Annotated in this window: 48 protein-coding genes, 10 tRNA genes and 5 rRNA genes (1 of these 63 only partly in view); 61 read left to right on the top strand and 2 right to left on the bottom strand. The window is 40.9% G+C overall.

The genetic code is table 11. The features are described 5' to 3' along the window. Window positions 1-5: 5 nt before the first annotated feature. The 7 genes from MHH64_RS02725 to rsmI all read left to right on the top strand — a co-directional run bounded on the left by MHH64_RS02725 (window position 6) and on the right by rsmI (window position 4,899). Window positions 6-440, top strand: a complete 435-nt coding sequence (locus MHH64_RS02725) for a YaaR family protein (protein WP_095313930.1) — start codon at window positions 6-8, stop codon at window positions 438-440. Window positions 441-617: 177 nt separating this feature from the next. Continuing rightward, window positions 618-1,607 carry a DNA polymerase III subunit delta' gene (gene holB, locus MHH64_RS02730; protein ID WP_303450031.1) on the top strand — a complete coding sequence of 330 codons (990 nt, stop codon included), beginning with the start codon at window positions 618-620 and terminating at the stop codon, window positions 1,605-1,607. Window positions 1,608-1,613: 6 nt separating this feature from the next. Then, a complete protein-coding gene (locus MHH64_RS02735; RefSeq protein ID WP_095313927.1) occupies window positions 1,614-2,438 on the top strand; it encodes a stage 0 sporulation family protein in 825 nt (274 codons plus the stop codon). A 14-nt stretch (window positions 2,439-2,452) separates the two neighbouring features. Beyond that, window positions 2,453-2,800: a DNA replication initiation control protein YabA gene (yabA, locus tag MHH64_RS02740; RefSeq protein ID WP_095313925.1), complete on the top strand. Its 348-nt coding sequence runs from the start codon at window positions 2,453-2,455 to the stop codon at window positions 2,798-2,800. 222 nt (window positions 2,801-3,022) lie between these two features. Beyond that, entirely contained in the window at window positions 3,023-3,766 is a 744-nt protein-coding gene (locus MHH64_RS02745; protein ID WP_118889295.1) for a tRNA1(Val) (adenine(37)-N6)-methyltransferase, read from the top strand. Then, entirely contained in the window at window positions 3,756-4,022 is a 267-nt protein-coding gene (locus MHH64_RS02750; protein WP_303450038.1) for a GIY-YIG nuclease family protein, read from the top strand. Before MHH64_RS02745 ends, MHH64_RS02750 begins: the two co-directional genes overlap by 11 nt. A gap of 1 nt (window position 4,023) precedes the next feature. Beyond that, window positions 4,024-4,899 carry a 16S rRNA (cytidine(1402)-2'-O)-methyltransferase gene (gene rsmI, locus MHH64_RS02755; RefSeq protein ID WP_340002656.1) on the top strand — a complete coding sequence of 292 codons (876 nt, stop codon included), beginning with the start codon at window positions 4,024-4,026 and terminating at the stop codon, window positions 4,897-4,899. A gap of 157 nt (window positions 4,900-5,056) precedes the next feature. Here rsmI and MHH64_RS02760 read toward each other — a convergent pair whose 3' ends face one another. After that, window positions 5,057-5,332 (bottom strand): AbrB/MazE/SpoVT family DNA-binding domain-containing protein, encoded by a 276-nt coding sequence (locus MHH64_RS02760; RefSeq protein ID WP_095313918.1) that lies wholly within the window; start codon window positions 5,330-5,332, stop codon window positions 5,057-5,059. Between the two features lie 410 nt (window positions 5,333-5,742). Here MHH64_RS02760 and metG point away from each other — a divergent pair, with 410 nt between their 5' ends. From metG to MHH64_RS02885, 25 genes are all read left to right on the top strand, one after another. Further along, window positions 5,743-7,761, top strand: coding sequence for a methionine--tRNA ligase (gene metG, locus MHH64_RS02765; RefSeq protein WP_303450043.1), 2,019 nt, complete (start codon window positions 5,743-5,745; stop codon window positions 7,759-7,761). A 216-nt stretch (window positions 7,762-7,977) separates the two neighbouring features. Next, window positions 7,978-8,745, top strand: coding sequence for a TatD family hydrolase (locus MHH64_RS02770; RefSeq protein ID WP_340002657.1), 768 nt, complete (start codon window positions 7,978-7,980; stop codon window positions 8,743-8,745). 258 nt (window positions 8,746-9,003) lie between these two features. Then, entirely contained in the window at window positions 9,004-10,221 is a 1,218-nt protein-coding gene (locus tag MHH64_RS02775) for a ubiquitin-like domain-containing protein (RefSeq protein WP_340002658.1), read from the top strand. Between the two features lie 218 nt (window positions 10,222-10,439). Next, the gene (rnmV, locus tag MHH64_RS02780; RefSeq protein ID WP_095313912.1) at window positions 10,440-11,006 is read left to right on the top strand and encodes a ribonuclease M5; all 567 of its coding nucleotides are present in this window, start codon (window positions 10,440-10,442) and stop codon (window positions 11,004-11,006) included. Then, window positions 10,999-11,874, top strand: coding sequence for a 16S rRNA (adenine(1518)-N(6)/adenine(1519)-N(6))-dimethyltransferase RsmA (rsmA, locus tag MHH64_RS02785; RefSeq protein ID WP_118889292.1), 876 nt, complete (start codon window positions 10,999-11,001; stop codon window positions 11,872-11,874). Before rnmV ends, rsmA begins: the two co-directional genes overlap by 8 nt. A 256-nt stretch (window positions 11,875-12,130) precedes the next feature. Then, complete coding sequence (gene yabG, locus MHH64_RS02790) at window positions 12,131-13,003, top strand: sporulation peptidase YabG (protein WP_118889291.1); 873 nt, start codon at window positions 12,131-12,133, stop codon at window positions 13,001-13,003. Between the two features lie 373 nt (window positions 13,004-13,376). Beyond that, window positions 13,377-13,643, top strand: coding sequence for a Veg family protein (locus MHH64_RS02795; RefSeq protein WP_095313908.1), 267 nt, complete (start codon window positions 13,377-13,379; stop codon window positions 13,641-13,643). A 239-nt stretch (window positions 13,644-13,882) separates the two neighbouring features. Next, window positions 13,883-14,062: a small, acid-soluble spore protein, alpha/beta type gene (locus MHH64_RS02800; RefSeq protein WP_095314433.1), complete on the top strand. Its 180-nt coding sequence runs from the start codon at window positions 13,883-13,885 to the stop codon at window positions 14,060-14,062. Between the two features lie 190 nt (window positions 14,063-14,252). Then, window positions 14,253-15,107, top strand: a complete 855-nt coding sequence (gene ispE, locus MHH64_RS02805) for a 4-(cytidine 5'-diphospho)-2-C-methyl-D-erythritol kinase (protein ID WP_118889290.1) — start codon at window positions 14,253-14,255, stop codon at window positions 15,105-15,107. Between the two features lie 65 nt (window positions 15,108-15,172). Next, complete coding sequence (gene purR, locus MHH64_RS02810) at window positions 15,173-16,003, top strand: pur operon repressor (protein ID WP_118889289.1); 831 nt, start codon at window positions 15,173-15,175, stop codon at window positions 16,001-16,003. 160 nt (window positions 16,004-16,163) lie between these two features. Beyond that, window positions 16,164-16,454 carry a septation regulator SpoVG gene (gene spoVG, locus MHH64_RS02815; protein WP_010648994.1) on the top strand — a complete coding sequence of 97 codons (291 nt, stop codon included), beginning with the start codon at window positions 16,164-16,166 and terminating at the stop codon, window positions 16,452-16,454. Window positions 16,455-16,776: 322 nt separating this feature from the next. Further along, the gene (gene glmU / locus MHH64_RS02820; RefSeq protein WP_118889288.1) at window positions 16,777-18,156 is read left to right on the top strand and encodes a bifunctional UDP-N-acetylglucosamine diphosphorylase/glucosamine-1-phosphate N-acetyltransferase GlmU; all 1,380 of its coding nucleotides are present in this window, start codon (window positions 16,777-16,779) and stop codon (window positions 18,154-18,156) included. A gap of 15 nt (window positions 18,157-18,171) precedes the next feature. Then, window positions 18,172-19,125: a ribose-phosphate diphosphokinase gene (locus MHH64_RS02825; RefSeq protein ID WP_095314427.1), complete on the top strand. Its 954-nt coding sequence runs from the start codon at window positions 18,172-18,174 to the stop codon at window positions 19,123-19,125. Between the two features lie 191 nt (window positions 19,126-19,316). Beyond that, complete coding sequence (locus MHH64_RS02830) at window positions 19,317-19,952, top strand: 50S ribosomal protein L25/general stress protein Ctc (RefSeq protein ID WP_095314425.1); 636 nt, start codon at window positions 19,317-19,319, stop codon at window positions 19,950-19,952. 154 nt (window positions 19,953-20,106) lie between these two features. Next, window positions 20,107-20,670, top strand: a complete 564-nt coding sequence (gene pth / locus MHH64_RS02835) for an aminoacyl-tRNA hydrolase (protein WP_095314423.1) — start codon at window positions 20,107-20,109, stop codon at window positions 20,668-20,670. Window positions 20,671-20,842: 172 nt separating this feature from the next. Continuing rightward, window positions 20,843-21,073 (top strand): anti-sigma-F factor Fin family protein, encoded by a 231-nt coding sequence (locus tag MHH64_RS02840; RefSeq protein ID WP_118889286.1) that lies wholly within the window; start codon window positions 20,843-20,845, stop codon window positions 21,071-21,073. 78 nt (window positions 21,074-21,151) lie between these two features. Further along, window positions 21,152-24,676, top strand: coding sequence for a transcription-repair coupling factor (gene mfd / locus MHH64_RS02845; protein WP_340002659.1), 3,525 nt, complete (start codon window positions 21,152-21,154; stop codon window positions 24,674-24,676). Window positions 24,677-25,044: 368 nt separating this feature from the next. Then, window positions 25,045-25,578: a stage V sporulation protein T gene (gene spoVT, locus MHH64_RS02850; protein ID WP_095314419.1), complete on the top strand. Its 534-nt coding sequence runs from the start codon at window positions 25,045-25,047 to the stop codon at window positions 25,576-25,578. Between the two features lie 195 nt (window positions 25,579-25,773). Continuing rightward, entirely contained in the window at window positions 25,774-27,366 is a 1,593-nt protein-coding gene (locus MHH64_RS02855; protein WP_118889284.1) for a polysaccharide biosynthesis protein, read from the top strand. Then, on the top strand, window positions 27,359-28,807 hold the full coding sequence (mazG, locus tag MHH64_RS02860) for a nucleoside triphosphate pyrophosphohydrolase (RefSeq protein WP_340002660.1): 1,449 nt from the start codon (window positions 27,359-27,361) through the stop codon (window positions 28,805-28,807). The genes MHH64_RS02855 and mazG overlap by 8 nt, the downstream gene beginning before the upstream one ends. Before the next feature lie 5 nt (window positions 28,808-28,812). Beyond that, window positions 28,813-29,067: an RNA-binding S4 domain-containing protein gene (locus MHH64_RS02865; protein WP_095314414.1), complete on the top strand. Its 255-nt coding sequence runs from the start codon at window positions 28,813-28,815 to the stop codon at window positions 29,065-29,067. A 58-nt stretch (window positions 29,068-29,125) separates the two neighbouring features. Further along, window positions 29,126-29,428 carry a sporulation protein YabP gene (gene yabP, locus MHH64_RS02870; RefSeq protein WP_095314412.1) on the top strand — a complete coding sequence of 101 codons (303 nt, stop codon included), beginning with the start codon at window positions 29,126-29,128 and terminating at the stop codon, window positions 29,426-29,428. Next, complete coding sequence (gene yabQ / locus MHH64_RS02875) at window positions 29,425-30,033, top strand: spore cortex biosynthesis protein YabQ (RefSeq protein WP_095314411.1); 609 nt, start codon at window positions 29,425-29,427, stop codon at window positions 30,031-30,033. The genes yabP and yabQ overlap by 4 nt, the downstream gene beginning before the upstream one ends. 4 nt (window positions 30,034-30,037) lie before the next feature. Then, on the top strand, window positions 30,038-30,418 hold the full coding sequence (locus tag MHH64_RS02880) for a septum formation initiator family protein (RefSeq protein ID WP_340002661.1): 381 nt from the start codon (window positions 30,038-30,040) through the stop codon (window positions 30,416-30,418). 69 nt (window positions 30,419-30,487) lie between these two features. Next, window positions 30,488-30,871 (top strand): S1 domain-containing RNA-binding protein, encoded by a 384-nt coding sequence (locus MHH64_RS02885; protein WP_095314408.1) that lies wholly within the window; start codon window positions 30,488-30,490, stop codon window positions 30,869-30,871. 589 nt (window positions 30,872-31,460) lie between these two features. On the opposite strand, the gene MHH64_RS02890 is transcribed toward MHH64_RS02885, so the two are convergent. Then, a tRNA-Met gene (locus MHH64_RS02890) sits at window positions 31,461-31,534 on the bottom strand. 384 nt (window positions 31,535-31,918) lie between these two features. Here MHH64_RS02890 and spoIIE point away from each other — a divergent pair. The 29 genes from spoIIE to MHH64_RS03035 form a co-directional block, all read left to right on the top strand. Beyond that, window positions 31,919-34,375: a stage II sporulation protein E gene (gene spoIIE, locus MHH64_RS02895; RefSeq protein ID WP_095314405.1), complete on the top strand. Its 2,457-nt coding sequence runs from the start codon at window positions 31,919-31,921 to the stop codon at window positions 34,373-34,375. Window positions 34,376-34,578: 203 nt separating this feature from the next. Further along, entirely contained in the window at window positions 34,579-35,319 is a 741-nt protein-coding gene (locus tag MHH64_RS02900) for a VWA domain-containing protein (RefSeq protein ID WP_095314404.1), read from the top strand. Next, window positions 35,282-36,217, top strand: coding sequence for a protein kinase (locus MHH64_RS02905; RefSeq protein ID WP_095314402.1), 936 nt, complete (start codon window positions 35,282-35,284; stop codon window positions 36,215-36,217). The genes MHH64_RS02900 and MHH64_RS02905 overlap by 38 nt, the downstream gene beginning before the upstream one ends. A gap of 112 nt (window positions 36,218-36,329) precedes the next feature. Continuing rightward, window positions 36,330-37,748, top strand: a complete 1,419-nt coding sequence (gene tilS / locus MHH64_RS02910) for a tRNA lysidine(34) synthetase TilS (RefSeq protein WP_095314401.1) — start codon at window positions 36,330-36,332, stop codon at window positions 37,746-37,748. A gap of 252 nt (window positions 37,749-38,000) precedes the next feature. Then, on the top strand, window positions 38,001-38,540 hold the full coding sequence (hpt, locus tag MHH64_RS02915; protein WP_118889389.1) for a hypoxanthine phosphoribosyltransferase: 540 nt from the start codon (window positions 38,001-38,003) through the stop codon (window positions 38,538-38,540). Window positions 38,541-38,682: 142 nt separating this feature from the next. Then, the gene (gene ftsH, locus MHH64_RS02920; RefSeq protein ID WP_095314400.1) at window positions 38,683-40,677 is read left to right on the top strand and encodes an ATP-dependent zinc metalloprotease FtsH; all 1,995 of its coding nucleotides are present in this window, start codon (window positions 38,683-38,685) and stop codon (window positions 40,675-40,677) included. A gap of 188 nt (window positions 40,678-40,865) precedes the next feature. After that, window positions 40,866-41,642: a type III pantothenate kinase gene (locus tag MHH64_RS02925; protein ID WP_095314398.1), complete on the top strand. Its 777-nt coding sequence runs from the start codon at window positions 40,866-40,868 to the stop codon at window positions 41,640-41,642. 32 nt (window positions 41,643-41,674) lie between these two features. Next, window positions 41,675-42,541, top strand: a complete 867-nt coding sequence (gene hslO, locus MHH64_RS02930; protein ID WP_095314397.1) for an Hsp33 family molecular chaperone HslO — start codon at window positions 41,675-41,677, stop codon at window positions 42,539-42,541. A gap of 19 nt (window positions 42,542-42,560) precedes the next feature. Further along, entirely contained in the window at window positions 42,561-43,469 is a 909-nt protein-coding gene (locus MHH64_RS02935) for a peptidylprolyl isomerase (protein ID WP_095314396.1), read from the top strand. A gap of 143 nt (window positions 43,470-43,612) precedes the next feature. After that, the gene (cysK, locus tag MHH64_RS02940; protein WP_095314394.1) at window positions 43,613-44,542 is read left to right on the top strand and encodes a cysteine synthase A; all 930 of its coding nucleotides are present in this window, start codon (window positions 43,613-43,615) and stop codon (window positions 44,540-44,542) included. Window positions 44,543-44,896: 354 nt separating this feature from the next. Beyond that, on the top strand, window positions 44,897-45,727 hold the full coding sequence (gene folP, locus MHH64_RS02945; protein WP_340002663.1) for a dihydropteroate synthase: 831 nt from the start codon (window positions 44,897-44,899) through the stop codon (window positions 45,725-45,727). Then, on the top strand, window positions 45,720-46,085 hold the full coding sequence (folB, locus tag MHH64_RS02950) for a dihydroneopterin aldolase (RefSeq protein ID WP_251659682.1): 366 nt from the start codon (window positions 45,720-45,722) through the stop codon (window positions 46,083-46,085). The genes folP and folB overlap by 8 nt, the downstream gene beginning before the upstream one ends. Beyond that, window positions 46,082-46,594, top strand: coding sequence for a 2-amino-4-hydroxy-6-hydroxymethyldihydropteridine diphosphokinase (folK, locus tag MHH64_RS02955; RefSeq protein WP_340002664.1), 513 nt, complete (start codon window positions 46,082-46,084; stop codon window positions 46,592-46,594). Before folB ends, folK begins: the two co-directional genes overlap by 4 nt. Continuing rightward, on the top strand, window positions 46,564-46,785 hold the full coding sequence (locus MHH64_RS02960) for a helix-turn-helix transcriptional regulator (protein WP_095314387.1): 222 nt from the start codon (window positions 46,564-46,566) through the stop codon (window positions 46,783-46,785). The genes folK and MHH64_RS02960 overlap by 31 nt, the downstream gene beginning before the upstream one ends. A gap of 335 nt (window positions 46,786-47,120) precedes the next feature. After that, window positions 47,121-48,602: a lysine--tRNA ligase gene (lysS, locus tag MHH64_RS02965; protein ID WP_251659677.1), complete on the top strand. Its 1,482-nt coding sequence runs from the start codon at window positions 47,121-47,123 to the stop codon at window positions 48,600-48,602. A gap of 502 nt (window positions 48,603-49,104) precedes the next feature. Further along, a 16S ribosomal RNA gene (locus MHH64_RS02970) occupies window positions 49,105-50,666 on the top strand. A 303-nt stretch (window positions 50,667-50,969) separates the two neighbouring features. Further along, a 23S ribosomal RNA gene (locus MHH64_RS02975) occupies window positions 50,970-53,888 on the top strand. A gap of 118 nt (window positions 53,889-54,006) precedes the next feature. After that, a 5S ribosomal RNA gene (gene rrf, locus MHH64_RS02980) occupies window positions 54,007-54,122 on the top strand. Window positions 54,123-54,133: 11 nt separating this feature from the next. Continuing rightward, window positions 54,134-54,209, top strand: a tRNA-Val gene (locus tag MHH64_RS02985). Between the two features lie 3 nt (window positions 54,210-54,212). After that, window positions 54,213-54,288: transfer RNA gene (locus tag MHH64_RS02990), tRNA-Thr, on the top strand. A gap of 49 nt (window positions 54,289-54,337) precedes the next feature. After that, window positions 54,338-54,413 (top strand) — tRNA-Lys (locus MHH64_RS02995). A 3-nt stretch (window positions 54,414-54,416) separates the two neighbouring features. Next, window positions 54,417-54,501 (top strand) — tRNA-Leu (locus tag MHH64_RS03000). Window positions 54,502-54,523: 22 nt separating this feature from the next. Next, window positions 54,524-54,598, top strand: a tRNA-Gly gene (locus MHH64_RS03005). Window positions 54,599-54,605: 7 nt separating this feature from the next. Further along, window positions 54,606-54,694: transfer RNA gene (locus tag MHH64_RS03010), tRNA-Leu, on the top strand. A 3-nt stretch (window positions 54,695-54,697) separates the two neighbouring features. Further along, window positions 54,698-54,774 (top strand) — tRNA-Arg (locus tag MHH64_RS03015). Between the two features lie 3 nt (window positions 54,775-54,777). Beyond that, window positions 54,778-54,854: transfer RNA gene (locus MHH64_RS03020), tRNA-Pro, on the top strand. Window positions 54,855-54,866: 12 nt separating this feature from the next. Next, window positions 54,867-54,942: transfer RNA gene (locus MHH64_RS03025), tRNA-Ala, on the top strand. A gap of 228 nt (window positions 54,943-55,170) precedes the next feature. Continuing rightward, window positions 55,171-56,732 (top strand): 16S ribosomal RNA (locus tag MHH64_RS03030). A 303-nt stretch (window positions 56,733-57,035) separates the two neighbouring features. Next, window positions 57,036-57,671, top strand: a 23S ribosomal RNA gene (locus MHH64_RS03035) (it continues 2,283 nt past the right edge of the window). The 16S, 23S and 5S rRNA genes sit together here with 9 tRNA genes alongside, the layout of an rRNA operon.

The following is a 57,671-nucleotide window of genomic DNA, read 5'->3' on the forward strand; positions in this document are numbered from 1 at the left end:
GACCAATGAAAATTACAAACGAAATACAAGCTAATTTAGAGCCGAAATATGCGCGTAAAGCAAGTGCAGATAAACAGGCTTTCAGTCAAATGGTTCAGTCCCAAACACAAAGTTTAAAGCATCAAGAATTACAACAGCTTGTTAGTAATATTTCGAAGCAAGGAAATAAGCTTGCTCGTTATCGATCATTTCGTGAACTGGCCGCATTTAAACGAATGGTGAAAGGGTTTCTGCAGAGGACAGTTTATGCTGGATATGCCTTGGATAAATCACATCATTTCGGTTTAGATGGACAAACTCGGAAGTTAGCAATCGTTAAGCAAGTCGATGAAAAGCTAATCAAACTTACAGAGGAAATTATGAACCAGGAAAAGAAGACAGTAGATATCCTAGCACTTATCGGAGAAATTAAAGGATTACTGATTAATATATATACGTAAGGGAAAAAGCGGAGGCGCCCGGTTAGTGACGTACGGACTGTACTTATCGTGTCATGATGTGGGGAAGTCTCGCTAGTCGTTGTGTGCTGGAGCTGGGCGCGGCTGTTCCAGTACAAGGAATTATGGAGTCAAATCATTATATCTAAGTAAGAAGTTAAAGCTTAAGGACGGATACATATGAAAACATGGTCTCAGGTGGCCGAAGTGCAACCACTAGCAACACGTATTATAACAAATAGCATTAAAAAAGATCGGATTTCTCATGCGTATTTGCTCCAAGGCGAAAGAGGAACAGGTAAAGGAGCAATTGCTTTACTCATTGCCAAAGGCCTGTTCTGTCAAAACAAATCAAGCGTAGAGCCGTGCAATGAATGCAATAACTGCAAACGAATTGATTCACATAATCACCCTGATGTACATTGGATTGAGCCTGATGGACAATCGATTAAGATTGAACAAGTGCGTAATTTGCAGAAAGAATTTACGTACTCAGGCCTTGAATCAAATCAAAAGGTATATGTGATTAAGGATGCAGACACATTGACTGTAAATGCCGCAAACCGGATTCTGAAGTTTTTAGAGGAGCCAAGTAAAGAAACGACAGCAATTATGCTGACAGAGAATAGTCAATCGATTATTCCAACCATCCGTTCACGCTGCCAAGTTATTGATTTAAAGCCACTCCACGCTGCTTCTTTCCAAAACCAACTAATCGAGCAGGGGATGGAAAAAAATCAAGCCGTGCTCATCAGCGCCCTCACGAATAATTTAGATGAGGCCTTTAGATGGAGCGGAGATGCGTGGTTTGCAGAAGCTAGAAAACTAATGGTACAATTAATAGAAATGTTTACCACAAAGCCTGAAGACGTTTATCTCTTTATTCACAGTCGCTGGGTAGCCCACTTTAAGGAGCGACAAGAGCAGGAGCAGGGATTGGATTTATTACTTCTGGCTTTTAAAGATATTCTCTATTTCCATATTGGAAATGAGGATATGATGGTATTTTTCACCTCCAAGGATCCGCTCGTTGAAAAGGTAGCAATGTCTTTTTCCCAGGAAAATCTTGTGAATAGCTTGAATTTCGTTCTACAGGCAAAGAGGAAATTGAAGCAAAATGTTCAACCCACCTTGGTGATTGAACAACTAGCGCTTCAAATACAGAGGTGAAATGTAATGATTGAAGTTATTGGTGTCCGTTTTAAAAAAGCGGGTAAAATATATTATTTTGATCCAGGAACAGATACGATTTCCTTGGATAGTTATGTTATAGTAGAGACAATACGAGGGATTGAATTTGGGAAGGTAGTTATTACGAATAAACATGTTGATGAAGAAGATGTTGTCCTCCCATTGAAAAAAGTAATCCGTATTGCTGACGAGAAAGATAAGCTATCCGTTTTAGAAAATCAAGAGCAAGCGGACAAAGCATTTCATATATGTTCAGATAAGATTGAGCAGCATAAGCTTGATATGAATCTGGTTGAAGTAGAGTACACATTTGATCGCAATAAAATTATTTTTTATTTTACAGCAGATGGCAGGGTCGACTTCCGGAACTTAGTGAAGGATTTGGCCTCCATGTTTAAAACGAGAATTGAACTACGCCAAATTGGTGTGCGCGATGAAGCGAAAATGCTTGGTGGTATTGGACCTTGTGGCAGAATGCTTTGTTGTTCAACGTTTTTAGGGGATTTCGAGCCAGTATCAATAAAAATGGCGAAGGATCAAAATCTTTCCCTTAATCCTGCTAAAATATCTGGGTTATGCGGTAGACTCATGTGCTGTTTAAAATATGAAAATGATACGTATGAAACTGCAAAGCGTGATTTGCCGGATATTGGCGAAGCAATTGTAACGCCATATGGAAAAGGAAAAGTAGTTGGTCTCAATATACTTGAGCGGCTCATCCAAATCGAAATTCCGGAAAAAGAACGCGTTGTTGAATATACTTTAGATGAATTAATAGATGAAGGAATTTTAGCGCAAGCCACAGAATGATGAGGTGAGTGGGCGTGAGGAACAGAGAAATTTTTGACCAGGTTTCGGATATGGAAAAGCAAATTGGTGAACTGTATGAACAGCTTGGTGATTTAAAGGGGCGATTAAGTGAGTTGCTCGAGGAAAATCATCGATTAGCTGTAGAAAATCACAATTTGCGTAATCATCTCGATCATCAAAAGGAAGCTGCGGATGAAGCGTCAGATAAGAAAACTTCCAAAGGTAGCTTCCCTGGTGAAGGGTATGATAATCTTGCTAGATTATATGAAGAAGGTTTTCATATATGTAATCTGGAATTTGGAAGCCCAAGGAGAGATGAAGACTGTATTTTCTGCCTTGACTTTTTTGAGAAAACAAAATAAAAGCTTTTTTGCATACGTGCAACGAAGGTATTCGCATAGGGAGACACGAACTCCAACTTAGAAGGGATCCTTAGAAAGCAAAGAACGACCATCTAAGGATCTCTTTAACGGATGCCACGTTTTTTAAATGAAGGCTATTACTGCTGTCTCGATATATGTCCGAGGCAGCTTTCTTTTCATTAGACAGTTTTTTGAACAACGTTAAATAGTAAGGAGTTAACCATGGTACAATTATTTAATGACGAACGTATGGATTATTTGTTAAATGATGAGCAGATGCAAATTATCCAAAGCCCAACAGCTTTTGCCTTTTCCCTGGATGCAGTATTACTTGCTCATTTTGCCTATGTGCCCGTAAAGCGAGGGAAAATATTGGATTTATGCACCGGCAATGGTGTCATTCCCCTGCTCCTATCAAAAAGAACAAACGCTGAAATAACAGGTGTAGAAATTCAAGAGCGGATTTTTCATATGGCAGAAAGGAATGTGGAGTTAAATAAACTTTCCAATCAGTTAATGATGCTACAAGGCGATTTAAAGGAAATGCAGCCGATACTCGGACAGAGCAGTTTTGATGTCGTTACGTGTAATCCTCCATATTTTAAAACACCTTCCCGTACAGAACATAATCATAATGAATTTTTGACGATTGCTCGGCATGAAGTATTTTGTACGTTAGAAGATGTTGTAAAAGCTTGTAAATTACATGTTCGACCAGGCGGTAAAGTCGCGATGGTCCATCGACCAGGGAGACTCGTTGATATAATAGAGCTTTTTAGAAAGTATAAATTAGAACCAAAGCGTATGCAGCTTGTATATCCGAAGCGGGAAAGGGAAGCAAATATGCTTTTAATTGAAGGTGTCCGGGATGGGAAAGCAGACTTGAAAATCCTGCCGCCATTATATATCTATGAAGAGGACGGTACGTATACCAAGGAAGCAGAGGAAATTATTTATGGTATGTGAACATGTTGTCTACATTCTTCGATGCAAGGATGGTTCACTTTATACAGGATATACAAATAATTTAGAGCGTCGCTTAAACATGCATGAAACTGGTAAAGGTGCGAAATATACACGTGGAAGAGGGCCTTTTCAAGTTGTATTTGTGGAACGTTTTTTGACGAAGGAAGCAGCGATGCAACAGGAATATCGGATTAAACAGCTTTCACGAAATGAAAAAAAGCTGCTGATTCAGGAAAAGCAGAAGGAGACGTTGTAATATGAACATTCAAAAGAGCTTTGACGATGAAAAAGCAGGCGTTTTATACGTTGTTCCAACACCGATTGGTAACCTTGAGGATATTACCTATCGCGCGCTGAAAATTCTAGAATCTGTTAGTTTAATTGCAGCCGAAGATACAAGAAATACAAAAAAGCTTCTAAATCATTTTGAGCTTACAACGCCTTTGATTAGTTATCATGAACATAATAAAGTAGCTAGGGAAGAGCAGCTATTGGAAAAAATCAAGCGTGGCGAATCAATCGCTATTGTAAGTGATGCCGGAATGCCGACGATTTCGGATCCTGGGGTTGAAATTGTTCAAGCTGTAATTGAAGAAAATCAAAACGTCGTCGTCCTGCCAGGTGCAAATGCTGCATTATGCGGCTTAATTGGTTCTGGTTTACCAACAGATGAATTTTATTTTTATGGATTTTTACCAAGAAAGAAGAAGGATAAAGCGTCTGAGTTGGATCGTTTAAAACGGTTGAAAGCAACATTGCTCTTTTATGAGTCTCCATATCGAATAAAGGATACGTTAAAGATAATTCATGAACAGCTTGGAAATCGGAATATCGCAATTGCCCGTGAATTGACGAAACGATTTGAAGAATTTGTTCGGGGAGCTGTGGAGGAATTAATTGAGTGGGCTGAAAGTCAGGAAATGCGCGGTGAATTTGTGCTCGTCGTCGAAGGGTCAACCCTTGCTGCAGAGGAAGAAGCCGATAACTTATGGTGGGAATCATTATCTGTTGTTGCGCATGTTAATCATTATATTGAAGAAAAAGGATTTTCGAGTAAGGATGCAATCAAGCAAGTGGCGGTTGATCGAAATATTCCAAAACGCGATGTTTACCAGATGTATCATATTGGATGAGCAAGTTGAAAGGTGAAAGGATATTTCAAGATTATAAATAAAATTAATGAATTTTTACTTCATCCACTAAAAAAGAGAGTTGACGTGCTATCAACAAGCGTCAGCTCTCTTTGTGATTGTAGTTTTAGTTTATTCCTGGTTTGGAGACTTGCGCCAACTATTTTAAGCGCGATTGAATTTCTTCTAAAAGTGCGTGTGCGCCTTCTGGGCTAACGACAAGCTTTCCATGAGCTAGAGACAGATTATCGTCCGAAATTTCGCCTGTAATTTGGCAAGTCATATTTGGCTTATATTTCTTAAGGACAATTTTATCATTGTCTACGTAAATTTCCATTGTATCTTTTTCATGGATATCTAGTGTGCGTCGAAGTTCAATAGGTATGACTATTCGCCCTAGTTCATCAACTTTACGTACAATACCAGTAGATTTCATTATTTTCCTCCCCCAAGGTTTGGGAAAAAACACGAAAAAATTCTTCTCAGAAAGAAGATATTTGTGCTTTTTGCCTTAATTTTTTTCTTTGGAACAAAAAAACGCCATATTTCGACACCTATATTAGCATTAGGATATCAACTATTGATTATTCTGTCAACAAATTTTAGTATTAGTGGGAAAATTTATTTATCTAAATAATCGGTTTAATATGTTGGTTAACTATAATAATAAATACATACGAAGTTGCTTTTTTTAACTAGCTTAAGCGCCCGAGGCTTAGCGAGACTATCTTCAACTTATGAGACGTTATATACTTTTGTTCTATTACACAGCATTTGGCAAATTGCGTTATAATAGCTACAATAGATTTTATAAAATAATTTGGTTTGGACCTAGGAGGTAAATGCATGTCACAGGATAGAAAGACTTTTTATATAACGACCCCAATTTATTACCCGAGCGGAAAGTTACATATTGGGAATGCCTACTCAACGATTGCTTGCGATGTGATGGCACGTTATAAGAGAATGACAGGGTTTGACGTTTTCTACCTAACAGGTAGTGATGAACATGGGCAAAAAATTGAAAACAAAGCGAATGAGTTAGGCATTACGCCACAGGAATATGTTGATGGTATGGCTGAGAGCATGCAGGAGTTATGGAAACTGCTTGATATAAGCAATGATAAATTTATCCGCACAACGGATCAGACACATAAACAGGTAGTTGCCGATATTTTTGAACGCTTTTTAGAACAAGGAGATATTTATTTAGATGAATATGAAGGCTGGTATTCGATTCCAGACGAAACGTTCTATACGGAAACACAATTAGTCGATGTAGAGCGTGATGATGCCGGAAATGTTATTGCTGGAAAATCACCAGATAGCGGGCATCCGGTGGAATTGATTAAAGAGGAATCGTATTTCTTTAGAATGAGTAAGTATGCGGATCGCCTGCTGGATTATTACAATACACATGCAGACTTTATTCAACCGGAATCTCGTAAAAATGAGATGATTAACAACTTTATTAAACCAGGATTAGAGGATTTAGCGGTATCGCGTACCGTTTTCTCTTGGGGAGTGAAAGTACCGAGCAATCCGAAGCATGTTGTCTATGTATGGATTGATGCCTTATCTAACTATATAACGGCATTAGGCTACGGAACAGATAATCAAAGCCTATTTAATAAATATTGGCCAGCAGATGTGCATATGGTTGGAAAAGAAATCGTTCGTTTCCACACAATTTATTGGCCAATTATGTTAATGGCACTTGACTTACCATTACCAAAGAAAATCTTTGGCCATGGCTGGTTACTAATGAAAGACGGCAAAATGTCGAAATCAAAAGGAAATGTTGTTTATCCAGAAATGCTTGTGGAGCGCTATGGTTTAGATGCTCTGCGCTATTACCTAATGCGTGAAGTGGCATTTGGAAGTGATGGCATCTTTACACCAGAGGATTTTGTTTCGCGAGTTAATTATGATTTAGCGAATGACTTAGGGAACCTATTAAATCGTACGGTAGCGATGATTAACAAATATTTTGACGGCGAAGTTCCTGCACTCGATGGAAATGTCACAACTTTTGATGAAGATTTGAAGGCTACAGCAGAAAAAACAATTGCTGATTATCAAGAAGAAATGGAGAACATGCAATTTAGTAGTGCCCTAAGCCATGTTTGGACATTGATTTCCCGTGCGAACAAGTATATCGATGAAACAGAGCCTTGGAAGCTTGCTAAGGAAGCAGATAAGCAGTCAGAACTTTCTAGTGTTATGGCTCATTTAGCTGAAAGCTTACGTGTTTCTGCAATTCTTTTACAGCCATTCCTGACGCATGCGCCGAAGGAAATATTTGCGCAACTAGGTATCCATGATGATGCTGCAGGTGATTTTGCAACTGTTCATTTCGGTCATTTCCCAGGAAATACGAAAGTTATAGCGAAAGGGACACCAATCTTCCCGCGTTTGGATATCGATGAGGAAGCTGGTTATATTCGTGAACAAATGGCTGGTGGAACTAAGCTGGAAGAGGAAGAAGCTAGTGATTGGGACCCAACGGAAACAGAACTTGTTTCAACGAAGGATAAGCAAATTAAATACGATGATTTTGATAAAGTCGAATTAAAGGTAGCTGAGGTGATTGATTGCAGCAAAGTGGAAGGTGCTGATAAGCTGCTAAAATTCCGCCTCGATGCTGGCGACAAGGCACATCGCCAAATTTTATCAGGGATCGCTGAATTCTATCCAAACCCAGAAGATTTGATTGGGAAGAAGGTAGTTATTGTAGCGAACCTAAAACCACGAAAAATGCGCGGAGAAATTAGTCAAGGTATGATTCTTTCTGCTGAGCATGATGGTCAATTACAAGTGATTGAAGCACCAGTTAATGCTCCAAATGGATCTGAAATTGCATAACGATTAATAAATACCCTGCTGATTTCTTAGCAGGGTATTTGCAATTAGATGATCAAATTGGAGCACTTTTTTAGGGGAATGCTGATGATTAAAGGAAAAATGCTGAAGTTTACATTATAATTATTGAAGTTCACAATAGTAGCCAGGAGGAGTGACAGTCCGAGCCAGCGCACTAACTCTAAGCTTAACAATTTACAAATGAAAAGGATGAAAAATATGCTATTTGATACACATGTCCACTTAAATGCAAGACAATTTGCAGAAGACCTGCCAGAAACAATCAGTCGGGCGTTAGATGCAGGTGTTACGCGAATGGTTGTTGTTGGATTTGACCGAGAAACGATTCCACTTGCAATCAAAATTGCAGAACAGAATGAAAATATTTATGCAGCTGTTGGCTGGCATCCAGTCGATGCGATTGATATGACAGAGGGAGATCTTGCTTGGATTGAGGAATTATCGGCCCATCCAAAGGTTGTAGCCATTGGTGAAATGGGGCTGGATTATCATTGGGATAAATCCCCGAAGGACGTACAAAAGGAAGTATTCCGAAAGCAAATCCATTTAGCTAAAAAGGTAAAGATGCCAATTATTATCCATAACCGTGAGGCAACAGAAGATATTATCGAGGTTTTACAAGAAGAAGATGCGAAGGAAGTTGGAGGAATCATGCATTGCTATAATGATTCCATAGATTATGTCCAAGCATGTCTGGACATGAATTTCTATATTTCACTTGGCGGCCCTGTTACGTTTAAAAACGCACCATTACCGAAAGAGGTTGCAAAGCAGGTACCACTAGACAGATTATTAATTGAGACAGATGCACCTTATCTCGCACCACACCCAAATCGCGGGAAGCGTAATGAGCCGGCGTATGTAAAATTAGTAGCGGAAAAAATTGCTGAATTAAGAGGAATAAGCATTGAAGAAATTGGTGAAGCTACAACCCGAAATGCATGTAATTTATTTGATGTGAAGTAAAATAACAGTAATTTTATGTAACAATACGCCCTAAATATGGAAGGAAAAAGGAGACTGATAACGCTAGCAGTCTCCCTTTTATTTCAATTATGTAACATAGAATAACATTGATTTATCAAGGTTAAATTTGTTTTTGTAGACTCAATTCCATAGAAAATAAAAAATGCGTAATATAACTGTAAATGAATCGTAACCCCAGTGGCTTTGACTTTGCCACTCTCTGTTTATATAATCAATTGGGAATAAGGGGGCAGGCACATGGAATTAGTTCATAAGCTTTTGCCGGCATCGAAAAAGAAGCTGGTTATTTCAAGTATTGGTGTTTTAGCACTTGTTTTATTTTCAGTGTTTGTACTAGTGGAAGCAACGAAAGCTGAAGTAGTAATGACAGACAACGGAGAAATACAAACAATCAGCACAAACTCAAATACAGTTGGAGACTTGCTTCAAGAACTAGGAATAACTGTTGGAACGTACGATTTCTTATCTCATGGTGAGGCAGAATCCATTGAAGATGGAATGGAAATAACGTATAAGACTGCAAAGCAAATTACAGTAAGTATTGATGGTAAAGAACAGGTTTATTATACAACTGCAGATACAATTGAAGATTTCCTAAGTGAACAAGATTTATCTTTCCAAGAACGTGATGAAATATCTCATCAGCCAGCAGAGGTAACGGAAGATGGCTTACATATCGAGGTTGAGAAGGCATATCAGGTAACTATCAATGACGGCGGCGAAAAGAAAAAGGTCTGGACAACAGGTGGAACAGTAAACGATCTGCTAAAGGAAGCTGATATAGACTATGAAAAAGACTCGGATGATCGAATCACCCCAGCGCTTGATGAAGAAGTAACCAAAGGGAAAACGATTGCCATTGTACGTGTAGCTATCGAAGATGAAGAAGTTACAGAAACCATCGCATTTGACATAGAAGAACGTCAAGATAGCTCGCTTTTAAAAGGGGAAGAGAAGGTTATTTCAGAAGGTGAAGAAGGCACGGTTACAAAGCGTTTTAAAGTAACCAAGGAAAACGGTGAGGAAGTAAGCCGTGAATTAGTTAGTGAAGATGTAAAAGAAGAAAGTGTTACGCGTGTGGTAGCAGTTGGTACAAAGGAAGAAGTCCAGGAGTCAAATCTTGTTACACTTGCTAATGAAACACCAAAGGACAGTAGTCAAGACGGGGAAACAATAACAGTGACAGCAAGTGCATTTACGTCAGAATGTGGTGGATGTTCAGGTGTAACAGCTACAGGAATTAATTTGGGAGCTAATCCGAATATGAAAGTAATTGCTGTGGACCCGAATGTAATTCCACTTGGATCGAAGGTATGGGTTGAAGGCTATGGAGAAGCAATTGCAGGTGATACAGGCGGGAATATAAAAGGAAATCGCATCGATGTCCATGTACCATCCAAATCTGATGCTTATTCATGGGGAGTGAAAACCGTTCAAGTTAAGGTGTTGAATTAATAAGATACGTTTTTATCATACTATGAAGGTTTGTTGTAATCTCTACTGTGAAGTTTCACTTTATAAACGATAGAATAAAATGCTCTTATCATGCTAAAATGGTAAGAGCATTATTTTATTATAGAAGGTGCTTAAAAAGTCCAGTATTTTTGCTTAAAATACTCCGGTCATCTAACATTTTTAGAACCGTATAAAGATAAAGCAGTGGAGGAAATCGATTGAAAATAAAAGAAATTATTGTTGTTGAAGGAAGAGACGACACAACGAAAGTTCAACAAGCAGTTGACGCAGATACAATAGAAACGAATGGATCAGCTATTAATAAAGAGACGTTAGCTCGAATAAGACATGCGAAAGAAAAGCGCGGTGTCATTATTTTTACAGATCCAGATTATCCTGGTGAGCGTATCCGCCATATTGTCGATCAAGCTGTTCCAGGGTGTAAGCATGCTTTTCTTACGAGAGATCAAGCAAGGGCCAAGCATCCGAAAAATAAAAGTCTCGGTATTGAACATGCTAGTATCGAAACGATTCGGCATGCACTAAAAAAGGTATATGAATTAGCAGATATACGCGAAAGTGAGATTGAAAAAGCAGATTTAATTGAACATGGTTTGATTGGTGGACGGGAAGCAAGCATACGACGGGAGAAACTTGGTGAATTCTTGCAAATCGGGCATACGAATGGAAAGCAGCTGCTGAAACGACTAACACAATTCCAAATAACAAAAGCACAATTTGAGCAAGCTATAAAAGTGATCCAACAGGAGGAAAAGGATGTCTAAAAAATATATAGCAACTCCTTCAAGAACGAAAGAGATTTTAAATAAATACAAGTTCTCTTTTAAAAAGAGTCTTGGACAAAACTTCTTGGTAGATGTCAATGTATTAGAGAATATTATTAAACATGCTGGGATTGATGAAGCAGCTGGTGCAATTGAGATTGGACCAGGGATGGGGGCGTTAACGGAACAGCTGGCAATTCATTCAGACAAGGTTGTAGCTTTCGAAATTGATCAGCGGCTCTTGCCAATCTTGAAGGATACGCTTCACGATTATTCCAACGTAGAAGTTATTCATCAGGATATTTTAGAAGCGGATGTGGAAACTGTTATTCGTACACATTTCAAACCAGATCAGCCAATTCATGTTGTTGCAAATCTGCCTTATTATATTACGACACCGATTTTAATGAAGCTTGTTCGTGATAGATTACCGGTAACAAGCTTGACTGTTATGATTCAAAAAGAGGTTGCAGAACGAATGGCTGCAAAGCCGAATAGTAAGAGCTATGGATCACTGACCATTGCCGTTCAGTATTACACAGAGGCGAAAGTTGTTATGACCGTACCGAAAAGCGTGTTTATGCCACAGCCAAATGTGGATTCGAGTATTTTGCAGCTTGTAATAAGGGAAAAGCCTCCGGTTGAAGTAGTAGATGAAGATTTCTTTTTTGAGCTTGTGCAAGCATGCTTTGCGCAAAGAAGAAAGACATTGCGCAATAACCTAACTAGCTTTTTTAAAGAGCAATTTACAAAAGAAGAAATTACATCGATTTTAGATACCACTGGAATCGATGGTTCCAGACGGGGTGAATCACTTAATATGGAAGAGTTTGCCTTACTTTCGAATACATTTTATAAAAATAAATAATGCAAAAAAGCTATTGTTGTATTGCTGTGACAATAGCTTTTTTGACAAATAAAAAAATTTAAATCTTCTCTATCATTTATCTTTGTTTTCTAACGTCCACGAGCTCCCCAGATTTCCTCAGGTCCTTACGAAGTGTATTTATGTAGGGATTCTTCCTTTTTAAATTTTCATGAACGCCCATGCCTGATATTTCTAAGCACAGGCTTCTAGGCCATCACATAGTCTATAGAATAACCGAAGGCTAAGAGGTGGATATATGGGCATAACTATTGGAGAACTTGTTACACGTAGTTCCTATCAGCATGACCTGCTATTCCGTGTAGCCGCAATAAATAAAAACACAGCAATTTTACATGGTGCAGAAATGCGACTTGAGGTAGATGCTCCACTTCATGATCTTGTTGTAGCAAAGCGTCAGGATGTAGAAAGGCGGCAACAGAAGGAAAAGGAGAAAGAAGAATTTTCCTATCGATTATTTCGTCAGGATTATCAGTTGATGAAGGAAAAAAGAATGTACCATTCAACGGATGGTTATTTGAATAATGCCAAATTTTTTCAGCTCCCTGCGAAGGTCCTCCATTTAGATGGAGACCCGATGTACTTAAGAAAATGTATTTCCCTGTACCAGCGCATTGGGTTACAGGTGCATGGAGTTCATTTAAATGAGAAAGAAATGCCGGATGAAATTGGCGGCTTAGTAGAAAGAATAGGACCGGATATTATCGTTATTACAGGGCATGATGCTTATTCAAAAAATAAAGGATTTAAAAATGACTTACGAGCCTATCGTCATTCTAAATATTTTGCCGAAACTGTACGAGAGGCAAGGAGGAAAAGCTCTAATTTAGACCAGCTTGTTATCTTTGCAGGTGCTTGCCAATCACATTTTGAATCACTTATACGTGCTGGAGCCAATTATGCCAGCTCTCCATTAAGGGTAAATATTCATGCATTAGACCCTGTTTATATTGCGGCTAAAATAGCCTATACCCCATTTATGGAGAGTGTTAGCGTATGGGATGCATTACGCAACACGATGACGGGGGAAAAAGGAATGGGTGGAGTGGAGACGAGAGGTCTACTTCGTACAGGTTTGCCTTATTTAGAAAATGGTGAGGATGAGGAATAAAAGAATATTGCTGTCCTTTCTAAACAAAGATAACTAAAAAAATACTGAAATGCCATCCGCGTCCAAGAAGCGTTCAATCTGCAGGGGACTTCTCTCACCTCGTTACATCGCTAACTGGGCGCTTCTGCTTTTATAGTAAGGGGTGAGTATTCAAAAGGAATTTAGCACCGCGAAATGGTGTATTTAAATTTATGCTAAAGTTCGATAAAAATTTTCGGCAAAATTATACATAAATTGTTAACATATGCAAATAATATAAGAAATAGACAAAAATTATTGTTGACAGGTAAAAAGACTTACTGATATAATATTAAGTTTTGTTTGACTGTCGGACAAGTTTATGTTACACTATTAACTAGTGAGGTGGAGTGTAGTGGCTAAAACATTAATCGAAATTAAGCAAGGTCTTGAATGCCATGTTGGAAAGCGGTTGAAATTAAAAGCCAATGGAGGGAGAAGGAAAACGGTGATACGATCGGGAGTACTTGCAGAGACGTATCCTTCAGTCTTCATTGTTGAGCTTGACCAAGACGAAAATGCATTCGAACGTGTTTCATACAGCTATGCAGACATATTGACAGAGACGGTAGAATTAAAATTTTTAGATGAACGGAATAAAGCGTTATTAATGGAACAGTAGACAGTTGTCTGCTGTTTTTTATTGGAAAAAAGTGTGAAATTTAATCGGTGTTTTTAGCTGCCAAAATTCCAAAGTGCGGGCTAGTCTGTACACCACTAATTAGGCACTTCTGCTTTTGTCCTAAAAGGTGTAACTTTCCATTGTTTCATACTTCTTACTCGTTTTGATTTAGCATATAGACATAAACTAAGCATGTCGTAAGGGTAAACTAACTTAAAATGGAAAGGGGCTGTTCTTTCGTGGGAAGACGTAGAGGAATGATGTCAGACCAGTTGAAAGAAGAAATTGCTAAGGAGTTAGGGTTTTACGACACTGTCCAACAAGAGGGCTGGGGTGGCATTAAAGCGCGTGATGCAGGTAATATGGTGAAACGCGCAATTGAAATAGCCGAGCAGCAAATGCAAAGGGGCAAATCCTAAGGGGTTTGCTTCTTTTCATATTTAGTTAAAAAGTCGACCGTTTTTTAGGAAGTGAAAACCATTTGCACTCAATCTTCACCCTTTCACATGCCTTTCAAAACTTGACCTAACTTCAATCTGGTCGCCTATGCTTTTTTAATATGGTACAATTATTTATATTTTTTAGTACGTGGCAAGGTAGGTGACGTTAATGACAATAATATTGGAAAAAGCTCCTGCAAAAATTAATTTATCCCTTGATGTATTAAGAAAACGAACGGATGGGTATCATGATGTAGAAATGATTATGACGACGATTGATTTAGCTGATCGCATTGAATTGTATGCTTTGGAAGAGGATAAAATTGTGATAGCTCTTGAAAGCAGGTATGTACCAAATGATGAACGGAACTTGGCATATAAGGCCGCACGTGCTTTTAAAGATACCTATGGAATTAAGACAGGTGTCCATATTAATATGGAAAAACATATACCAGTGTCAGCAGGTCTTGGCGGGGGGAGTACAGATGCGGCAGCAGTACTCAGAGGGCTCAATCGATTATGGTCATTAGACATCTCACTCGATGAGTTGGCAAAGCTTGGCTCTACAATTGGTGCGGATGTGGCGTTTTGTATCTATGGTAACACCGCAATTGCGCGAGGTTATGGAGAAAAAATCGAAAAGCTACCTTCTCCACCCCCTTGTTGGGTAGTATTAGCAAAGCCGGATATTGGTGTATCGACGAAGACAATTTTTGGCCAAGTGAACGTGGACAAACTTACCCATCCTAATACAAATCAAATCCTGCATGCAATCGAAAAGCAGGATTTCAATAACCTTTGCAGGCATATTGGCAACTCCTTAGAATCTGTTACGTTTAAGCTCCATCCAGAGGTGGAACGTATTAAAGAAACAATGATTCAAGCAGGTGCTGCTGGTGTTTTAATGAGCGGGAGTGGACCTACGATTTACGGATTGGTTGAGCACCAAAGTAAAGCAAAGCGAATCTATAACGGAATGCGCGGATTTTGCGACGAGGTTTACCTTGTTCGATTATTAGGGTAAATATTGCCAAAAAACGTATGAAAATGGTATATTATTAATTAAATATACGGTTTTGAGGTGTGAAAATGAAAAGAAGTAACCGGTTAGTTGTTTTGACTGATTTCTTTCTGGAGAACCCACGGAAACATATACAATTACCTTATTTTGTAAGGTTATGTGATACAACGAAGTCTTCTATTAGCGAAGATTTAGATATAATACATGCTGTTTTTCAAAGTCAAGGCATGGGATATCTGCAACGATCCACTGGTGCTGGTGGAGGGGTGAAGTATATCCCTGAATATTCGCAGGAAAATAATATGCAATTTATTGAGGAGTTACGAAAAAAATTAGAAGACCCGAGCAGAATATTGCCAGGGGGATACCTTTACATGAGCGATTTACTTGGTGACCCACAGACCGTCAGAGAAATCGGTCGTGTATTTGCTTCGAAGTTTTCCAAAATGGATATTGATGTGATTGTAACAGTAGCAACGAAAGGGATTCCTTTGGCATATGCTGTTGCATCTTTCTTGAATGTACCAGTAGTCATTGCAAGAAGGGACCCCAAGGTGACAGAAGGATCATCGGTTAGTATTAACTATGTATCTGGTTCGTCTAGGAAAATACAAACAATGGTCTTACCAAAACGCAGTCTGGAAGAAGGGGCAAATGTTTGCATCATCGATGACTTCATGAAAGCTGGCGGAACAATTACAGGTATGATTAATCTGTTATCTGAGTTTGATGCCCATGTTCAAGCGATTGGTGTACTTGCAGAAGCAGACGACGAAGAAGAAGAACGAATTGTCGATCATTACACATCACTTGTTAAAATATCAAATGTAGATATGCGACATCATACGATTGAAATTCAAGCAGGGAATTTTGTGGAAGATCTCACCAATTTTGAATGATCCCGATTGAAAGATGGCAATTTATGAATGAATCCACCTTTTTCTAAAAAAACATCCTATATTTAAAATATTTAACTTTTTTTATATTTTAAGCAGGATTTTAAATTCTTTTGTTGAACTAGTTACAGTAAGTTCAAATGGGAAAAGGTGGTGAAACATCATGGAAGTAACAGACGTTAGATTACGCCGCGTTAATACAGAGGGCAGAATGCGAGCAATTGCATCTATCACGTTAGATCAGGAATTTGTTGTTCACGATATCCGTGTCATTGATGGAAATAACGGGTTGTTTGTGGCAATGCCATCTAAAAGAACTCCTGATGGGGAATTTCGCGATATTGCACACCCGATAAACTCTGGTACTCGTTCTAAAATTCAAGATGCGGTGCTGGAAGAATATCGCCGGGCAGGAGAAAGTGAAGTTAAATACGAAGAGGCGGGAGCTTCCTAAATCGTCATGACTATATTAAAAAGGGGTCTAATCTGTTCTAGGTTAGCCTTTTTTCTTTGTGGTAAGCTAACTGGTAATATATTCCGAAATATACCTGTCATATTTTTTATTACAATTGGCAGAAGGACTGAATACGCCTTATATAAAAAAGCTCTCCGTATATAAAAAACATCTCCCCTGATTCAAAACAAACCAAATTAGTGAAATCAACATAGGTTGAATAGCTCTGTTTCATATGAGTTCCTCCCCCTAACCTGTTGAAATCAAACGTTTTTTACGATATATTTTAAAATGGATAATTAGAAAACCTGGAGGTTACCTTATGAATAATCGTTATGCTGTTATTCTGGCGGCAGGGCAAGGAACGAGAATGAAATCAAAGCTTTATAAAGTATTGCACCCTGTCGCTGGACGTCCGATGGTAAAGCATGTAATAGATCAGTTAAATACCGTACATTTAGATAAAATGATAACTATTGTTGGCTTTGGCGCTGAACAGGTAAAAGAGCAAATTGGGAACGTCAGTGAATTTGTTATACAAGAAGAGCAGTTAGGTACAGGCCATGCGGTGTTGCAAGCGGAGGATTTGCTTAAAACAAAACAAGGTACAACTATTGTTGCTTGTGGTGACACGCCTTTAATCACGGGAGAGACCTACCAAGCATTATTCGCCTATCATGAACAGCAAGGTGCCAGCGCAACAATTTTGACAGCTAAGACAGAAAATCCGGCAGGTTATGGCAGGGTTATTCGCAATGAATCAAGCGAAGTAGAACGAATTGTCGAGCACAAGGACGCAACTGAATCAGAGCTTCTTGTTAACGAAATCAATACTGGAACCTACTGTTTTGATAATGAGGCGCTTTTTGCTGCATTACAAGAGGTTTCCAATGATAATGCACAAGGTGAGTATTATTTGCCGGATGTCATCGAAATTCTGCGAAATAAAGGCCAGAAAATTAGCGCTTATTTAACGCCAGATTTTGATGAAACATTAGGGATTAATGATCGAGTTGCACTTGCACAAGCAGAAAAGACAATGAAAAAGCGTATTAATGAAATGCATATGCGAAACGGTGTCGCGATTATCGACCCAGATAATACATACATTGAGCCAGATGTTGTGATTGAATCTGACGCTATCATTCACCCCGGAACAGTTTTAAAAGGAACGACGACGATTAAAGCAAATGCAGAAATTGGACCAAATAGTGAGGTTAACAATTGTTATATTGGAGAAAGTACGGTTGTTAAACACAGTGTAGCAAACGAAAGCAGAATTGGAGATCGTGTTAACATTGGCCCATTCGCACATATAAGGCCAGACTCAACTATCGGAAACGATGCAAAACTAGGTAACTTCGTAGAAATAAAAAAGACATCACTTGGTGATAATAGCAAGGTTTCGCACCTAAGTTATATTGGTGATGCAAATGTAGGAAGCAATGTGAACGTTGGTTGTGGTACAATAACAGTAAACTATGATGGAACAAACAAGTTCTTGACGACAATTGAGGATGACGCATTTATTGGTTGTAACTCCAACCTTATCGCACCTGTAACGATAGGAAAAGGATCTTATGTTGCCGCAGGATCTACAATCACAGATGACGTCCCAGAAGATGCCTTATCTATCGCAAGAGCAAGACAAACGAATAAAGACGGTTACGTAGCAAATTTAAAAAATAGAAAAAAAGATTAACGGAGGTTATATTTCATGGCATCTAGCTATAAGGATTCATCGTTGAAAGTATTGTCGCTGAACTCCAACCCTAAATTAGCGCAGGATATTGCTGCCCATATTGGAACGACATTAGGAAAATGTACCGTATCCAAATTCAGCGATGGTGAAGTGCAAATCAATATCGAAGAAAGTGTTCGTGGGTGTGACGTATATGTCATCCAATCCACTTGCGCTCCCGTTAATCAGCACATTATGGAACTGTTAATCATGATTGATGCGCTAAAGCGTGCTTCAGCAAAATCAATCAATATTGTTATGCCTTATTATGGGTATGCAAGGCAGGACCGTAAAGCACGGTCACGTGAACCAATTGCAGCTAAATTGGTTGCAGACTTAATTGAAACAGCAGGTGCAAATCGTGTTATTACGCTTGACTTACATGCACCGCAAATTCAAGGTTTCTTTGATATTCCAATTGATCATTTACAAGGTGTTCCAATTTTATCAGATTACTTTGAAGCGAAAGAACTAGAAGATGTGATTATTGTTTCCCCGGATCATGGCGGAGTTACACGTGCACGTAAAATGGCAGATCGTCTAAAAGCTCCAATTGGAATTATTGATAAAAGACGTCCACGTCCAAATGTTGCTGAGATCATGAATATTATCGGGAACATTGAAGGAAAAACAGCTATTTTAATTGATGATATTATTGATACTGCAGGAACAATTACACTTGCTGCGAACGCTTTAATAGAAAATGGAGCGAAAGAAGTGTATGCTTGTTGTACACACCCTGTATTATCTGGACCTGCAATAGAGCGTATTAATAATTCACAGATCAAAGAGCTTGTCATTACGAATAGTATTCCACTTCCGGAAGAAAAGCATAGTGACAAAATTACCGCTTTATCTGTCGCACCGTTAATTGGAGAAGCAATCGTACGTGTGCATGAATTGCAATCTGTAAGTATCTTATTTGATTAATGGTTTAGATTGACCGAATTTCGGGAATTAATTGTACTAACAGTTTTTTAACTCCGTGATTTACACATATTTTGTTTAGAAATAGAGTATGAACGAAGGTGGAGGCGACTGGGTAGCGACCTATTGAGGTGAGAGAAGTCTCGCTAGTCGCTGGGAGCTGGAGCTGGATTAAAAATTGGAGGATGATGAACATGGCAGTAAAATTAAAAGCAGCGAAACGGGAAAGTCTTAAAAAATCAGCAAATAAAGAAATTAGACTAAGCGGACAAGTTCCAGCAGTAGTCTACGGGAAAAATAAAGAATCAAAGAATGTAGCAGTGGATAGTATCGAGTTATTGAAAACTGTTCGTGATGAAGGTAGAAACGCAATTATTTCCCTTGATATCGAAAATGATAGCTCGGTCGATGTCATGCTACACGAATATCAAATGGATCCAATTAATGATCAGTTAATTCACGTCGATTTCTACGTTGTAAATATGGCGGAGGAAATGGACGTGGCTGTAGCTATTCGATTAGAAGGAGAAGCGCAAGGCTCAAAAGACGGAGGCGTATTACAGCAACCGTTATATGAAGCACAGGTACGTGCAAAGCCTAGTGATATTCCGGAAGAAATCACGGTTGATGTTTCCTCTCTTGGTTTAGGAGAAGGATTAACAGTAGGTGATTTAAAAGTTACAGGAAGCTTTGAGATTTTGGAAGATCCTGAAACAACAGTTGTTACAATTGTAGCACCTGATACGATGGAAGATATTGAACAGGCTCCGGATGAATCTGCTGAACCAGAATTAGTTGGAAAAGAGCAGAATAATTCAGAAGAAGCATAACAACGATATGGAATAACAACATGTACCCTCCTTTAAGAATCTGGTAGTATATTCTTAGTAGGAGGGGTTGTTGTATTGAATCCCTCTTTAGGAGGAAGTTCAAAAAGTCCTTTTTATCCTCCTTTTGAACATACACTTTTAGGAGGATGTTAAGATGAAATGTATTGTAGGATTGGGTAATCCTGGTAAAAAATATGAAAAAACGCGTCATAATATTGGTTTTATGGTGATTGATGAATTATTGGATCGTCATCACTGGAAATTGGATAAAACGAAATTTAAAGGCGATTATGCACTGGAGAATTATTCTGGTGAAAAGCTTATACTCCTTCAACCGCAGACATATATGAATCTTTCTGGAGAATCTATTCGTCCACTAATGGATTATTATGATGTTGATTTAGAAGATGTTCTTGTAATTTATGATGACCTTGACCTTCCTTCAGGGAAGATTCGCCTTCGTCAAAAAGGAGGACATGGTGGTCATAATGGTGTAAGATCAACAATAGCTCACTTAGGAACAAAGGAATTTAAACGTATTCGTCTTGGAGTTGGCAGACCTGTATCGCCTGTTCCAGTAGTGGATTACGTGCTAGGCTCCTTTCCAAAGGAAGAGAAGGAAGATGTTGAGCGTAGCATCGGGCATGCGGCAGATGCTTGTGAGTCATGGCTGGGAGGAAAAGCGTTTGTTGAAGTAATGAATGATTATAATAATTGATACATAAGCTTATAGTAATTAGCTTCCTATAGCACATGTATAAAATAAGACCAACAGGATAAACTTTTAAGAGGTTGTTCAAAAAGTCCGGTGAAAATGACACTTCGCATTACTTCATTCCTTTTTGAATACGGACTTTAGACATTTTAATGTTTATTCGAGGTGGTAACTTATGACAATTATATATCGGTGCAGACATTGTGGGCAAACCGTTGGAAGGCTAGAGCAGAAGGTTGTCGACACAACAATGTTGGGTTTTGATCAATTAAACAAGAAAGAGCTAGAAGAAATGATCCGTTATGATGGGAATGGAAATATGCAAATACAAACGATTTGTGAAAACTGTGAGCATGCTCTAGGACAGCATCCAAATTATCATGAATTGGATTATTTTATACAATAACATACGCAGCAAAAGCTTTGGTTATGTAGACCAAGGCATTTTTGCGCTTATATATACATGTTTAAGAGGAGTTTGACAATGAAGGGTATTAATTATTATTTACAATCAAAAGAAGATATCCAGTCGATTATTAATGGAATTGACAGTGGAATGCGTGAGCAATTAATTGCGGGTCTCTCGGGATCTGCAAGAAGCATGCTTGTATCCGTAATCGATCAATCGATTAACAGGCCTGTGCTTTTGGTAACACACCAACTAGTACAGGCCCAACAGCTATATGATGACCTATCCGAGTTTATGGGCGAAGATGATGTACACTTATATCCGGTCAATGAATTGATAGCTTCTGAGATATCGATATCCAGTCCGGAATTGAGAAGTCAGCGTATTGAAGCGCTGACAGCATGGTCCCGTAAGAAATCAGGCATTCTTATTACCCCAGTAGCGGCATTAAAACGGATTTTGCCACCTAAAAGTTATTGGAGTAAGTATCAACTCCGATTTGTAACTGGGGAAGATATTGCAATTGATTCGTATTTGTCCTCACTTATCGATATGGGGTATGAACGAACCTCTATGGTTGCTACACCTGGTGAATTCAGTCGGCGCGGTGGAATTATTGATATTTATCCAATTACCGAACAACACCCGATTCGCATTGAATTATTTGATGAGGAAATTGATTCTATTCGTTATTTTGATGCAGAGACACAACGATCGCTTGATCGGGTAGAGAACGTTACAATTGGTCCTGCCACAGAACTATTGCTAACAGATGAAGATGTGCTGGCATCAGCGAATAAACTCGAGGAAGCATATGCGGCAACGCTTAAAAAAATGAAAGCATCAAGTGCAAAAGAAAAGCTCATCGAAGTCATTGAACAGGATATAAGCCGGTTAAAGAATTTAGAGCGCTTTCAGGAAATGTATAAATATATCGGTTTTCTATATGAAAACCCTGCTAGTTTATTAGATTATCTCGATTCTGATGGTCTAATCGTATTAGATGAAATGAGCAGGATTCAAGAAACAGCTACACATCTGGATATGGAAGAAGCCGAATGGTACAGCAGCTTGCTTGAGTCAGGCCAAATGGTGCGAAACAGCAGGTTTTCTCTAGATTGGGATACAGTTTTAGAGATGATGAAGCAGCAACGAATCTATATGTCTGTATTTTTACGTCATATACCAAATACACAGCCACAAAATATTATTAACTTATCGTCGCGGGCAATGCAGGAATTTCATGGCCAAATGCACTTATTTAAAACAGAGCTGCAACGATGGGAAAAGAGTGATTTCTCGGTTGTGATTCTTGCTCCGAATGAAGAGCGAGCAGAAAAAATCCATTCAATTTTAGCAGATTATGATATTGAAGCGGGCATTGCATCTGAATTAAGGTTGCCAGTAGATCAGCCAACGATAGCGATTGGAAATATTACGAGCGGGATTGAACTCCCGATGCATAAGCTATCTATTATCACGGAAAATGAGTTATTTAAAAAACGCGTTAAGCGTACACGCAAGCAGCAAAAAATTTCCAATGCGGAACGAATTAAAAGCTATCAGGAACTTAAGGTCGGTGACTATGTCGTTCATGCTAATCATGGGGTAGGGAAATACCTTGGGATTGAGACACTTGAGGTAAATAATCTGCATAAAGATTATATGCTGCTCAAGTATTCTGGAGATGACAAGCTATTTGTTCCAATTGAACAAATCGATCTTGTACAGAAATTTGTAGGCTCAGAAGGTAAAGAACCGAAAGTGTATAAACTTGGCGGAACCGAATGGACAAAGGTGAAGCGGAAAGTCCAATCATCCGTTGAAGATATTGCAGATGATTTAATCAAGCTGTATGCAGAACGAGAAGCGAAAAAGGGATTTGCCTTTTCCGAGGATACCGAAATGCAGCGGGAATTTGAGGCCTCATTTCCGTATCAAGAAACAGATGACCAGCTTCGTTGTATCGAGGAGATTAAACAGGATATGGAAAGGCAGCAGCCAATGGATCGCCTTCTCTGTGGAGATGTTGGTTACGGAAAAACAGAAGTAGCAATCCGGGCGGCGTTTAAAGCAGTAGCTGATGGGAAGCAAGTAGCGTTACTTGTTCCAACGACAATTTTAGCACAGCAGCACTTTGAAACGATTCGCGAGAGGTTTCAGGATTATCCAATCAATATTGGACTTTTAAGCAGATTCCGTACGAGAAAACAACAAACAGAGACGTTAAAAGGAGTACGCCAAGGGACTATCGACGTAGTAATTGGTACACATCGCCTTCTATCCAAGGATGTTGAATATCGTGATTTAGGTTTACTGATTGTCGATGAGGAACAGCGTTTTGGTGTAAAGCATAAAGAGAAAATTAAGCAATTGAAAACGAATGTTGATGTATTAACTTTAACAGCAACCCCAATTCCAAGAACATTGCATATGTCGATGCTCGGTGTTCGAGATTTATCTGTTATTGAAACACCACCGGAAAACCGTTTCCCAATACAAACCTATGTGATGGAGCACAATCCGCTTTTTGTTCGAGAGGCGATTGAACGCGAGATGGCACGTGGTGGGCAAGTGTTTTATCTCTATAACCGTGTTGAAAACATTGACAAGGTTGCTCGTGACATTGGGATGCTTGTCGATGATGCCCGAATTGCAGTTGCACATGGTCAGATGAATGAAACAGAGCTTGAAAATGTTATTTTTGGTTTCTTAGAAGGTGAATATGATGTGCTTGTCAGTACAACGATTATTGAGACGGGTGTAGACATTCCGAATGTTAATACACTAATTGTCAGTAATGCTGACCGAATGGGGCTCAGTCAGTTGTATCAATTAAGAGGACGTGTTGGGCGTTCGAATCGTGTTGCGTATGCATACTTTACGTATCAAAAGGATAAAGTTCTGACAGAAGTTGCCGAAAAGCGCCTGCAGGCAATCAAGGAGTTTACAGAACTTGGTTCGGGATTCAAGATTGCAATGCGTGACCTTTCTATTCGTGGAGCAGGTAACCTGCTTGGTGCACAGCAGCATGGATTCATTGATTCTGTTGGGTTTGATATGTATTCACAAATGCTTAAGGATGCTATTGATGCACGGAAGGCTGGGAAGGAAATAGAGGATATTACACCGTTTGAGCCTGAGTTAGCACTTCAGATTGATGCCTATATTCCAGATGGGTATATTAAAGATGAGAAACAGAAAATTAATATTTATAAGCAATTCCAAGCGATGGATTCTGCTGAAGATGTTTCGGAGCTTAAGGATGAATTAATTGACCGTTTTGGCGATTACCCAGTAGAGGTAAGCAAACTTTTCACAGTGTCTTCTCTAAAAATGTATGCCAAAAGAGAACGTGTCGAGTCCATTACAGAACGGAACAAAAAAATTGTCATCCTTGTCGATGATGCGCGTAGTCAGCAAATTGACGGTTCAAAGGTATTTGAAGTGGCGAATACGTTTGGGCGTAATGTCGGCTTAGGGACAGAAAGCAATAAATTGAAAATTGCCTTTAAGTGGACGAGTGAAACAGAACACAGCAGATACGATTTAGTTGAGGAATTTATCAAAAAACTAAACAGCGTTAATCGGGATAAATAAAAATACGCTTCTTCTAAAATATATTTTCCATGGAATGTATAGTTATTTTTGGATGATTTATACTAAAACCACACCTGGTGATTTTTACACGTTAAATGAGTGTTCAAAAGGAGGATAAAAAGGACCGCGGTCGGCTAAGGTCGCAACGTCCTTTGTGACGCCGACACTAGCACCTCCTGTGCCTCGAAGTTCCACGTACCGGGCTTCCACAGGATGTGGTGACTTTGACATTCGACACAGGACGTGTCGGAACTTAGTCGAAGGTCTACTGCTCTTGGAGTGTCATTTTTACCGGACTTTTTTGAACTTCCTCGTTAAGCAAACAACAAAACATGAGTAATCATCATTAGAAAGTGAGGCTGCTTAGAATGAAAGCAACAGGAATTGTACGTAGAATTGATGATTTAGGCAGAGTGGTTGTGCCAAAGGAAATTAGAAGAACGTTACGAATCCGTGAAGGAGATCCGCTCGAAATTTTCGTTGACCGAGAAGGAGAAGTTATTTTAAAGAAATATTCTCCTATTAATGAATTAGGGCACTTTGCCAAAGAATACGCAGAAGCTTTATTTAACTCGCTTCACTCACCAGTACTGATTAGTGATCGAGATGAAGTCATTGCGATTGCTGGGGAGTCGAAAAAGGATTATTTAAATAAAAGTATTGGCGATCCATTAACACAAACAATTGATAAAAGGTCGCAAGTATTTGAAGTTGATCCCACAAAATTAGAGGTTATAGAAGGGCAAGAGCAGGATCTGCAATCTTACTGTATCAGTCCTATTATTGCAAACGGAGATCCCATTGGGTGTGTAATGATATTTTCCAAAGAGGAAAAGCTTAGTAAAGTAGAGCAGAAAGCTGCCGAAACGGCTGCCGTATTCTTGGCCAAACAAATGGAATAGTACTTAATTTCATACATGCTGTCTCAGAGAGGATTTTATCCTTTGGAGACAGCTTTTTTTAATGTCAGAAAGAAAACAGAAACAACAGATAAAAGTGCGGATGATTTAAATACGCATCGGGTATTTCTTCTTTCGTTATTTGGTCCCAAACCTATGGTATACTAATAGCAAATTTAAGTTAAAGGGCGCTTACGAATGAATGAGAATGAAACAAATAAGCTGGTGAAAGGTGCATTGCTGCTCATGCTAGCAGGACTCATCAGTAAGGTATTAAGTGCGGGCTATCGAGTGCCGTTACAGAATCTAACAGGAGATATAGGATTTTATATTTACCAGCAAGTCTATCCAATTCTTGGGATCGCCATGATGCTTGCGTTGTATGGCTTTCCATCTGCTGTTTCCAAAATGACCGTGGAGTTAAAAGCAGCTGGCAAAAGCTTATCTCTTCACAGTTTTTATATTCCAGTTTTTTTGCTATTACTAGCATTGAATGGAGCAATATTTCTTTTTCTTTTTTGGAATGCAGATTCAATTGCCGGCTTGGTTGGTGATGTACAATTAACATATACATATCGGTTAGCTGCATTTGCTTTTCTGCTTGTTCCTTTTTCTGCTTTGTTACGAGGGGTTTATCAAGGAACTTACGAAATGAAGCCGAGCGCTTACTCACAAGTGATTGAGCAGCTTGTTCGAGTATGTATCATTATCGCAGCAGCAATATATGTTGCTTTTGGAAATCATTCCTTGTATGTGATTGGTCAAGCAGCTGCAATTGCATCCATTTGCGGGTCTTGTGCTGCTATTGTTATCTTGGGTATTTACGTTGCGAAGCGTCGTCCATGTTCGAGAGAGCGTTATGAAATCCCTTGGAAATATTATGTCCGCACGTTGCTGATTCTTGGGCTTGTTGCTGCATTAAACCATATGGTACTGCTCGTTATTCAGTTTGCGGATGCATTCACATTAATTCCAGGACTTAGGGAGTATGGGCTGTCCAAAATAGAAGCAATGGAAGCCAAAGGGATATTTGACCGCGGCCAACCATTGATTCAGCTTGGTACTGTGCTTGGCTCATCCTTTGCATTAGCATTACTCCCATCGATCTCCAAGCAGAAGTTAAAAGGCGACCCATCCACATTTTATCCGTATATCCGTGGTGCAATGCTATTTAGTTTTTATCTAGCTATTGGTGCGACCATTGGATTGATTGCTATTTTTCCAGAGGCGAATCGATTATTATTCCAAGATGAAAGTGGAACACAGGCATTGCAATTACTTGTACTTGCCATCTTTCTTTGCTCGGTAGCAATTACAGCGGCATCCATTCTTCAAGGCTTAGGACATATAAAACGAACTGCAGGCTTTATTCTCGTTGCCTTTTTTGTAAAATGGATCGGAAATCAGTTATTAGTACCATTATGGGGAATAGCCGGAAGTGCAATGGCTACGGTAGTTAGCTTACTTATTTTCTTTACGCTCGTCATGTATGAGCTAAGGAGAAAGTTGCCCGAGCTCCGATTGTTAAAACGCGTTCGTTTTCGAGCTCTTATTCTAGGAAGTGTTTCGATGCTTGTTTTTATAGCTCTTATGGATTGGTTATTCTCGGCACAAGCTTCTGCTTCTCGCATTGCCTTGCTCATATATATTGTATTTATTGCAGTCATTGGCGGAGTTATTTTTATCATTTGTTTGCTGCGTTTTCGAGCCTTTACGAAGGAAGAATTACGCATGTTACCGAAATCAGAACTATTTATACGTTTTTATAAAGGGAGGAATTATGATGAGTAAAATTGAAATTATCGGTCTCGGTGCCGGTGATGTGAATCAGCTGCCATTTGGTATCTATAAAAAATTAGTACATGCAGAGATGGTTGTCTATTCCCGAACATTGGACCATCCAGTTATTGAATCATTACAAGATGAAGGGGTGCGATTTGAAGCCTTTGACCATATGTATGAGGAAGAAGAGCAGTTCGGTGCGGTATATGAGCGGATAACGAATGCTCTATTGGAGCAAGCAAAAGCAGTAGAAACACTTATTTATACTGTTCCCGGTCATCCAATGCTTGCAGAAAAAACGGTCCAGCTTTTATTAGAGCAGACAGAAATTGAGGTCGAGGTTATGGGAGGGCAAAGCTATTTGGACGATTTATTCACCTCGTTAAAAATTGATCCTATTGAAGGCTTCCAATTTGTAGACGGTACGTCCTTTACTCGAAGTCAACTGGATTACCGACATCATATTATTTTTTGCCAAGTATATGATCGCTTTGTTGCTTCGGAAGTAAAGCTTTCACTTCTTGAGGATCTGCCGCCAGATTATGAAGTGATTATTGTTGAGGCTGCAGGTAGTAAACAGGAAAGCATAACGAAAGTTTCTTTGGAAGAGCTTGATCACACGATGGAGATCAGCAATTTAACGAGTGTTTATATTCCACCAGCTCCCGACAACTTATTACACCACACGTTCGATCACTTACGAGAGGTAATGGCAACATTGCGATCTCCAGATGGTTGTCCGTGGGATAGGAAGCAAACACATGAATCACTAAGGGAATATAGTATTGAAGAAGTATATGAGCTTGTTGATGCGATTGATGCTGGGGACGATAACAATATCATTGAGGAATTAGGAGATATACTAATGCACGTGATTCTCCATAGTCAAATTGGTGAGGATGATGGCTATTTTACGATAGATGATGTAATCCGCTCCGTTACAGATAAGATGATCTATCGCCACCCGCATGTATTTTCAAATACGAAGGTCGATTCTGTCGAGGATGTAAATCGAAACTGGGAAGAATTGAAGAAGGCGGAAAAGGGAGAGGAAAGGGAATCCGTGCTAGATGGTATTCCAAAACACCTTCCATCGCTTGCAAAGGCTTTTAAACTGCAAAAGAAGGCTGCAAAGGTCGGTTTTGAATGGGAAGATGTATCAGGTGTTTGGGAGAAGCTTGATGAGGAACTAAAAGAAGTCCAAGAAGCGATTGAAGAAAACACACTATTGGAAATGGAAGATGAATTTGGCGATGTATTGTTTGTGCTAGCAAATCTAGCGAGGTATTATAAAATTAACCCAGAACTAGCTTTAAACCGAGCGAATAATAAATTCCGTTCCCGCTTTACGTATATTGAAGAACAGCTTACGAAAAAGGGTATAGATATAAAGCAAGCGAGTCTTGAGGAAATGGATGCTTATTGGGATGAAGCAAAAGAAAGAGAGTGATGACCATGCGATTAGATAAGTTTTTGAAAATATCTCGAATCATTAAGCGAAGAACGTTAGCAAAGGAAGTTGCCGATCAAGGACGAATCACGGTAAACGGTAATCAAGCAAAGGCTTCAACAGTCCTTTCCAAAGGGGACGAGCTTATTATTCGATTTGGCCAGAAACTTGTAACTGTAAAAGTGAACGACTTAAGAGAAACGGTGAAAAAGGATGAAGCAGAAACGCTCTACACTATTGTGAAAGAAGAAAATGCCTGAATAAAGTTCTATACTTGTCCCTCCTATCATAAATTAATAGTGATAAGGAGGGCTTTCTATGAACTATTATGATAACAAGGAAACGGTAAATCGCGTACAAACAGAGCATATGGTAAAACTGAATAATCGAAAGAACTTGGAAATATCAGGTGTAAAAGAAGTGGATAGTTTCGATAATGAAGAATTTTTACTGGAGACAACAATGGGCTATCTAATTATACGAGGGCAAAATTTGCAGCTGAAAAACTTAGATGTGACTGAAGGAGTTGTAACGATAAAAGGTAAAATCTATGAGCTTTCCTATGTGGACGAACAGCAGCAGGAGAAAGCTAAAGGATTCTTTAGCAAGCTGTTCCGATGAGCCTGAGTATCCAGTTTCTTACGATGATTACGATGGTTTTAAGTGGCTTTTATTTGGGTATTGTACAAGAAACCTTTCGTCGGCTGACATATTATTGGAAACGAAGGGTTTTTTTAACCTATTTTTTAGAAATCAGCTTCTGGCTAACGCAAACTGCAATTATATTGTATGTATTATTTCGTGTGAATGCTGGGGAAATTAGGGTCTATGTCGTTTTAGCTTGTATTCTTGGGTTTTCCATGTACCAGGTTTTTGCGAAAAAGACGTATAAGCAGTTACTAGAATGGATAATTCGTATTGTAGCTGCAGTGTACCGCTTTTTCAATAATTTAATTCACACACTGATTATTGCCCCGATTTCATGGGTTATACGTACTCTTTTTCGTCTTGTTATTTGGGTGGTCACGGTAATTTTAACTATTATTCTCTTTATTTCGAAAATTGTTATAACCCCGTTTATATGGATTGGAAAGGGTATTTACCAATTAATTCCCGACGGTTTCAAAAAAAATTTACACAAATTAGCAGGATTTTATAGTACAATGAAGAATATATGTTATAAAGGATACAAAAAGTTGGAGAAGCTATTGTTTAAAAGGGGGTAGTGGCTTGTCATCAAAGAAAAAAACAGTAACAAGATTAGACTCGAATTATATGCAGCAGTACGACGCATACATAGAACGACAGAAACGAAAAAAGCAGCGGTTAATTCGTCGTCTTGTGTTATTTTCTATCGTAGCAGCGATTGTTATTGGGGGCTTGTCTTCATACCATATTAAACAGCGTGTAGTTCAGGCAGAGAAATTGGAGCAGTACGAACAGTTAGAGGACGAGCTGAAAGCTATGAAAGTAGAGGAAGCCAATTTAACAGAAGAAATTGAACTGTTGAATGATGAGGAATATGTGCTGGACATTGCTCGTACGAATTATTTCTTCTCGAAGAAAGGGGAATTAATCTTTAAAATCCCGAAGGAAGACCCCTCTTATTGACACTTTTTCAGTTGATGAATATACTATATGAGAACTACATTTAATCTTTTAAGGAGGAGCATTTTTTTTATGTCAATCGAAGTAGGCAGCAAGCTGCAAGGGAAAGTAACCGGAATAACTAATTTTGGAGCATTTGTAGAGCTAGAAGCAGGAAAAACTGGATTGGTCCATATTAGTGAGGTTGCTGACAACTATGTGAAAGACATTAATGAGCACTTAACTGTTGGCGATGAAGTTAAGGTTAAGGTCATTAATGTTGAGAAAGATGGTAAAATTGGTTTATCTATTAAAAAAGCGAAAGATCGACCAGTACGCCAAAAAAATCCAAGAGAACGCACTGAGAATTTTGAAGCAAAAATGAATCGTTTTCTTAAAGATTCAGAGGATCGTTTAGCCTCTTTGAAGAAGCACACGGAATCCAAACGCGGGGGTCGAGGTGCTAGAAGAGGATAGCAGTTGCTGTCTATAGACAATGCTCTAATATAAATGAAACAGGCGCTGATCATATGATTGAGCCTGTTTTTTGTTTGCCAAAAAGGTTTGGAATGGGATTATACTTCTGTTTAAGAATCTTTTATACAGAGAAATATAAACTGCGAACCAATGTGTATTAAGAGATTGTGCGTATACCGCTCCGGAAACACACTACGCGCACCTTAGGGTGACCCGTGAGCCTTCTTGAACTACGTTCTGCGAAGTCTCACTCTGGCCACGTATCCCGCAGGAGTCTTCGTGTGTTTCCTCCGCTAGTGCTGGTTCACTGGCTATACTAACATGGTTTATCAAAATAAAAATGTTGTTCTAACCAGTCCGGGTGAGCGTAGGGCGGTGACTCCTGTGGGAACAGCACGTGTCTGAAGACTCGCAAGAAGTGGTTTTCTTCCGCAGAGGCTGAAGCCGTGCCCACGGAAAGCATCCAACCGGAGCGATCCCGGACGGCGATTGTTCCACAGATTAAGCAAATAATCACTAGTTCGGATTTTCTTTCAAATACGAAAAAAACCAATCGGCATGAAATATACCGATTGGTTTTTATTTTTGATAGCGGCGGAGGGGATCGAACCCACGACCTCACGGGTATGAACCGTACGCTCTCGCCAGCTGAGCTACGCCGCCAAAATAAGCCAACAAAAAATATATTACAGCAGGTTTTCATTTGTGTCAATAGGATTTGTAAAATACTTTAACGAAAAGTCACTTTTCGTATCTATATTCAAAGAAATTCTGGATTTGTTCCTCATTTTCCTTCACAACCTCAGCCAATTCGGCAAAATAATCGCTTTCTATTTCATTTCTCAGCAAGTTATTCTTCTGCTTGTTGCGCTATCAACAGAAGGAAAGTTAACACCAACACGTAAAAAATGAAGATTTGCTCGTCTGCTTGTTGATGCCAAGATTACTAAAAAGCAGTCGAACGATTTTTTGAATAAGCTCTGCCTTTTTGACAAAAAAAGAACACATAATATGGTTTACTATTCTGAAAGATAGGAGTGGTAATCGATGATGGAATCAATCCCAAGGGTGGAATCACGAGGATTTGGAGTAGAGAAAAAGGGACAAAAGGGTAAATGGCGGAAAGGAATCTATTTCAAACTGAAAAGCATTCTTCTTGAACAAGGCTGGCTTTTCTATTTCGGAGGTTTTTTACTTGGACGGGCTGTTATTTTATCTGCAGTATCACCATTTGCAATCGCATTTGTTGCTTCCATGTGGTTTGTCTACAGGGAAAAGAGTTTTAAATCGATGCTTGCTGTCCTTGCGGGTGCACTTACTTACTCAATGACACATGCGATTTTTATTGGAGTTGCTATGCTTGTATTTATTTTCCTTGCCGCACTAGGGAAGCAGATGAAAAATCAACAAGTTGTCTTACCACTGGCGGTATTTGCTTCAACAACACTTTCGAGGATGTTTTTGTACTCCTTACGTGACACAATTACTTCCTACGAATGGTTGTTACTTGTAGTCGAAGGTGTCTTAGGAGCCGTTCTTGTATTGATATTTATGCAAAGCATTCCGCTTTTATCACCAAAAAGATATAAACCTGTACTTAAAAATGAAGAAATCGTCTGTATGATTATTTTAATTGCCTCTGTACTAACAGGGATGATCGGCTGGCAAATATATGGAGCGTCTGCAGAACAGATTTTTTCCAGATACTTCGTGTTAATATTTGCATACATTGGTGGCGCTGCCATTGGTTCAACGGTTGGTGTAGTTGCTGGGTTAATTTTATCGCTCGCGAATGTGGCAAACCTTTATCAAATGAGTCTGCTTGCCTTTTCAGGGTTGCTTGGCGGTTTACTGAAGGAAGGCAAAAAGATTGGGACAAGCATCGGCTTACTCGTTGGTACTGGCTTGATTAGTATCTACGGTGATGCTGTGACATTGATCCCCTCTCTTCTTGAGTCATCTATTGCGATTTTGTTGTTTTTCTTAACACCAGCATCCTGGTTCAGTAGAATATCCAGGTATATACCTGGAACAGAAGAATACACCCATGAACAAGAGCAGTATTTACAGAAGGTACGAAATGTGACAGCAAGAAGGGTAGGGCAGTTTTCCGAGGTGTTTCATGCGCTATCCAAAAGCTTCTCGGTGTCGCAAGCAGCAACGACTGATGAACAGGAGGCAAAACGTGAGACGGATTATTTTCTGAGTCAGGTGACAGAGAAAACATGCCAAAGCTGTTTTATGAAGGATAGGTGCTGGCAGAAGGAATTTGATCAAACGTATACGTACATGGAGGAGATGAAAGAAGACATCACGAGTGGCCAAGAACCAAATCGGAAAGTGATGCGAGAATTTGAAAACCATTGTGTGAAATCAAGGAAAGTAGTAGAAGCCATGAAGGAGGAAATGACCTTTTATGAAGCAAATCGCAGGCTGCGGCAACAAGTGTTGGAGAGTAAACGGCTCGTTGCTGATCAGCTGCAAGGTGTTTCTGAAGTAATGGACGACTTCGCAAAAGAAATATTAAAGGAGCGTCAGCATCATGACTTACAAGAAACACAAATTATCCATGCGTTAAAACATATAGGAATTGAGCTTGAAAAGGTGGATATTTATCAATTGGAAAAGGGTAATGTAGATATAGAAATTACCGCATCCTTCTACGAATATAGAGGGGAAGGTGCTAAATTAATTGCACCTGTATTATCAGATATTTTAAATGAAATGATTATTGTAAAAGAAGAAGAGATTTCCCCCTTCCCGAATGGATATAGCCATTTGGCATTCGGTTCAGCAAAAGAATATACAATCCAAACAGGGGCAGCAAATGCAGCAAAGGGAGGAGGGCTGGTTTCAGGAGACAGCTTTACAACGATTGAGCTTGGAGCAGGGAAGTTTGCGATGGCAATTAGTGATGGTATGGGTAATGGAAATCGGGCAAGAGAGGAAAGTATGGAAACTTTACGCTTATTACAACAAATCCTGCAGACAGGAATTCCAGAGAAGGTTGCAATAAAATCGATTAATTCGATTCTCTCCTTACGTACAACAGATGAAATGTTTGCAACGCTGGATTTAGCTATGATGGATTTACATGATGCTTCAGTTCGTTTTTTGAAAATTGGCTCGACGCCAAGCTTTATTAAACGCGGCGAAAAAATGATAAAAATAGAGGCAAGCAATTTGCCAATGGGAATTATCCAAGAGTTTGATGTCGATATTGTAAGTGAACAGATGAATGCAGAGGACTTACTTATTATGATGAGTGACGGTATTTTTGAAGGTCCAAGGCATGTAGAAAATATTGATTTGTGGCTTAAACGAAAAATTAGAGAAATGGCAACGGATGATCCGCAGGAAGTTGCAGATCTTCTCCTAGAGGAGGTTATTCGGACAAGGTCGGGGGAAATTAAAGATGATATGACTGTCCTAGTTGCTAAAATTGCAAAGAATCAACCGGAGTGGGCAGCAGTCCCGGTCTATCGAAAAAAAGCTCTGTCATAATCTGATGAAATATCCTTTTTAGAGGATGTTCAAAAAGTCGGGTACTTAAAACTGCGCGGCATCGAACTTCTCGGACCTTTTTATCCTCCTTTAGAACAGTTGTTTTTGGCTTGTAGAATGATTGGGATCTACTCTACCTTTCTATGTATATTCTCTTTCCATTGTGGTGATGATGGTAGTGAAATAAATAGGAGGTTAGGGCTTTGAAAAATGGATCGTTAAAACAAATTTTACTACTGACAGATGGGTGTTCAAACAAGGGAGAAGATCCTTCTGCAACTGCTGCGCTTGCTTACCAGCAAGGGATAACGGTAAATGTTATTGGGATATTGGAAGATGATCAGACGGAAAGCCCGGACGGATTACAAGAAGTAGAGGATATAGCTCTGTCAGGTGGTGGGGTCAGTCAGATTGTTTACAGTGAATCTTTATCCCAGACTGTTCAAATGGTTACGAAACAGGCAATGAACCAAACATTACAAGGATTTGTGAATAAGGAGTTAAGACAAATTCTCGGTTCCGACCAAGGAATAGAAGATTTGGAACCTGAGAAGCGCGGAGAAATTATGGAGGTTGTAGAAGACTTAGGAGAGACGAGTGATTTAGAGGTACTTGTACTCGTTGATACGAGCGCAAGTATGCATAATAAGCTTCCAACAGTGAAGGAAGCGCTTGTTGATCTATCAATTAGCTTAAACTCACGGATTGGTAGAAACAAGTTTTGTATTTATAGCTTTCCGGGAAAGCGTAAGGATATTCAACTGGTGTTTGACTGGTCACCGAAGCTTGATACAATTTCAACCGTATTTCCCAAACTAACTAGTGGGGGAATTACGCCAACTGGTCCTGCAATTCGTGAAGCAATGTATCAATTCGGTAAAAAAAGTTTATTAAGGAGCTTCAGACATGAAGATGAATCAGGTATGGAAGAAACAGGGTATTGATCTAAGACCAGGTTCCCAGATTAAAGGAAAGTGGCACCATAAAACCTATACCATTCAGAGAAAACTTGGAGCGGGAGCAATTGGAACGGTTTACTTATGCAACCATGGCGACCGACCCGCTGCACTGAAAATCAGTGACAAGGGTACATCGATGACGGTGGAAGTAAATGTGTTAAAGTCGCTGGAGAAGGTCCAAGGAAGTCGCCTTGGGCCTTCTTTGCTTGATGTAGATGATTGGGTTTCGCCAACAGGGAATACGTATTCCTTTTACGTGATGGAATATTTACAAGGGGAGACGATGGTTGGTTTTATTCGAAAGCATGGGAAAGATTGGATTGGCGTTTTTATGCTGCAGCTTTTGGAAGATTTGGAGAAACTGCATCAAACAGGGTGGATCTTTGGTGATTTAAAGACGGAAAATCTCTTAGTCGTGTCATCACCACCGACAGTGAGGTGGGTGGATGTTGGTGGAACAACGAAACAAGGCAGGGCAATTAAAGAGTATACAGAGTTTTATGACCGTGGTTACTGGGGACTGGGGTCAAGAAAAGCGGAACCAAGCTACGACCTTTTTGCTTTTGTTATGGTTTTTTTAACAATTTACTATCCAAACCGATTTGAGAAAGAACATGAAGCAACTGAAAAATTGTTATTTAAAAAGATTGACCATGTTAACGATTTAATCCCATACAGAAGCGTGTTAAAAAAAGCTTTAAAAAGTGGGTATGCATCCAGCGCGGAAATGAAGCGGGATTTAATTCATGTTTTAAATGCTGCCAAAAAGCGCGAGTTTTATCATAAGCAAAAACCGAAAACATCATGGAAGCGACTATTTATGGAGTCAGGTGGAATAGGTGTTCTTGCATTAATGTATTATCTTTTCTCTCTACTTTTTTGATAACTAAACGTATAATAGGGTATAGATAATGAGGCGGATGTTTATCGTCAGCTCTCTTCGAACATTTAAGCTGCATGAGTGAACGAAAATAGTCGCTTAAGGATGGCAATTTATGAGACAGGAAATTCTTACATTTATAAAAAAGCATCATTTACTGAAAGAAGGTACAACCGTTATTGCTGGAGTGTCTGGAGGCCCAGACTCGATGGCGTTACTTCATTTTTTAAACACGATCAAGCAAGAGTGGGAGTTAACCGTAATTGCGGCTTCTGTTGATCACCAGCTAAGGGGAGAGGAGTCGTTAAGCGATTTACAATATGTGAAACGTATTTGTGAGGCATGGGGAATAGAGTTTGTAGGTGCCTCATTGGATGTACCAGCATATCAAGTAAAGCATAAGTTGGGTACAGAGGTGGCTGCCAGAGAGGTTCGGTATCGGTTTTTTGCCGAACAAATGGAACGTTATCATGCAGATTATTTAGCACTTGGTCATCACGGCGATGACCAGATAGAAACGATGCTTATGAAGCTTGCACGCACTGCATCTTCTAGTGCACTAACAGGTATTCCGGTTCAACGTGCGTTTTCTACAGGAATGATTATTCGCCCTTTTCTCTGCGTAAACAAGTCTATGCTGGAGACTTATTGCAAAAAAAATCAAATTGAGGTGCGATTGGACCCAACAAATGAAGAAACCGACTACACTAGGAATTATTATCGAAACAAAATTGTTCCATTAATTAAAGAACGAAATGATAATATACATCGTACTGCTCAACATTTAAGTGAAACACTAGCTGAGGATGAAAAATACCTACGTGAGGCTGCCAGGGAAATGGTTAATGAGCTCATTGTTTTTCATGCTGAAAACAAGACAGCCTCCTTCGATGGGAATTTGTTTAAAAACCGCGCCCATGCTTTACAAAGGCGTGCATTTCATCTAATATTAAACTATCTATACAATGACTTACCAAAGGACCTATCCTATACACATGAGGAACAGTTTTTTGCCTTGTTGCAACGTGATGAAGGGAATACCCAAATTGACTTTCCAAATGGTCTAAAATTGGAAAACACCTATGGAAAAATTATATTTTATTTCTCCAATCACAGTAAGGCCCCAAACAGCCAACCTTATTCTTTTCTTTTGGATATTCCAGGTAAACTTGAGTTACCAGGTGGTTCTACAATTACAGCAAACTTCGTTGAAAAACACATCGCACAAGACCAATTTTCCCATACCTTTTTTACGGAGCAGGTTGTGTTACCTTTACATATCAGAACTAGATTGCCGGGCGATAGAATGAGTTGGGATGGACTTAATGGAAGTAAGAAACTGAAGGATATATTTATTGACGCTAAAATACCTATTGGTGAAAGAGACGGCTGGCCGATCGTAACCGATGCGAATGGCACGATTTTATGGCTTATCGGTTTAAAGAAAAGTCAGCTAAATTCACAGCAGGAAAATGGCTCAATAATTCAATTAAACTTTGAAAAAGGGGATTATTCACGCAATAATGCGCTGTAATACCCCGCCTCTAAGAAGCAAAATCATGCTAGAGAGGGAGGGATTGTGATAAAGCAGCTCGCAAATCAATCCCTGATTGTATTTTGCCTACGGGAAGTAGGTTACAAAGCCATTGAGATAAATGTTTTCGGTGGGACGAGTAACGACGTCCAAACTAAGCATTTATTCTTATGATCAGTGGGACAAAAAAGGAAGCCCCACTGAAATGAAGTTTCACTTTATAGGAGGATTTTTTATATGCTTCAAGATAACATGCATGGTGAGATTGACCATATTTTAATTACAGAAGAACAAATCAAACTGAAGTGCCAAGAAATTGGAAAACAGCTATCAGAAGAATATGATGGTAAATTTCCACTTGCAATCGGCGTGTTAAAAGGTGCAATGCCTTTTCTATCAGATGTGATTCGCCATACAGACATCCATTTGGAAATGGATTTTATGGATGTATCAAGCTATGGTGATGGTACGCGTTCTACTGGAGAAGTAAAAATTGTGAAAGATTTAAACACAAAGGTCGAAGGACGAGATCTAATTATTGTTGAAGACATCATTGATAGTGGTCTAACGCTCAGCTACCTAGTGGATTTATTTAAATATCGGAAAGCGAGATCAATTAAAATTGTAACGCTATTGGATAAGCCATCTGGCAGATCAGCAGCAATCCAAGCTGACATTATAGGATTCGAAGTTCCAGATGAATTTGTTGTCGGTTATGGATTGGATTATGCGGAAAGGTATCGTAATTTACCTTATATCGGTGTTCTGAAACCAGAAATTTACAGCGAATAATAAATGTATTTTATTTTATTAGTGGTACGCTATATTAAAAAGAAAAAATAAATCCCGGTTTTAAAGTTATTTCAGTTGTATTTAAACTTTTTCATATGATACGATGAACTATAGTTTTTCCCCGTTTGGGAGGAGGTTGGCAATGAGTCAGATATTTCGTAATGTCCTGTTTTGGATGCTGATTTTCTTCGTCATTATTGGCGTAATTGGCGTATTTAACGGACAAGGTGAAGATAGTGAAGAATATAATGTACAGCAATTTGTAGATGCTTTAAATAATGGTGAGATTGAAGAGTTAACATTCCAGCCATCACATGGAATTATTCGTTTTACTGGAACATTGACAGATGGCGAGACTACATTTATCGCCCAGGTTCCTGATAATACGGAGATTATTTCTTCGATAACGGATGCTGCAACACAACAGAGTATATTAAAAGTTGCCGAAGAGGAGCAGCCAAGTCCATGGCTAACCTTCTTGACTGGAATCGTTCCGTTCCTATTAATTGGACTCTTCTTCTTATTTATCCTTAGTCAAGCGCAAGGCGGAGGCGGCGGTGGCCGTGTCATGAACTTTGGTAAGAGTAAAGCGAAGATGTACACAGAAGATAAGAAAAAAGTTCGTTTTAAAGATGTTGCAGGTGCTGATGAAGAGAAACAGGAATTGGTCGAGGTTGTTGAATTCCTAAAGGATCCACGTAAATTCTCAGCAGTTGGTGCACGTATTCCGAAAGGGGTTCTGCTTGTAGGACCTCCAGGTACTGGTAAGACATTACTTGCTCGTGCTGTTGCTGGTGAAGCTGGTACACCATTCTTCTCCATCAGTGGTTCGGATTTTGTTGAGATGTTCGTCGGTGTAGGTGCTTCCCGAGTACGTGATTTATTTGAAAATGCAAAGAAAAATGCACCATGTATTATCTTTATTGATGAGATTGATGCAGTAGGTCGTCAACGTGGAGCTGGTCTTGGTGGTGGTCACGATGAGCGTGAGCAAACATTGAACCAATTGCTAGTTGAGATGGATGGTTTTGGTGCAAACGAAGGAATTATTATCATTGCTGCAACAAACCGTGCAGATATTCTAGACCCAGCATTATTACGTCCAGGCCGTTTCGATAGACAAATTATGGTAGATCGTCCAGATGTTAAAGGGCGTGAGGCAGTATTGCATGTCCATGCAAGAAATAAACCGTTAGACGATACGGTTGATTTGAAGACAATCGCAATGCGAACTCCAGGGTTCTCTGGAGCTGATTTGGAAAACTTGCTAAATGAAGCAGCACTTATTGCTGCAAGAGATGACCGTAAATCAGTCAACCAATTAGATATTGATGAAGCAATTGACCGTGTTATTGCAGGACCTGCAAAGAAAAGCAGAGTTATTTCCAAGAAGGAAAGAGACATTGTTGCATACCATGAAAGTGGACACACAATTATTGGTATGGTGTTAGATGATGCAGATGTGGTGCATAAAGTAACCATTGTACCTCGTGGTCAAGCTGGTGGCTACGCCGTTATGCTACCAAGAGAAGACCGTTATTTTATGACAAAACCAGAGTTGTTTGATAAAATAACTGGATTATTAGGTGGACGTGTTGCCGAGGAGATTATCTTCGGTGAAGTAAGTACAGGTGCATCAAATGATTTCCAGCGTGCAACAAATATTGCTCATAAGATGATAACGGAATATGGTATGAGTGATAAAATCGGACCAATTCAATTTAGTAGTGGTGGAGGCGGTAATGTATTCCTTGGCCGCGATATCCAAAATGAACAAACGTATAGTGATGCGATTGCTCATGATATTGATAAAGAAATGCAAAACTTCATCAACTATTGTTATGATCGTGCGAAGAAGATCCTTACCGAAAATCGCGATAAGCTGGAGCTTGTAGCTCAAACATTGCTTGAAGTAGAAACACTGGACGCGAAACAAATCAAATCCTTGTTTGAAGATGGCAAGCTACCTGAACCAGATGCAGAGGATGTTAAAGTAAACATTCAGTCAAAAGATGATGAAGAGAACTTATCTTATGAAGAAGCAAAGGAAAAAGCAGAGACAGAAGATAAGAGTTATATTAACGATCCGATCATGGGCGATAGGAATTCGGATGAAGATCAAACAGATAAAAAATAATTAATTTAACAATAAAAGCAGCCAACTTAACGAATGGCTGCTTTTATTGTGCAAGGAAAAAACAAATAGCTACCCTACAACCATGGCATAAGTTCGTACCTTGCACTCCCGGGTGCTTGCGCTTTTGTTCTGGTTTCTGAAGTATGTTATATTTAAAAAATAGAAATGATAGGAAGGTTTGGTGACACATGCTATTTGTTCTTGACGTTGGAAATACAAATACAGTCCTTGGTGTATTTGAGAAAGATCAGTTGAAACATGAATGGCGGATAAAAACTGATCGCTATAAGACAGCAGATGAATTTGGAATGTTAATAAAATCGTTATTTGACTATAAAGGCATAGCTTTTTCAGATATCAATGGTGTCATCATATCTTCTGTAGTACCGCAAATTATGTTTGCATTAGAGGAAATGAGCAGAGAGTATTTCCATATGGATCCAGTTGTTATTGGGAAGGAAGAAACCCAAACATATTTAAAGATGAATTATCCTAATCCAAAAGAACTCGGTGCAGATCGTATTGTCAATGCAGTAGGAGCTATTGAAGAATATGGCGCACCATTAATTATCATTGATTTTGGGACTGCGACAACCTACTGCTATATTAATGAGCAGGAGGAATATAGCGGTGGGATTATTACTCCAGGAATTAAAATTTCGATGGAAGCATTGTATGATAAAGCCTCCAAGCTACCTAAAATCGAAATTCAAGCTCCAGATCAAGTTGTCGGAACATCTACCGTAGAAGCGATGACAGCCGGCGTTTTCTATGGTTATGTTGGAGAGGTAGACGGTCTTGTTAACCGAATAAAGCAAGAGAAAAATGTAGAACCAAAGGTTATTGCTACTGGCGGATTAGCTAAGCTAATTGCTAACGGTGCGACTACAATCGACAAAGTTGATTCACAGTTAACATTAAAAGGTTTGTATCTGATCTATCAAAGATTAAATCTTAAAGGGTAAGTAACCTCTAATGAAAAGGAGAATAAAATTTCATGAAAGACTATCTAGTAAAAGCAATTGCATTTGATGCTAAAGTTCGCGCATTTGCAATTCGATCGACAGAAACAGTTGAAGAAGCAAGAAGAAGGCAGGACACTTGGGCAACTGCTTCCGCAGCGCTTGGTCGCACAATTACAATTACTGCGATGATGGGTGCGATGTTAAAAGGAGAAGACTCAAACACGATAAAAGTACAGGGAAATGGACCAATCGGTGCAATTATAGCTGATGCAAATGCGAAAGGGCACGTCCGTGGATATGTAAGTAACCCACATGTTGACTTTGAGTTAAATGATAAAGGGAAGCTAGATGTTGCTCGAGCAGTTGGAACAGAAGGCAGTTTGAGTGTTATTAAGGATTTAGGCTTGAAGGATTATTTTACAGGCGAAGTCCCAATTGTCTCTGGTGAGATCAGTGAAGATTTCACATATTACTTTGCTACATCTGAACAAGTGCCTTCTGCTGTTGGTGCTGGAGTGCTGGTTAACCCAGATCATACAATTCTTTCTGCTGGTGGTTTTATTGTACAAGTGATGCCAGGAGCAGATGAGACTGTTATTACAAGGTTAGAAGAACAAATCGGGTCCCTTCCACCAATATCTAAACTGATAGAGGAAGGTAATACACCAGAACAAATCTTACAACGTTTATTTGACAACGAAGTAAAAATCCTTGAGACCATGCCAATTGAATTTCGTTGTAAATGTTCGAAGGAACGATTAGCGAATGCGATTATTGGATTGGGAAGTGAAGAAATACAAAACATGATTGATGAAGATCATGGAGCTGAAGCAAGCTGTCACTTCTGTAATGAAACCTATTATTTTACAGAGGCGGAATTAGAAGAATTGAAACAGTAAGAAGGGAAATAAAATTGACATGTCTAAAAAGCTGTTATTAGGTGTTGTTGTTGTACTACTAATTACAAATGTTGCTTCCTTGTTAATTTTAAACAACAATGAAGACTCGGTTGTTATGAACGATAATGATGAGCGAACAATATCAAGCAAAGAGGCCGTTGCATCTATTGGCGATGAAGAAATTAGCTACCAGCAATGGATAGAAGCGTTACGATCGGCTTATGGTGAAAAGCAATTAAAGCAAATGGTTGATCGAGCTGTTGTGAACCAATTGGCAGAGTCAGAAGGAATTAAAATAGATGAGAAACTGATTAATCGAGATGTTGCCTTTTTAATAACGATGCAAGGTGTTATGACAGAAGAGCAGGCTGCGAAAGAAGAAGAGCGTTTGCGCGATGAGGTCAATTACCGTTATCAGCTACAACAACTCCTCGCTGCAGATGCATCTACTATACCAGAAGAAGAACTTAAGAGCTTTTATGATAGCTATGGAAGTCAATACAACTTTACCGCATCACTACAGCTATCTCATATTCTCGTAGAAAATATGGAAACGGCAGAAAAGGTTTACGATGAACTAGAGCAAGGAGCATCATTTGAATTACTTGCCGAGGAGTATTCTCAAGATGATGAAACGAAAGATGATGGTGGCTATTTAGGCTATATCTATACTTCCAGTCAATTTCTCCCAGGCAGTTATGATGATGTAACTTCAGAAATGGACGAGCACTCCTATAGTGAGCCGTTTATAGCAGATAATGGTGTGGCTATCCTCTACTTACACCGAAAGCTACCGGCTATCGAATTCACGTATGATGAAATTAAGCCTTATATGGAAAGTGAATTAGCATTACAGGAAATGGATCAATCATTGATTGCAGATCCTTTATGGGAGCAACTGGATATAGATTGGATTTATAGCGAGTAGCGCAGGAATGATTATTCTAGGCAGATAGGAAAAAGTTCCTTATCTGCCTTCGTTTTTAAAGAGATATTAGTTGACTTTTCTTTGAAATAGACATACATTTATATTAATTCATATAAAATCACTTGGGATTAGGAGGGGTTGTCATGAAAGTAGCTGAGAACATTACGGGTTTAATTGGTGGAACACCGATTGTAAAATTGAATAATTTAACGGATGCTGAAAGTGCAGATGTATATGTTAAGCTGGAATTTATGAATCCTGGGAGCTCTGTAAAGGATCGTATCGCAATTGCTATGGTGGAAGCGGCCGAAAAAGAAGGTTTGCTTCAAGCTGGTGCTACTATTATTGAGCCAACAAGTGGTAATACGGGTATTGGGCTTGCGATGGTTGCAGCTGCAAAAGGCTATCGAGCAGTATTAGTGATGCCAGATACAATGAGTCAAGAACGACGAAACTTATTACGTGCTTATGGTGCAGAACTGGTATTGACGCCAGGAGCTGATGGGATGAAAGGCGCTATCGCAAAGGCAGAGGAGTTAAAAAATGAGCATGGCTATTTTATGCCACAGCAATTTAGTAATCCTGCTAACCCAGACATTCACGAGCTAACGACAGGTAAAGAAATTGTAGAACAAATGAAGGATGGTCTTGATGGCTTCGTATCCGGAATTGGTACTGGTGGAACAATAACAGGAGCAGGGAGAGTATTAAGGAAACATTTTGATGATATCAAATTGTACGCAGTTGAACCAGCTGCTTCACCTGTTTTGTCAGGAGGGTCACCGGCACCTCACAAAATTCAAGGAATTGGTGCAGGCTTTGTACCTGAAGTTTTAGATACAGATATTTATGAAAAAGTACTAACAATCGAGAATGAAGAAGCATATGAAGCTGCTCGCAAAGTAGCGACAACAAATGGTATCCTAGGTGGCGTCTCATCTGGTGCTGCAGTTGCAGCTGCACTAAAAGTCGCGAAAGAATTAGGAAAAGGGAAAAAGGTTCTTGCTATATTGCCGGATAATGGAGAAAGATATTTGTCCACACCTTTATATCGATTCGAAGAGAATGAATAAGAAAATATAAAATAAAAGGATTGGCATCATTGTGCCAGTCCTTTTTTTGAGCGTAAAAGAGGAAGCCTGTGATTGGCGACGTGCAGTCTGAATCCCGAACTTTGGGGTGGTTCGACGAGTCGGCATCCTTTTACCTGGAGACGATGCTCGATTTCACGGCAACGGTATACGTGTAACTATGCCTCATGTCTTAGCCGGTCGGCAAGTCTCGCTAGACGTTGGGGCTGAAGCTGAACGAGGCAGTTTTGGTACGCTAGTTATTGGAAGCACCAAAAAATTTAAAGGTTTCCTCAGCATTGAAAAATTGATACGATAGAAAATATAAAGAAATTATGAAGGCGGTCAAAGATAAAAATGATTTTACAAACTTCAAACCGGACATTTGATTTATCAGAACGTACACATATTATGGGGATTTTAAATGTCACACCAGATTCATTTTCTGATGGCGGCAAGTATACAACGATCGATAAGGCTGTTGAGCAAGCCATGCTGATGGAGCAACATGGGGCAGATATGATAGATGTCGGTGGTGAATCCACCCGTCCAGGTCATATACCTGTAACTGCTGAGGAAGAAATTAAACGTGTGGTACCAGTTATCAAGGCACTGAAGGAAAATGCCGCAGCTGCAATTTCTGTTGATACCTTTAAAGCGGAAGTAGCAAGAAAGGCTGTTGAAGCAGGAGCAGATATTATCAATGATATTTGGGGAGCGAAACATGATCCGGAGATTGCAAAAGTTGCAGCTGAATATGGCGTTCCAATTATATTAATGCATAACCGTAAGAATGAGAATTATCATTCGATTATGGATGATATGAAAAAAGATCTTGAAGAAAGTATTCAAATAGCACTAGATGCAGGAGTTACAAAAGAGAAAATCATTTTAGACCCAGGAATCGGCTTTGCGAAATCAACCAAGGATAACTTTGTTGTGATGAATAATCTTGAGCAGCTAACAAAAATGGGATACCCTCTGCTATTAGCAACATCACGGAAACGATTCATTGGCAGTGTTCTCGATATACCTGCCGAAGAACGTGATAACGGAACAGTTGCGACGACATGTCTTGGTATTACGAAAGGAGCACAAATGGTTCGTGTCCATAATGTAAGACGGAATCGAGAGGCTGCGCAAATGATGGATGCGATGCTTGCTGAGGGAGGTCACTTCGTTGGATAAAATTATACTCAATCAAATGCAATTTTATGGTTATCATGGGCTTTTCCCAGAAGAAAACAAGCTAGGGCAGCGATTTAATGTTGATCTGGAGCTCTATCTAGACTTAAAAAAGCCAGGCGAATCCGATAACATGTATGATTCAATTCATTATGGTCATGTCTATGAACTTGTTCAGGAATTGGTTGAAGGTGATGTGAAAAATTTGATTGAAGCTGTTGCTGAAGGAATTGCAGAAAGACTATTAGCAATGTTTGGTCTTTTACAGGCTTGTAAAGTGACCGTGACCAAGCCGGATCCGCCGATTCCAGGGCACTATGCCTCTGTGGCAGTAGAAATCTATCGGGAGCGATCGATATGAATCAAGCATATTTGGCATTAGGTACCAATATTGAACCGAGAGAAGCATATCTTAAAGAGGCTTTGGAATTACTAGAAACTATGGGAGAAGTTACACTTATCCGACGATCATCTATTTACGAAACCGCCCCTGTCGGATATTTGGATCAAGCGGATTTTCTAAATATGGTCATTGAAATAAAGACTGCTTTATCTTCTCTGGAGCTTCTAGAATACTGTCAGTCTGTGGAACAGCACCTTGGACGCAAACGTGGTATACGTTTTGGACCACGAACAATAGACCTTGACATTTTGACATTTAATCAAGAAAATAGTACAGTAGAACGATTAATAATCCCGCACCCTAGAATGCACGAGCGCGCGTTTGTACTCATTCCTTTACAGGAAATTGCACCAAAGCTAATCTTGCCTGATTGGAATAAGCCTATTGAGGAAATGATTCATGATCTTCCTGAAACAGACATAAAGGATGTATGGAAATGGACGCAAAAAGGGTCGGTAAAAGAATAAAAGCTTTCCGTAAGCTAAAAGGATATACACAAATCGATTTTGCAAAGGAACTGGATGTTTCGATTGCGCAAATAGGTAACATAGAACGAGGTACAAAACTTGCAACAGATGACTTTTTAGAGATGATTGCCAAGAAGTTGTCTGTATCAAAGGATGAGATTACAATGGAATCACTTAATAGTGAGAAATAAGCGAGGACATAAGATGTTTCAAATAGGAGACATTCCTGTTCTCAACCAAGTTGTGACTTCATGTTACTCAGACCTAGAAAATAATGGCACTGTGCGATAAAAGCATTATTAGGGCAGAGATTCGCACGGAATAGAAGTTAAGTCTTTACATTTGTAGATCAGCTTTAGGCAGTGAATAAAGTGTCAAATCTGTTTGAATTGTTGTAGGAAATCTGTCGGTCTGCTGCCGGCAGTTTTTTCTGCATGAACACCCTATTGCAAAGTTTAGAGACTGTACGTGAAAGAAGTTGGATTTTTAGATATACTAACTAATATAAATGAGTGGAGTGATCACAATGTCTGAAGAAATGAATGAACAAATGCGTGTACGACGCGACAAATTAAATGATTACCGAGAACAAGGTCTGGATCCATTTGGAGAGAAGTTTCCAAGAACCCATTTAGCAACAGAACTTATCGAGAAATATGACCGCTATTCCAAAGAGGAGTTAGAGGAAATTACGGATACAGTGACGATTGCTGGCCGTCTTATGACGAAGCGGGGAAAAGGAAAAGCTGGTTTTGCACATATGCAGGATTTAAGTGGACAAATACAGTTGTACGTACGTAAGGATGCAATTGGTGAGGAAGCCTATGAGGTTTTCAAAACAACAGACTTAGGAGATATTGTTGGCGTAACTGGTGTAATGTTCAAAACAAACGTAGGAGAACTATCTGTCAAAGCTACAGAATTTCATTTACTAACGAAATCATTACGACCATTGCCGGAAAAATACCATGGCTTAAGAGATATCGAGCAACGCTATCGTCAGCGTTATTTAGATCTTATTACAAACATGGATAGCAGAGAAACATTTGTACAACGAAGCAAAATTATCCAATCGATGCGTGAATACTTGAATGGTCAAGGTTTCCTTGAAGTAGAAACTCCAATGATGCATAGTATTCCGGGTGGAGCGGCAGCACGTCCGTTTATTACACATCATAATGCCTTAGATATTGAGTTATACATGCGTATTGCGATCGAGCTGCATTTAAAACGGCTTATTGTTGGTGGTTTAGAAAAAGTGTATGAAATTGGACGCGTATTCCGTAATGAAGGAGTTTCCACAAGACATAACCCTGAATTTACTATGATTGAGCTTTATGAAGCCTATGCGGATTATAATGATATTATGGAACTAACTGAGAACGTGATAGCGCATATTGCAAAAGATGTTCTTGGCTCAACGAAAGTGATTTATGGAAACCATGAAGTTGACTTAGAGCCGAAATGGACAAGGTTGCATATGGTAGACGCAGTTAAAGAGGCAACCGGTGTAGACTTCTGGAAGCATATAACAGATGAAGAGGCACGGACGTTAGCCAAAGAGCATGGTGTTGAAATAAGAGACACGATGACATTTGGTCATGTTGTAAATGAATTCTTTGAACAAAAAGTAGAAGAAACTTTAATACAACCAACGTTTATTTATGGACACCCAGTAGAGATTTCTCCGTTAGCAAAGAAGAATACAGAAGATGCGCGTTTTACCGACCGTTTTGAATTATTTATTGTTGGCAGAGAACATGCAAATGCATTTAGTGAATTAAATGACCCAATTGATCAGCGAGAACGTTTTGAAGCACAAGTAAAAGAAAGAGCTGAAGGAAATGACGAAGCACATCTAATGGATGAAGACTTTTTAGAAGCTCTAGAATATGGGATGCCGCCAACAGGTGGACTTGGAATTGGAATAGATCGTCTTGTTATGCTGTTGACAAATTCTCCATCTATACGAGATGTACTGTTGTTCCCGCAAATGCGTCATAAATAAGTGATACGAAAAAACCTTCTTGTTTCAATTTGAACTGGAAGGTTTTTTGTTTGCCGACATAATTATCTAAAGACGGTTTTATCACTTATTGATTAGGGTATTATAAATATAATAGATATCCTCGAAAATGGAGTTGTTATCTAAGTAAATAAGTTAAATGGAGAAGCGTGAATTGAATAAATAATAGAACTTTAAATTCAATGCTATAATTTTGCGTTTTGCTATTGATTTCATTTTCAAATCGTGGTAAATTAATTAACGTTGCGCTGGAGAAACAGTCCAGGCAAGAGGTCGAAGCTAACCTCAAAAAAATAATTGAAAAAAGTGTTGACATCAAAAGCTCAACATGTTATATTAGTAAAGTCGCTGCTAAACAAGGCGGCCAACAAATTTGCTCTTTGAAAACTGAACAAAACAACCAGTATGTCAAGAAAAAGGAAACTCGTTTTTCTTTTTAAAACAAGTAGAAGTCAGCTTCTACAAAAGCTAAGTATTACAAACTTTTATGGAGAGTTTGATCTTGGCTCAGGACGAACGCTGGCGGCGTGCCTAATACATGCAAGTCGAGCGCAGGAAATAAACAGAACCCTTCGGGGTAATGTTTATGGAATGAGCGGCGGACGGGTGAGTAACACGTGGGCAACCTGCCTGTAAGATCGGGATAACTCGCGGAAACGTGAGCTAATACCGGATAACACTTTTCATCTCATGGTGAGAAGATAAAAGACGGTTTCGGCTGTCACTTACAGATGGGCCCGCGGCGCATTAGCTAGTTGGTGAGGTAACGGCTCACCAAGGCGACGATGCGTAGCCGACCTGAGAGGGTGATCGGCCACACTGGGACTGAGACACGGCCCAGACTCCTACGGGAGGCAGCAGTAGGGAATCTTCCGCAATGGACGAAAGTCTGACGGAGCAACGCCGCGTGAGTGATGAAGGTTTTCGGATCGTAAAACTCTGTTGTTAGGGAAGAACAAGTTGGGTAGTAACTGACCCAACCTTGACGGTACCTAACCAGAAAGCCACGGCTAACTACGTGCCAGCAGCCGCGGTAATACGTAGGTGGCAAGCGTTGTCCGGAATTATTGGGCGTAAAGCGCTCGCAGGCGGTCTTTTAAGTCTGATGTGAAAGCCCACGGCTTAACCGTGGAGGGTCATTGGAAACTGGAGGACTTGAGTACAGAAGAGGAGAGTGGAATTCCACGTGTAGCGGTGAAATGCGTAGAGATGTGGAGGAACACCAGTGGCGAAGGCGACTCTCTGGTCTGTAACTGACGCTGAGGAGCGAAAGCGTGGGTAGCGAACAGGATTAGATACCCTGGTAGTCCACGCCGTAAACGATGAGTGCTAGGTGTTAGGGGGTTTCCGCCCCTTAGTGCTGAAGTTAACGCATTAAGCACTCCGCCTGGGGAGTACGGCCGCAAGGCTGAAACTCAAAAGAATTGACGGGGGCCCGCACAAGCGGTGGAGCATGTGGTTTAATTCGAAGCAACGCGAAGAACCTTACCAGGTCTTGACATCCTCTGATACCTCTAGAGATAGAGTTTTCCCTTCGGGGACAGAGTGACAGGTGGTGCATGGTTGTCGTCAGCTCGTGTCGTGAGATGTTGGGTTAAGTCCCGCAACGAGCGCAACCCTTGATCTTAGTTGCCAGCATTCAGTTGGGCACTCTAAGGTGACTGCCGGTGACAAACCGGAGGAAGGTGGGGATGACGTCAAATCATCATGCCCCTTATGACCTGGGCTACACACGTGCTACAATGGATGGAACAAAGGGAAGCGAACCCGCGAGGTCAAGCCAATCCCATAAAACCATTCTCAGTTCGGATTGTAGGCTGCAACTCGCCTACATGAAGCCGGAATCGCTAGTAATCGCGGATCAGCATGCCGCGGTGAATACGTTCCCGGGCCTTGTACACACCGCCCGTCACACCACGAGAGTTGGTAACACCCGAAGTCGGTGAGGTAACCTTTTGGAGCCAGCCGCCGAAGGTGGGACTAATGATTGGGGTGAAGTCGTAACAAGGTAGCCGTATCGGAAGGTGCGGCTGGATCACCTCCTTTCTAAGGATTATTACGGAACCCTACCTTCGGGTAGGAAGGACATACTGTGTTGTTTGGTTCAGTTTTGAGAGAGTAAATCTCTCTATTTGTACCTTGAAAACTAAATAAGAGTAACAACGACATCAATATTAATGTAAAAGGCTGAAGCGACTGTTCAGAAACGGACGCATAAGCAAGAGACTGGAAAACGCTTGGTTTTTAGCGTTTGGAATGTCAATTGCTTATGACGGTAGTTACTAGGAGCTGAAGCTGGATTAAATAAAAGCAAGGCTAATAAATTAGTACGCTTATTTACTGTAACTTAGTTAAGTGAATAAGGGCGCACGGTGGATGCCTTGGCACTAGAAGCCGATGAAGGACGGGACTAACACCGATATGCCTCGGGGAGTTGTAAGTAAACTTTGATCCGGGGATTTCCGAATGGGGGAACCCACTGTTCGTAATGGAACAGTACATGCATCTGAATACATAGGGTGCATGAGGTAGACCCGGGGAACTGAAACATCTCAGTACCCGGAGGAAGAGAAAGAAAAATCGATTTCCTGAGTAGCGGCGAGCGAAACGGAAAGAGCCCAAACCAGAAAGCTTGCTTTCTGGGGTTGTAGGACACTCCACTCGGAGTTACCAAGGAATTCTTTAAATGAATCGACCTGGAAAGGTCAGCCACAGAAGGTAACAGCCCTGTAGTTGAAAAAGAATTCCCTCCGGAGTGTATCCTGAGTACGGCGGAACACGTGGAATTCCGTCGGAATCCGGGAGGACCATCTCCCAAGGCTAAATACTCTCTAGTGACCGATAGTGAACCAGTACCGTGAGGGAAAGGTGAAAAGCACCCCGGAAGGGGAGTGAAATAGAACCTGAAACCGTGTGCCTACAAGTAGTCGAAGCCCGTTAATGGGTAACGGCGTACCTTTTGTAGAATGGACCGGCGAGTTACGATCGTATGCAAGGTTAAGTGGAAGACACGGAGCCGCAGCGAAAGCGAGTCTGAATAGGGCGAATGAGTATGCGGTCGTAGACCCGAAACCGTGTGATCTACCCATGTCCAGGGTGAAGGTCAGGTAACACTGACTGGAGGCCCGAACCCACGTATGTTGAAAAATGCGGGGATGAGGTGTGGGTAGGGGTGAAATGCCAATCGAACACGGAGATAGCTGGTTCTCTCCGAAATAGCTTTAGGGCTAGCCTCAAGAAATAGAGTACTGGAGGTAGAGCACTGATTGGACTAGGGGCCCTCACCGGGTTACCGAATTCAGTCAAACTCCGAATGCCAGTTACTTTTACTTGGGAGTCAGACTATGGGTGATAAGGTTCATAGTCGAAAGGGAAACAGCCCAGACCGCCAGCTAAGGTCCCAAAGTATACGTTAAGTGGAAAAGGATGTGGAGTTGCCCAGACAACCAGGATGTTGGCTTAGAAGCAGCCATCATTTAAAGAGTGCGTAATAGCTCACTGGTCGAGTGACTCTGCGCCGAAAATGTACCGGGGCTAAACGTATCACCGAAGCTGCGGATTGTTCTTACGAACAATGGTAGGAGAGCGTTCTAAGTGCTGTGAAGTCAGACCGTGAGGACTGGTGGAGCGCTTAGAAGTGAGAATGCCGGTATGAGTAGCGAAAAAAGAGTGAGAATCTCTTTCACCGAATGCCTAAGGTTTCCTGAGGAAGGCTCGTCCTCTCAGGGTTAGTCGGGACCTAAGCCGAGGCCGAAAGGCGTAGGCGATGGACAACAGGTAGATATTCCTGTACCACCTCATGATTGTTTGAGCGATGGGGGGACGCAGTAGGATAAGGAATGCGCACTGATGGATATGTGCGCCCAAGCAGTGAGAAAGTCAGATAGGCAAATCCGTCTGGCAATTTCAAGCTGTGATGGGGAGGGAAATTTAGTACCGAAGTTCCGGATTTCACACTGCCAAGAAAAGCCTCTAGTTAGATCATAGGTGCCCGTACCGCAAACCGACACAGGTAGGCGAGGAGAGAATCCTAAGGTGAGCGGGAGAACTCTCGTTAAGGAACTCGGCAAAATGACCCCGTAACTTCGGGAGAAGGGGTGCTTCATTTACATGGAGCCGCAGTGAATAGGCCCAAGCGACTGTTTAGCAAAAACACAGGTCTCTGCGAAGCCGAAAGGCGAAGTATAGGGGCTGACACCTGCCCGGTGCTGGAAGGTTAAGGGGAAATGTTAGCCGCAAGGCGAAGCTTTGAACCGAAGCCCCAGTAAACGGCGGCCGTAACTATAACGGTCCTAAGGTAGCGAAATTCCTTGTCGGGTAAGTTCCGACCCGCACGAAAGGTGCAACGACTTGGGCACTGTCTCAACGAGAGACCCGGTGAAATTATACTATGCGTGAAGATGCGCATTACCCGCGACAGGACGGAAAGACCCCGTGGAGCTTTACTGTAGCCTGATATTGAATGTCTGTGCAGCTTGTACAGGATAGGTGGGAGCCTTGGAAACCGGAGCGCTAGCTTCGGTGGAGGCATCCGTGGGATACCACCCTGGCTGTATGGACATTCTAACCCAGGACCGTGATCCGGTTCGGAGACAGTGTCAGGCGGGCAGTTTGACTGGGGCGGTCGCCTCCCAAAAGGTAACGGAGGCGCCCAAAGGTTCCCTCAGAATGGTTGGAAATCATTCGTAGAGTGTAAAGGCACAAGGGAGCTTGACTGCGAGACCTACAAGTCGAGCAGGGACGAAAGTCGGGCTTAGTGATCCGGTGGTTCCGCATGGAAGGGCCATCGCTCAACGGATAAAAGCTACCCCGGGGATAACAGGCTTATCTCCCCCAAGAGTTCACATCGACGGGGAGGTTTGGCACCTCGATGTCGGCTCATCGCATCCTGGGGCTGTAGTCGGTCCCAAGGGTTGGGCTGTTCGCCCATTAAAGCGGTACGCGAGCTGGGTTCAGAACGTCGTGAGACAGTTCGGTCCCTATCCGTCGTGGGCGTTGGAAGTTTGAGAGGAGCTGTCCTTAGTACGAGAGGACCGGGATGGACACACCGCTGGTGTACCAGTTGTTCCGCCAGGAGCATCGCTGGGTAGCTACGTGTGGAAAGGATAAGTGCTGAAAGCATCTAAGCATGAAGCCCCCCTCAAGATGAGACTTCCCATCACTTCGAGTGAGTAAGATCCCTCAGAGACGATGAGGTTGATAGGTTCGGTGTGGAAGCGTGGTGACACGTGGAGCTTACGGATACTAATCGATCGAGGACTTAACTAAATTCTTTATTTGATGTCTTGTTTTCTCTTATTTAGTTTTTAAGGTATAAATTCAAAAAAACCTTGCATTTTTATTCAGAAATGCATATAATAAAACTTGTCCTTGTTTTTGAGGATTGTCTGGTAGCAATAGCGAAGAGGCCACACCTGTTCCCATGCCGAACACAGAAGTTAAGCTCTTCAGCGCCGATGGTAGTTGGGGCTTTGCCCCTGCAAGAGTAGGACGTCGCCAGGCAGATATAAATCGGAGGATTAGCTCAGCTGGGAGAGCACCTGCCTTACAAGCAGGGGGTCGCAGGTTCGAGCCCTGCATCCTCCACCATTTGCCGGCCTAGCTCAATTGGTAGAGCAACTGACTTGTAATCAGTAGGTTGGGGGTTCAAGTCCTCTGGCCGGCACCACTTTTCACAAGTGAATAATAATTATCAATAATATGTAATATATATTTTTGAGCCATTAGCTCAGTCGGTAGAGCATTTGACTTTTAATCAAAGGGTCGAAGGTTCGAATCCTTCATGGCTCACCATTTGCGGGTGTGGCGGAATTGGCAGACGCGCTAGACTTAGGATCTAGTGTCTTCGGACGTGGGGGTTCAAGTCCCTTCACCCGCACCATTTAATTTAAACATTGCCAAGCGCGGAAGTAGTTCAGTGGTAGAACACCACCTTGCCAAGGTGGGGGTCGCGGGTTCGAATCCCGTCTTCCGCTCCAAACCCTTGCCGGGGTGGCGGAACTGGCAGACGCACAGGACTTAAAATCCTGCGGTAGGTGACTACCGTACCGGTTCGATTCCGGTCCTCGGCACCATATGCGCCCGTAGCTCAATTGGATAGAGCGTTTGACTACGGATCAAGAGGTTAGGGGTTCGACTCCTCTCGGGCGCGCCATAACGGGAAGTAGCTCAGCTTGGTAGAGCACTTGGTTTGGGACCAAGGGGTCGCAGGTTCGAATCCTGTCTTCCCGACCATTTTATTTATACGGGGCCTTAGCTCAGCTGGGAGAGCGCCTGCCTTGCACGCAGGAGGTCAGCGGTTCGATCCCGCTAGGCTCCACCAATTTAAAAGTTTGATTTTTACTACAAAATAATCTTTTAAAAACTTTTAAAAGATTGTTGACAATATAGTGATATATATGATATATTAGTAAAGTCGCTTTTAAAAAAGACAATAAATTTGCTCTTTGAAAACTGAACAAAACAACCAGTATGTCAAGAAAAAGGAAACTCGTTTTTCTTTTTAAAACAAGTAGAAGTCAGCTTCTACAAAAGCTAAGTATTACAAACTTTTATGGAGAGTTTGATCTTGGCTCAGGACGAACGCTGGCGGCGTGCCTAATACATGCAAGTCGAGCGCAGGAAATAAACAGAACCCTTCGGGGTAATGTTTATGGAATGAGCGGCGGACGGGTGAGTAACACGTGGGCAACCTGCCTGTAAGATCGGGATAACTCGCGGAAACGTGAGCTAATACCGGATAACACTTTTCATCTCATGGTGAGAAGATAAAAGACGGTTTCGGCTGTCACTTACAGATGGGCCCGCGGCGCATTAGCTAGTTGGTGAGGTAACGGCTCACCAAGGCGACGATGCGTAGCCGACCTGAGAGGGTGATCGGCCACACTGGGACTGAGACACGGCCCAGACTCCTACGGGAGGCAGCAGTAGGGAATCTTCCGCAATGGACGAAAGTCTGACGGAGCAACGCCGCGTGAGTGATGAAGGTTTTCGGATCGTAAAACTCTGTTGTTAGGGAAGAACAAGTTGGGTAGTAACTGACCCAACCTTGACGGTACCTAACCAGAAAGCCACGGCTAACTACGTGCCAGCAGCCGCGGTAATACGTAGGTGGCAAGCGTTGTCCGGAATTATTGGGCGTAAAGCGCTCGCAGGCGGTCTTTTAAGTCTGATGTGAAAGCCCACGGCTTAACCGTGGAGGGTCATTGGAAACTGGAGGACTTGAGTACAGAAGAGGAGAGTGGAATTCCACGTGTAGCGGTGAAATGCGTAGAGATGTGGAGGAACACCAGTGGCGAAGGCGACTCTCTGGTCTGTAACTGACGCTGAGGAGCGAAAGCGTGGGTAGCGAACAGGATTAGATACCCTGGTAGTCCACGCCGTAAACGATGAGTGCTAGGTGTTAGGGGGTTTCCGCCCCTTAGTGCTGAAGTTAACGCATTAAGCACTCCGCCTGGGGAGTACGGCCGCAAGGCTGAAACTCAAAAGAATTGACGGGGGCCCGCACAAGCGGTGGAGCATGTGGTTTAATTCGAAGCAACGCGAAGAACCTTACCAGGTCTTGACATCCTCTGATACCTCTAGAGATAGAGTTTTCCCTTCGGGGACAGAGTGACAGGTGGTGCATGGTTGTCGTCAGCTCGTGTCGTGAGATGTTGGGTTAAGTCCCGCAACGAGCGCAACCCTTGATCTTAGTTGCCAGCATTCAGTTGGGCACTCTAAGGTGACTGCCGGTGACAAACCGGAGGAAGGTGGGGATGACGTCAAATCATCATGCCCCTTATGACCTGGGCTACACACGTGCTACAATGGATGGAACAAAGGGAAGCGAACCCGCGAGGTCAAGCCAATCCCATAAAACCATTCTCAGTTCGGATTGTAGGCTGCAACTCGCCTACATGAAGCCGGAATCGCTAGTAATCGCGGATCAGCATGCCGCGGTGAATACGTTCCCGGGCCTTGTACACACCGCCCGTCACACCACGAGAGTTGGTAACACCCGAAGTCGGTGAGGTAACCTTTTGGAGCCAGCCGCCGAAGGTGGGACTAATGATTGGGGTGAAGTCGTAACAAGGTAGCCGTATCGGAAGGTGCGGCTGGATCACCTCCTTTCTAAGGATTATTACGGAACCCTACCTTCGGGTAGGAAGGACATACTGTGTTGTTTGGTTCAGTTTTGAGAGAGTAAATCTCTCTATTTGTACCTTGAAAACTAAATAAGAGTAACAACGACATCAATATTAATGTAAAAGGCTGAAGCGACTGTTCAGAAACGGACGCATAAGCAAGAGACTGGAAAACGCTTGGTTTTTAGCGTTTGGAATGTCAATTGCTTATGACGGTAGTTACTAGGAGCTGAAGCTGGATTAAATAAAAGCAAGGCTAATAAATTAGTACGCTTATTTACTGTAACTTAGTTAAGTGAATAAGGGCGCACGGTGGATGCCTTGGCACTAGAAGCCGATGAAGGACGGGACTAACACCGATATGCCTCGGGGAGTTGTAAGTAAACTTTGATCCGGGGATTTCCGAATGGGGGAACCCACTGTTCGTAATGGAACAGTACATGCATCTGAATACATAGGGTGCATGAGGTAGACCCGGGGAACTGAAACATCTCAGTACCCGGAGGAAGAGAAAGAAAAATCGATTTCCTGAGTAGCGGCGAGCGAAACGGAAAGAGCCCAAACCAGAAAGCTTGCTTTCTGGGGTTGTAGGACACTCCACTCGGAGTTACCAAGGAATTCTTTAAATGAATCGACCTGGAAAGGTCAGCCACAGAAGGTAACAGCCCTGTAGTTGAAAAAGAATTCCCTCCGGAGTGTATCCTGAGTACGGCGGAACACGTGGAATTCCGTCGGAATCCGGGAGGACCATCTCCCAAGGCTAAATACTCTCTAGTGACCGATAGTGAACCAGTACCGTGAGGGAAAGGTGAAAAGCACCCCGGAAGGGGAGTGAAATAGAACCTGAAACCGTGTGCCTACAAGTAGTCGAAGCCCGTTAATGGGTAACGGCGTACCTTTTGTAGAATGGACCGGCGAGTTACGA

The organism is Oceanobacillus sp. FSL K6-0127 (assembly GCF_037983385.1).
Taxonomy (GTDB): Bacteria; Bacillota; Bacilli; order Bacillales; family Amphibacillaceae; genus Oceanobacillus; species Oceanobacillus profundus.

What these genes read in the sequence shown, in the direction of transcription:
- MHH64_RS02745 (WP_118889295.1), top strand. Translation starts at nt 3,023, where the DNA reads ATGGTACAATTATTTAATGACGAACGTATGGATTATTTGTTAAATGAT.
- MHH64_RS02770 (WP_340002657.1), top strand. Translation starts at nt 7,978, where the DNA reads ATGCTATTTGATACACATGTCCACTTAAATGCAAGACAATTTGCAGAA.
- rsmA (WP_118889292.1), top strand. Translation starts at nt 10,999, where the DNA reads ATGTCTAAAAAATATATAGCAACTCCTTCAAGAACGAAAGAGATTTTA.
- ftsH (WP_095314400.1), top strand. Translation starts at nt 38,683, where the DNA reads ATGAGTCAGATATTTCGTAATGTCCTGTTTTGGATGCTGATTTTCTTC.
- MHH64_RS02775 (WP_340002658.1), top strand. Translation starts at nt 9,004, where the DNA reads ATGGAATTAGTTCATAAGCTTTTGCCGGCATCGAAAAAGAAGCTGGTT.
- metG (WP_303450043.1), top strand. Translation starts at nt 5,743, where the DNA reads ATGTCACAGGATAGAAAGACTTTTTATATAACGACCCCAATTTATTAC.
- hpt (WP_118889389.1), top strand. Translation starts at nt 38,001, where the DNA reads ATGCATGGTGAGATTGACCATATTTTAATTACAGAAGAACAAATCAAA.
- mfd (WP_340002659.1), top strand. Translation starts at nt 21,152, where the DNA reads ATGAAGGGTATTAATTATTATTTACAATCAAAAGAAGATATCCAGTCG.
- purR (WP_118889289.1), top strand. Translation starts at nt 15,173, where the DNA reads ATGAAAAGAAGTAACCGGTTAGTTGTTTTGACTGATTTCTTTCTGGAG.
- lysS (WP_251659677.1), top strand. Translation starts at nt 47,121, where the DNA reads ATGTCTGAAGAAATGAATGAACAAATGCGTGTACGACGCGACAAATTA.
- glmU (WP_118889288.1), top strand. Translation starts at nt 16,777, where the DNA reads ATGAATAATCGTTATGCTGTTATTCTGGCGGCAGGGCAAGGAACGAGA.
- MHH64_RS02925 (WP_095314398.1), top strand. Translation starts at nt 40,866, where the DNA reads ATGCTATTTGTTCTTGACGTTGGAAATACAAATACAGTCCTTGGTGTA.
- spoVG (WP_010648994.1), top strand. Translation starts at nt 16,164, where the DNA reads ATGGAAGTAACAGACGTTAGATTACGCCGCGTTAATACAGAGGGCAGA.
- spoVT (WP_095314419.1), top strand. Translation starts at nt 25,045, where the DNA reads ATGAAAGCAACAGGAATTGTACGTAGAATTGATGATTTAGGCAGAGTG.
- MHH64_RS02865 (WP_095314414.1), top strand. Translation starts at nt 28,813, where the DNA reads ATGCGATTAGATAAGTTTTTGAAAATATCTCGAATCATTAAGCGAAGA.
- MHH64_RS02825 (WP_095314427.1), top strand. Translation starts at nt 18,172, where the DNA reads ATGGCATCTAGCTATAAGGATTCATCGTTGAAAGTATTGTCGCTGAAC.
- ispE (WP_118889290.1), top strand. Translation starts at nt 14,253, where the DNA reads ATGACAATAATATTGGAAAAAGCTCCTGCAAAAATTAATTTATCCCTT.
- folP (WP_340002663.1), top strand. Translation starts at nt 44,897, where the DNA reads ATGATTTTACAAACTTCAAACCGGACATTTGATTTATCAGAACGTACA.
- yabQ (WP_095314411.1), top strand. Translation starts at nt 29,425, where the DNA reads ATGAGCCTGAGTATCCAGTTTCTTACGATGATTACGATGGTTTTAAGT.
- MHH64_RS02885 (WP_095314408.1), top strand. Translation starts at nt 30,488, where the DNA reads ATGTCAATCGAAGTAGGCAGCAAGCTGCAAGGGAAAGTAACCGGAATA.
- MHH64_RS02750 (WP_303450038.1), top strand. Translation starts at nt 3,756, where the DNA reads ATGGTATGTGAACATGTTGTCTACATTCTTCGATGCAAGGATGGTTCA.
- MHH64_RS02830 (WP_095314425.1), top strand. Translation starts at nt 19,317, where the DNA reads ATGGCAGTAAAATTAAAAGCAGCGAAACGGGAAAGTCTTAAAAAATCA.
- MHH64_RS02905 (WP_095314402.1), top strand. Translation starts at nt 35,282, where the DNA reads ATGAAGATGAATCAGGTATGGAAGAAACAGGGTATTGATCTAAGACCA.
- rsmI (WP_340002656.1), top strand. Translation starts at nt 4,024, where the DNA reads ATGAACATTCAAAAGAGCTTTGACGATGAAAAAGCAGGCGTTTTATAC.
- MHH64_RS02960 (WP_095314387.1), top strand. Translation starts at nt 46,564, where the DNA reads ATGGACGCAAAAAGGGTCGGTAAAAGAATAAAAGCTTTCCGTAAGCTA.
- yabG (WP_118889291.1), top strand. Translation starts at nt 12,131, where the DNA reads ATGGGCATAACTATTGGAGAACTTGTTACACGTAGTTCCTATCAGCAT.
- hslO (WP_095314397.1), top strand. Translation starts at nt 41,675, where the DNA reads ATGAAAGACTATCTAGTAAAAGCAATTGCATTTGATGCTAAAGTTCGC.
- spoIIE (WP_095314405.1), top strand. Translation starts at nt 31,919, where the DNA reads ATGATGGAATCAATCCCAAGGGTGGAATCACGAGGATTTGGAGTAGAG.
- MHH64_RS02855 (WP_118889284.1), top strand. Translation starts at nt 25,774, where the DNA reads ATGAATGAGAATGAAACAAATAAGCTGGTGAAAGGTGCATTGCTGCTC.
- tilS (WP_095314401.1), top strand. Translation starts at nt 36,330, where the DNA reads ATGAGACAGGAAATTCTTACATTTATAAAAAAGCATCATTTACTGAAA.
- MHH64_RS02725 (WP_095313930.1), top strand. Translation starts at nt 6, where the DNA reads ATGAAAATTACAAACGAAATACAAGCTAATTTAGAGCCGAAATATGCG.
- MHH64_RS02735 (WP_095313927.1), top strand. Translation starts at nt 1,614, where the DNA reads ATGATTGAAGTTATTGGTGTCCGTTTTAAAAAAGCGGGTAAAATATAT.
- mazG (WP_340002660.1), top strand. Translation starts at nt 27,359, where the DNA reads ATGAGTAAAATTGAAATTATCGGTCTCGGTGCCGGTGATGTGAATCAG.
- folK (WP_340002664.1), top strand. Translation starts at nt 46,082, where the DNA reads ATGAATCAAGCATATTTGGCATTAGGTACCAATATTGAACCGAGAGAA.
- yabP (WP_095314412.1), top strand. Translation starts at nt 29,126, where the DNA reads ATGAACTATTATGATAACAAGGAAACGGTAAATCGCGTACAAACAGAG.
- MHH64_RS02840 (WP_118889286.1), top strand. Translation starts at nt 20,843, where the DNA reads ATGACAATTATATATCGGTGCAGACATTGTGGGCAAACCGTTGGAAGG.
- MHH64_RS02760 (WP_095313918.1), bottom strand. Translation starts at nt 5,332, where the DNA reads ATGAAATCTACTGGTATTGTACGTAAAGTTGATGAACTAGGGCGAATA.
- MHH64_RS02935 (WP_095314396.1), top strand. Translation starts at nt 42,561, where the DNA reads ATGTCTAAAAAGCTGTTATTAGGTGTTGTTGTTGTACTACTAATTACA.
- cysK (WP_095314394.1), top strand. Translation starts at nt 43,613, where the DNA reads ATGAAAGTAGCTGAGAACATTACGGGTTTAATTGGTGGAACACCGATT.
- pth (WP_095314423.1), top strand. Translation starts at nt 20,107, where the DNA reads ATGAAATGTATTGTAGGATTGGGTAATCCTGGTAAAAAATATGAAAAA.
- holB (WP_303450031.1), top strand. Translation starts at nt 618, where the DNA reads ATGAAAACATGGTCTCAGGTGGCCGAAGTGCAACCACTAGCAACACGT.